Annotated in this window: 48 protein-coding genes (2 of these 48 cut by a window edge); 36 read left to right on the forward strand and 12 right to left on the reverse strand. The window is 40.9% G+C overall.

Going from position 1 to position 57,671, the window contains the following annotated elements; genetic code table 11:
• From gluQRS to GYX91_RS03120, 9 genes are all read left to right on the forward strand, one after another.
• Positions 1-234 carry the final stretch of a tRNA glutamyl-Q(34) synthetase GluQRS gene (gene gluQRS / locus GYX91_RS03080; protein WP_174829972.1) on the forward strand. The gene continues 660 nt to the left of window position 1, outside the view, so only the last 234 of its 894 coding nucleotides appear in the window; its start codon lies beyond the left edge, outside the window; it ends in the stop codon at positions 232-234.
• Positions 235-272: 38 nt separating this feature from the next.
• Positions 273-1,976, forward strand: coding sequence for a thiol reductant ABC exporter subunit CydD (gene cydD, locus GYX91_RS03085; RefSeq protein WP_171991503.1), 1,704 nt, complete (start codon positions 273-275; stop codon positions 1,974-1,976).
• A complete protein-coding gene (locus GYX91_RS03090) occupies positions 1,973-3,628 on the forward strand; it encodes an amino acid ABC transporter ATP-binding/permease protein (RefSeq protein WP_174829920.1) in 1,656 nt (551 codons plus the stop codon). Before cydD ends, GYX91_RS03090 begins: the two co-directional genes overlap by 4 nt.
• A 378-nt stretch (positions 3,629-4,006) precedes the next feature.
• Complete coding sequence (locus GYX91_RS03095; protein WP_037393520.1) at positions 4,007-5,551, forward strand: cytochrome ubiquinol oxidase subunit I; 1,545 nt, start codon at positions 4,007-4,009, stop codon at positions 5,549-5,551.
• 9 nt (positions 5,552-5,560) lie between these two features.
• Complete coding sequence (gene cydB, locus GYX91_RS03100) at positions 5,561-6,709, forward strand: cytochrome d ubiquinol oxidase subunit II (RefSeq protein ID WP_041879090.1); 1,149 nt, start codon at positions 5,561-5,563, stop codon at positions 6,707-6,709.
• Positions 6,710-6,773: 64 nt separating this feature from the next.
• On the forward strand, positions 6,774-6,893 hold the full coding sequence (cydX, locus tag GYX91_RS03105; protein ID WP_025330274.1) for a cytochrome bd-I oxidase subunit CydX: 120 nt from the start codon (positions 6,774-6,776) through the stop codon (positions 6,891-6,893).
• Between the two features lie 260 nt (positions 6,894-7,153).
• On the forward strand, positions 7,154-7,435 hold the full coding sequence (locus GYX91_RS03110; protein WP_174829921.1) for a hypothetical protein: 282 nt from the start codon (positions 7,154-7,156) through the stop codon (positions 7,433-7,435).
• 368 nt (positions 7,436-7,803) lie between these two features.
• Positions 7,804-8,166 (forward strand): DUF423 domain-containing protein, encoded by a 363-nt coding sequence (locus GYX91_RS03115; protein ID WP_174829922.1) that lies wholly within the window; start codon positions 7,804-7,806, stop codon positions 8,164-8,166.
• A gap of 28 nt (positions 8,167-8,194) precedes the next feature.
• On the forward strand, positions 8,195-8,683 hold the full coding sequence (locus GYX91_RS03120) for a hypothetical protein (protein WP_084586246.1): 489 nt from the start codon (positions 8,195-8,197) through the stop codon (positions 8,681-8,683).
• Positions 8,684-8,781: 98 nt separating this feature from the next.
• Here GYX91_RS03120 and GYX91_RS03125 read toward each other — a convergent pair whose 3' ends face one another.
• The 3 genes from GYX91_RS03125 to GYX91_RS03135 all read right to left on the reverse strand — a co-directional run bounded on the left by GYX91_RS03125 (position 8,782) and on the right by GYX91_RS03135 (position 11,461).
• Entirely contained in the window at positions 8,782-10,152 is a 1,371-nt protein-coding gene (locus tag GYX91_RS03125) for an NAD-dependent succinate-semialdehyde dehydrogenase (RefSeq protein ID WP_174829923.1), read from the reverse strand.
• 178 nt (positions 10,153-10,330) lie between these two features.
• Entirely contained in the window at positions 10,331-11,020 is a 690-nt protein-coding gene (locus GYX91_RS03130) for an LrgB family protein (RefSeq protein WP_084551803.1), read from the reverse strand.
• A gap of 36 nt (positions 11,021-11,056) precedes the next feature.
• A complete protein-coding gene (locus tag GYX91_RS03135) occupies positions 11,057-11,461 on the reverse strand; it encodes a CidA/LrgA family protein (protein ID WP_084586244.1) in 405 nt (134 codons plus the stop codon).
• Between the two features lie 105 nt (positions 11,462-11,566).
• Between GYX91_RS03135 and GYX91_RS03140 the strand changes: the two genes are divergently transcribed.
• Complete coding sequence (locus GYX91_RS03140; RefSeq protein WP_172397118.1) at positions 11,567-12,460, forward strand: LysR substrate-binding domain-containing protein; 894 nt, start codon at positions 11,567-11,569, stop codon at positions 12,458-12,460.
• Between the two features lie 232 nt (positions 12,461-12,692).
• Complete coding sequence (locus GYX91_RS03145) at positions 12,693-13,022, forward strand: antibiotic biosynthesis monooxygenase (protein ID WP_202983727.1); 330 nt, start codon at positions 12,693-12,695, stop codon at positions 13,020-13,022.
• A gap of 122 nt (positions 13,023-13,144) precedes the next feature.
• On the opposite strand, the gene coaD is transcribed toward GYX91_RS03145, so the two are convergent.
• Positions 13,145-13,660, reverse strand: a complete 516-nt coding sequence (gene coaD, locus GYX91_RS03150) for a pantetheine-phosphate adenylyltransferase (RefSeq protein WP_025330283.1) — start codon at positions 13,658-13,660, stop codon at positions 13,145-13,147.
• A gap of 851 nt (positions 13,661-14,511) precedes the next feature.
• Here coaD and GYX91_RS03155 point away from each other — a divergent pair.
• The 11 genes from GYX91_RS03155 to nagZ all read left to right on the forward strand — a co-directional run bounded on the left by GYX91_RS03155 (position 14,512) and on the right by nagZ (position 26,669).
• The gene (locus tag GYX91_RS03155) at positions 14,512-15,699 is read left to right on the forward strand and encodes an efflux RND transporter periplasmic adaptor subunit (RefSeq protein ID WP_078474340.1); all 1,188 of its coding nucleotides are present in this window, start codon (positions 14,512-14,514) and stop codon (positions 15,697-15,699) included.
• Positions 15,700-15,702: 3 nt separating this feature from the next.
• Positions 15,703-17,640, forward strand: coding sequence for a MacB family efflux pump subunit (locus GYX91_RS03160; RefSeq protein ID WP_174829924.1), 1,938 nt, complete (start codon positions 15,703-15,705; stop codon positions 17,638-17,640).
• Between the two features lie 102 nt (positions 17,641-17,742).
• Positions 17,743-19,116: a TolC family protein gene (locus GYX91_RS03165; RefSeq protein WP_370520365.1), complete on the forward strand. Its 1,374-nt coding sequence runs from the start codon at positions 17,743-17,745 to the stop codon at positions 19,114-19,116.
• Between the two features lie 603 nt (positions 19,117-19,719).
• Positions 19,720-20,460: a DNA polymerase III subunit epsilon gene (dnaQ, locus tag GYX91_RS03170; RefSeq protein WP_174829925.1), complete on the forward strand. Its 741-nt coding sequence runs from the start codon at positions 19,720-19,722 to the stop codon at positions 20,458-20,460.
• Entirely contained in the window at positions 20,457-21,164 is a 708-nt protein-coding gene (gene ispD / locus GYX91_RS03175) for a 2-C-methyl-D-erythritol 4-phosphate cytidylyltransferase (protein WP_174829926.1), read from the forward strand. Before dnaQ ends, ispD begins: the two co-directional genes overlap by 4 nt.
• Complete coding sequence (gene ispF, locus GYX91_RS03180) at positions 21,161-21,643, forward strand: 2-C-methyl-D-erythritol 2,4-cyclodiphosphate synthase (protein ID WP_174829927.1); 483 nt, start codon at positions 21,161-21,163, stop codon at positions 21,641-21,643. The genes ispD and ispF overlap by 4 nt, the downstream gene beginning before the upstream one ends.
• An 87-nt stretch (positions 21,644-21,730) precedes the next feature.
• Positions 21,731-22,399: a ribose-5-phosphate isomerase RpiA gene (rpiA, locus tag GYX91_RS03185; protein ID WP_037393496.1), complete on the forward strand. Its 669-nt coding sequence runs from the start codon at positions 21,731-21,733 to the stop codon at positions 22,397-22,399.
• 161 nt (positions 22,400-22,560) lie between these two features.
• Positions 22,561-23,211 carry a thermonuclease family protein gene (locus tag GYX91_RS03190; RefSeq protein WP_174829928.1) on the forward strand — a complete coding sequence of 217 codons (651 nt, stop codon included), beginning with the start codon at positions 22,561-22,563 and terminating at the stop codon, positions 23,209-23,211.
• A 12-nt stretch (positions 23,212-23,223) separates the two neighbouring features.
• Positions 23,224-23,865, forward strand: a complete 642-nt coding sequence (gene nth, locus GYX91_RS03195; protein ID WP_084585682.1) for an endonuclease III — start codon at positions 23,224-23,226, stop codon at positions 23,863-23,865.
• Between the two features lie 80 nt (positions 23,866-23,945).
• Positions 23,946-25,418: a DegQ family serine endoprotease gene (locus GYX91_RS03200; RefSeq protein ID WP_174829929.1), complete on the forward strand. Its 1,473-nt coding sequence runs from the start codon at positions 23,946-23,948 to the stop codon at positions 25,416-25,418.
• Between the two features lie 153 nt (positions 25,419-25,571).
• A complete protein-coding gene (gene nagZ, locus GYX91_RS03205) occupies positions 25,572-26,669 on the forward strand; it encodes a beta-N-acetylhexosaminidase (protein ID WP_238791312.1) in 1,098 nt (365 codons plus the stop codon).
• Positions 26,670-26,734: 65 nt separating this feature from the next.
• Here nagZ and adhP read toward each other — a convergent pair whose 3' ends face one another.
• Positions 26,735-27,748: an alcohol dehydrogenase AdhP gene (adhP, locus tag GYX91_RS03210; protein ID WP_025330295.1), complete on the reverse strand. Its 1,014-nt coding sequence runs from the start codon at positions 27,746-27,748 to the stop codon at positions 26,735-26,737.
• Between the two features lie 816 nt (positions 27,749-28,564).
• On the opposite strand from adhP, the gene truB reads away from it, so the two are divergent.
• The 3 genes from truB (at position 28,565) to GYX91_RS03225 (ending at position 30,758) form a co-directional block, all read left to right on the forward strand.
• Positions 28,565-29,488 (forward strand): tRNA pseudouridine(55) synthase TruB, encoded by a 924-nt coding sequence (gene truB / locus GYX91_RS03215; RefSeq protein WP_174829930.1) that lies wholly within the window; start codon positions 28,565-28,567, stop codon positions 29,486-29,488.
• A gap of 87 nt (positions 29,489-29,575) precedes the next feature.
• Positions 29,576-29,842, forward strand: coding sequence for a 30S ribosomal protein S15 (rpsO, locus tag GYX91_RS03220; RefSeq protein WP_025330297.1), 267 nt, complete (start codon positions 29,576-29,578; stop codon positions 29,840-29,842).
• Positions 29,843-30,443: 601 nt separating this feature from the next.
• Positions 30,444-30,758 carry a hypothetical protein gene (locus tag GYX91_RS03225; RefSeq protein WP_041879136.1) on the forward strand — a complete coding sequence of 105 codons (315 nt, stop codon included), beginning with the start codon at positions 30,444-30,446 and terminating at the stop codon, positions 30,756-30,758.
• 293 nt (positions 30,759-31,051) lie between these two features.
• On the opposite strand, the gene GYX91_RS11220 is transcribed toward GYX91_RS03225, so the two are convergent.
• On the reverse strand, positions 31,052-31,159 hold the full coding sequence (locus tag GYX91_RS11220; RefSeq protein ID WP_110414477.1) for a RepB family plasmid replication initiator protein: 108 nt from the start codon (positions 31,157-31,159) through the stop codon (positions 31,052-31,054).
• Between the two features lie 67 nt (positions 31,160-31,226).
• Positions 31,227-31,802, reverse strand: coding sequence for an acyl-CoA thioesterase (locus GYX91_RS03235; protein ID WP_084585679.1), 576 nt, complete (start codon positions 31,800-31,802; stop codon positions 31,227-31,229).
• Positions 31,803-32,231: 429 nt separating this feature from the next.
• Here GYX91_RS03235 and pnp point away from each other — a divergent pair, with 429 nt between their 5' ends.
• Positions 32,232-34,355 carry a polyribonucleotide nucleotidyltransferase gene (gene pnp / locus GYX91_RS03240; RefSeq protein ID WP_174829931.1) on the forward strand — a complete coding sequence of 708 codons (2,124 nt, stop codon included), beginning with the start codon at positions 32,232-32,234 and terminating at the stop codon, positions 34,353-34,355.
• Between the two features lie 142 nt (positions 34,356-34,497).
• Here pnp and GYX91_RS03245 read toward each other — a convergent pair whose 3' ends face one another.
• Positions 34,498-35,538, reverse strand: coding sequence for an alpha/beta fold hydrolase (locus GYX91_RS03245; protein ID WP_174829932.1), 1,041 nt, complete (start codon positions 35,536-35,538; stop codon positions 34,498-34,500).
• Positions 35,539-36,195: 657 nt separating this feature from the next.
• On the opposite strand from GYX91_RS03245, the gene GYX91_RS03250 reads away from it, so the two are divergent.
• A complete protein-coding gene (locus tag GYX91_RS03250; RefSeq protein ID WP_174829933.1) occupies positions 36,196-36,612 on the forward strand; it encodes a hypothetical protein in 417 nt (138 codons plus the stop codon).
• A gap of 262 nt (positions 36,613-36,874) precedes the next feature.
• The gene (mpl, locus tag GYX91_RS03255) at positions 36,875-38,278 is read left to right on the forward strand and encodes a UDP-N-acetylmuramate:L-alanyl-gamma-D-glutamyl-meso-diaminopimelate ligase (protein ID WP_174829934.1); all 1,404 of its coding nucleotides are present in this window, start codon (positions 36,875-36,877) and stop codon (positions 38,276-38,278) included.
• A gap of 194 nt (positions 38,279-38,472) precedes the next feature.
• Here the strand turns inward: mpl and GYX91_RS03260 are convergent, their stop codons facing one another.
• Positions 38,473-38,748, reverse strand: coding sequence for a hypothetical protein (locus GYX91_RS03260; protein WP_174829935.1), 276 nt, complete (start codon positions 38,746-38,748; stop codon positions 38,473-38,475).
• Positions 38,749-38,931: 183 nt separating this feature from the next.
• Here GYX91_RS03260 and GYX91_RS03265 point away from each other — a divergent pair, with 183 nt between their 5' ends.
• Positions 38,932-39,609, forward strand: a complete 678-nt coding sequence (locus GYX91_RS03265) for a helix-turn-helix transcriptional regulator (protein ID WP_025330304.1) — start codon at positions 38,932-38,934, stop codon at positions 39,607-39,609.
• 164 nt (positions 39,610-39,773) lie between these two features.
• On the opposite strand, the gene clpX is transcribed toward GYX91_RS03265, so the two are convergent.
• A complete protein-coding gene (gene clpX / locus GYX91_RS03270; RefSeq protein WP_084547285.1) occupies positions 39,774-41,036 on the reverse strand; it encodes an ATP-dependent Clp protease ATP-binding subunit ClpX in 1,263 nt (420 codons plus the stop codon).
• A gap of 411 nt (positions 41,037-41,447) precedes the next feature.
• Between clpX and GYX91_RS03275 the strand changes: the two genes are divergently transcribed.
• The 7 genes from GYX91_RS03275 (at position 41,448) to GYX91_RS03305 (ending at position 49,550) form a co-directional block, all read left to right on the forward strand.
• Positions 41,448-42,398, forward strand: a complete 951-nt coding sequence (locus GYX91_RS03275) for a D-alanyl-D-alanine carboxypeptidase family protein (RefSeq protein WP_174829936.1) — start codon at positions 41,448-41,450, stop codon at positions 42,396-42,398.
• Positions 42,399-42,868: 470 nt separating this feature from the next.
• The gene (locus tag GYX91_RS03280; protein WP_174829937.1) at positions 42,869-43,621 is read left to right on the forward strand and encodes an SDR family oxidoreductase; all 753 of its coding nucleotides are present in this window, start codon (positions 42,869-42,871) and stop codon (positions 43,619-43,621) included.
• A gap of 10 nt (positions 43,622-43,631) precedes the next feature.
• Positions 43,632-44,141 carry a Fur family transcriptional regulator gene (locus tag GYX91_RS03285; protein WP_174829938.1) on the forward strand — a complete coding sequence of 170 codons (510 nt, stop codon included), beginning with the start codon at positions 43,632-43,634 and terminating at the stop codon, positions 44,139-44,141.
• A 632-nt stretch (positions 44,142-44,773) separates the two neighbouring features.
• Positions 44,774-45,898 carry a sterol desaturase family protein gene (locus GYX91_RS03290; RefSeq protein ID WP_174829939.1) on the forward strand — a complete coding sequence of 375 codons (1,125 nt, stop codon included), beginning with the start codon at positions 44,774-44,776 and terminating at the stop codon, positions 45,896-45,898.
• A 19-nt stretch (positions 45,899-45,917) separates the two neighbouring features.
• On the forward strand, positions 45,918-47,012 hold the full coding sequence (locus tag GYX91_RS03295) for an acyl-CoA desaturase (RefSeq protein WP_174829940.1): 1,095 nt from the start codon (positions 45,918-45,920) through the stop codon (positions 47,010-47,012).
• A gap of 174 nt (positions 47,013-47,186) precedes the next feature.
• Positions 47,187-47,990, forward strand: a complete 804-nt coding sequence (locus GYX91_RS03300; protein WP_174829941.1) for a carbon-nitrogen hydrolase family protein — start codon at positions 47,187-47,189, stop codon at positions 47,988-47,990.
• A gap of 198 nt (positions 47,991-48,188) precedes the next feature.
• On the forward strand, positions 48,189-49,550 hold the full coding sequence (locus GYX91_RS03305; RefSeq protein WP_041879162.1) for a sodium-dependent transporter: 1,362 nt from the start codon (positions 48,189-48,191) through the stop codon (positions 49,548-49,550).
• Positions 49,551-49,813: 263 nt separating this feature from the next.
• Here GYX91_RS03305 and GYX91_RS03310 read toward each other — a convergent pair whose 3' ends face one another.
• Together GYX91_RS03310 and GYX91_RS03315 are read right to left on the reverse strand one after the other, a co-directional pair.
• Positions 49,814-50,656 carry a class II glutamine amidotransferase gene (locus GYX91_RS03310; protein ID WP_174829942.1) on the reverse strand — a complete coding sequence of 281 codons (843 nt, stop codon included), beginning with the start codon at positions 50,654-50,656 and terminating at the stop codon, positions 49,814-49,816.
• Between the two features lie 189 nt (positions 50,657-50,845).
• On the reverse strand, positions 50,846-57,671 hold the 3' portion of the coding sequence (locus GYX91_RS03315; RefSeq protein WP_174829943.1) for a hypothetical protein. It continues 173 nt past the right edge of the window; 6,826 of the gene's 6,999 nt are visible here — the last part of the coding sequence; its start codon lies beyond the right edge, outside the window; the stop codon is at positions 50,846-50,848.

Here is a 57,671-nt window from a genome sequence, read left to right on the forward strand (position 1 = left end):
CCGGCTTATGCTCATTTACCGTTGCTGACTAATACGCTGGGACAAAAATGGTCAAAACAGACGCAGGCACCTGCATTAGATTTGCGCCGGCGTGAAACTTTACTGCGGCAGGTTCTCACTTATCTCGGGCAGCCGCAGGCACCAGAGGTGGATAGTCTGTCTGATTTGCTGAGCTGGGCGGTACAGCACTGGCAGCTTAAGCGTATTTCACCACAGGCAATTGCAACAAATTAATGCTGATAGAAAGTTTTAGACAACGAGGGAGAAAAGGGTTGGTTCGAAGTAACTTACATGCATCTGCTCCGCGATTTTATCTGCGCTTATGGCAAAAACGACAACACCGCTCATACCGGCTGGCATGGGTGCTGATGGTTACCGCAGCCGTATTAATTATTGTACAGAGTGCTCTACTGGCTAACCTTTTTGCTTTGTGGCTTAATGGAGAGGATGTAACTGAGACTTTATTTCAGTTTTTACCTTATCTATTAATCTGCTGGCTGTTGCGGCCGTTACTGAACTATTTTAAAGACCGGTTGCTATTACGGGCAAGTGTGGCAATCAGATTACAGTTGCGCAGTCAGTTAATGAAAGCACTGGCATTACTGGGACCTGAGCGTAGCCAGTATGGCAGTGATGGAGCTCTGTCTACAATGGTTCTGGAACAGGTAGATGCTCTGGATGGATATTTAAGCCGTTATGTTCTGCAACAGCAACTTGCAGTACTGATGCCGGTACTGATTGCTGCGGCTACCTGTTTTTATAGTCCATTTGCTGCTGCACTATTATTGCTGACTGCGCCACTGGTTCCGATTTTTATGATTTTGCTCGGACAGGCGGCAGCACGTAAAAATCGTGCGCAGTTTTCAGCACTGGCGGCTTTAAGCGGACGTTTTCTGGATTTGCTGCGGGGTCTGCCCACGTTACGTCGTTTAGGTGCTCAGTTGCAGGCACAGAAGACTATTGATGCCGCTGCTGAGTCTTATCGGGTGCGAACAATGGCGGTATTACGGCTGGCATTTCTGTCTACAGCCGTTCTGGAACTGTTTGCTTCGCTGGCGATCGCACTGGTGGCTGTGTATCTGGGTCTCGGACTGCTGGGTGTATTGCCCTGGGCAAACGGACAAATACCGGTACCTTATCAGGGGGCATTATTTATTTTATTGCTGGCGCCGGAATTTTATGCACCATTGCGTCAGCTTGGTGCTGATTATCATGATAAAGCTAAGGCAGAGGCAGCAGCCGAGACATTAATGCCACTATATAAAGTGGTCGAAAATATTCCTGCTGTTTCTGAAGAAGTTGATTTTGTATTGCAAACACCTCCCAGTTTGCGTGCAGATTATCTGGTGGTATACGGACGTGATGAACGTATCCGTCTGCCGCAATTCAGTTTTTGCATAGAAGCCGGAGAACGTGTTCTGCTCAGAGGAGCGAGTGGGAGTGGAAAATCCAGTCTGCTGCAGGCCTTACTGGGGTTTGCTCCTTACTCTGGTACTTTATGGATTAATCAGCATAATTATGCTGAATTAAATTTACCGCTATTACGGCAGTCGGTGGCTTATCTGGCACAGACGCCACCAATATTGTCACTATCAGTTGCCGAAAATTTGCGGCTGGCCAGCCCGGATGCTACGGATGAAGAATTGCAGCAGGTACTGCAACAAGTAGGACTATGGGTATTAATTCAGCGTTTACCTCATCAAATGGATACACAACTGGGTGAGCGTGGTCGTGGAATGTCCGGCGGACAGCTACAACGACTGGCGCTGGCACAAATGCTGTTACGAAAAGCACCGTTATGGCTGCTGGATGAACCAACCGCTCATCTGGATGCGCAAACAGCATCGGAAATTATGCAGTTGCTGGCGCAGCTGAGTATCGGTAAAACGGTTATACTCGTTAGTCATGATATTAGTTTTGCCGGATGGGTTGATAGGGAAATCATGCTGACTGACCGGCAGGAGCAATTACGATGAAGCGTTATCATTTGTTATGGTCACAACAGCAGCTGAAACTGTCTAATTTATTGCTGAGTCGCAAGAGTGCCTGGTTACTGGCATGGTTATTAGGGCAGGTAACAGCTATAGCCAGTATCGGACTGCTGGCTCTGTCCGGCTGGTTTATTACTGCTGCCGGGTTGGCCGGAATAATAAGTCTGGCAACAGCTTACACCTTTAACTATTTTACTCCGGCAGGGGTGATCCGTTTGCTGGCGATTGTGCGTACCGCGGGGCGCTATGGTGAGCGTCTTGGTTCACATGATGCAGTACTGGGTCTTCTGGCTGATTTACGCAGCGGGCTGTTTTCTCGTCTGGCTACAGGTAAACAGCAGCAACAGAACGCTCTGCGGCAGATGCATTCTTTACTGAGTGATATTGAATTGCTGAATAACTGGCCGCTTAATGTTGTATTGCCATGGTTATGGGCATTATTCATGTTGCTGGGCATTCTGGGGCTAACTTTAATTGTGGCCGGCAGCAAACTGACATTGTATCTGTCTATTCCATTATTTCTGGCAACTGTCGTGATTCCGGCATTGGCTGCACTGTACGGACAAAACTGGGGCAAACAGCAGGCAGGATTGGCTGAAAAGCGGCGTACAGCTTTATTGCAACCGCTTGAAGCAATAACAGCTTTGTTGCAATGGCAGCAATGGTCACGCTTTGCAACGGTTTTTCATGCCGAAGATCAATATTATGTCTCTGGCCAGTTGCATCAGCAGCAACTGGCAGGAAGAGTAGTATTGTTACAGCAGGTATTGATGGCTGCAGCAGTGGCTGTTTTGTTATGGCTGGGAAGTGAGCGTTTCGGTGGCGATGCAAACCTTTCAGTAGCCATGTTGCTGGCGCTGGTGCTGGCTGTATTTGGTTTTACAGAACTGGTGCTGGTACTGGGTATGAATATGATGACCTATGGTCTGTGTCAGGCTGCATGCATACGTCTTAATGCAATTACGCCCGCACTGACTGTTGAAGAATCAGATAAAAAGCCTTTACCGGCACAACTGCATTTACAGGCGCGTGCATTACAGGCACGCTGGCCGGATGCGCTGAACGGAGCGGAAAATGTCAGTTTTGATTTGGTTAACGGTAATATTTTGTTGCTGCAAGGAGCATCTGGTGCCGGGAAATCAACTTTGCTGGCAGTATTAGCGGGGGAACTGGAACCAGCAGCAGGGGAATTGTGTTGTAATCAGCAACCGTTTTCAGTATGGCAGTGGCAGGGAGAGGTGGGTTATCTGGCTCAGCAACTTGATATATTTGATTTAACTCTGGCTGAGAATCTGCGTTTGGGTAAAGCTGATGCTACTGAGGATGAGCTATGGTCAGTGCTTTCCAGCGTCGGGCTGGCTGTATGGGCTGAAAATCAGCCCCAGCTTCTGGAGACACGTCTGGGAGAGTATGGAGCAGCTGTGTCCGGAGGGCAGGCTCGTCGCATTGCTCTGGCGCGTTTACTGCTGCGTCCTTATAAAATACTGATACTGGATGAACCGTTTGCCGGTATTGATGAGCAGGCACAGGCAGAGCTGGCTTCTGTGCTGCAACAGCATCAGCGGCAAGGTATTCTGATTGTAGCAAGCCATCAGACTAATCCGTGGTCTGAGGCTCAGATTTTGCAAATAAATTGAATAAATTCTGAATAAATTTTTAGCTGATTTACTTTTCTGGCAGCCATTTTGTGGCTGCCTTTATTTGATCTAGATCAAAAAAATAACTAATAACAAATTTTAACAAAGACATTGTATTATAATTTCTAAATATATATTTTTAGCATTTATAATGTAAAAGTAAAATATATAATATTTTTAACAATAGAAGTTTAGTTTATTTTTAATTTTACATATTTAATGTAAACTTAAATAACTATATTTATTTGTTAAATTTATGCATTAGTTTAATATTTCCGATTTGTATAGTATATTAAATTCTATTAAATTGAAATATTTATCAATGCCGGTTTAAAGATAAATATAATTTTTATTAATATAAATTACAGGAACAAAGCCATGGATTTAGTGGAACTGTCAAGGCTGCAGTTTGCGCTGGTCGCGCTTTATCATTTTTTGTTTGTACCGCTAACATTGGGGATAGTATGGATTCTGGTAATAATGGAATCCACTTATGTGTTAACCGGTAAGCAGATATATAAAGATATGACGCGATTCTGGGGCAAATTGTTCGGCATCAATTTTGCTCTGGGTGTAACTACCGGTATAACAATGGAATTCCAGTTTGGTACCAACTGGTCATATTATTCGCATTATGTGGGGGATATTTTTGGTGCGCCATTGGCTATTGAAGCGCTGATGGCATTTTTTCTGGAATCCACTTTTGTAGGCCTGTTCTTTTTTGGCTGGGAAAGACTGAGCCGGCCTGGTCATCTATTAGTTACCATTCTTATGGCACTTGGTTCCAATCTGTCTGCATTGTGGATTCTGGTAGCCAATGGCTGGATGCAGGATCCGGTAGGGGCGCATTTCAATTTTGAATCAATGCGTATGGAAATGACCAGTTTTACTGACATTTTCCTGAATGAAGTAGCGCAGAATAAATTTGTACATACAGTCTCTGCCGGTTATGTAACCGCTGCGGTTTTCGTGATGTCTATTTCTGCCTGGTATTTGCTGAAACGTCAGGATGTCGAATTTGCCAAAAAAAGCTTTCGTATTGCCGTAGCTTTTGGTGTAGCTTCAATTCTGTCAGTTATTATCCTGGGTGATGAATCCGGTTATACCGTGGGAAAATCACAGCAAACTAAAATGGCGACACTGGAAGCCATGTGGGAAACAGAACCGGCTCCGGCTTCGTTTAATCTGATTGCTCTGCCAAATGAGCAGAAAATGGAAAATGATTTCGCTATCGAAATTCCATGGGTAATGGGTTTAATCGGTACCCGGTCACTGGATAAACAGATTCCGGGAATCAAGGAAATCATTGCTGAGAATACGGAGCGTATTCGCAATGGTCGGGAAGCTGTGATTGCGCTGGAAACATTGCGTAAAGACCGTACAGATGCACAAGCACAGGCTGCCATGAAAAAATATGGCGATGATCTGGGCTTTGGCTTACTGCTTAAATCCTATGTGCCGGATGTACGTCAGGCTACTGAATCTGATATCGCACATGCAGCCCGGGAAACAATTCCGCGTGTCGCTCCGATGTTCTGGAGTTTCCGCATCATGGTATTGTGTGGCTGTCTGCTGCTGTTGCTGATGGTTGTAGCATTTTATACTTCGGTTAGAAATAGTTTTGCAGATAAACGCTGGTTGCTTAAATGGGTGTTCTGGAGTTTACCATTGCCCTGGCTGGCCTGTGAGGCAGGATGGTTTGTTGCGGAGTATGGACGCCAGCCATGGACAGTATATGGTGTACTACCGACTAATCTTTCGGCTTCTTCGCTGACGGCTGCTAGTCTCTGGGGATCAATTTTCGGTTTTGTAACACTGTACACAATCTTATTAATTGTGGAAGTGTATCTGATGGTACGGTTTTCCCGTCAGGGCCCGGGTTCACTGGGTACAGGGCGTTATGCTAATGAAGCAGAACATTAGGAGTAGACCATGGAATTCTTGGATTATTCGGTATTAAAATTCATCTGGTGGTTGTTGCTGGGTGTTCTGCTGATTGGCTTTGCCATCATGGACGGGCAGGATATGGGGGCAGGTTCTCTGCTTCCGTTTGTTGGCAGAAACGATAACGAGCGCCGTGTCATTATTAATTCAATAGCCCCGCACTGGGATGGTAATCAGGTATGGTTTCTTACTGGTGGTGGTGCTATTTTTGCAGCATGGCCATATGCTTATGCGACAGCATTTTCCGGCTTTTACTGGGCAATGATGGCTGTGCTGTGGGCAATGTTTTTCCGTCCGGTAGGATTTGACTATCGCAGTAAAATCAATAATGCCCGCTGGCGTACTACCTGGGACTGGTTACTGTTTGTCGGCAGTTTCGTTCCACCGCTGATTTTCGGTGTGGCTTTCGGTAATCTGCTGCTGGGGGTGCCATTTCATTTTGATGATGATTTGCGTTCTTTCTATACTGGTTCATTCTGGGCTTTGCTCAATCCTTTCAGTTTGTTGTGTGGTGTGGTATCGGCTGCAATGATTACCTTTCATGGTGCGATTTATCTGGCATTGCGCACAGATGAACAGGTAAGACAACGTGCACTGCGTGCCAGCACAATTGCTCTGATTGTTGTGGTAATCGCATTCTCACTGGCCGGTATCTGGGTCAATATGGGAATTAATGGTTACAGCATGGTTGAGGGAAGTTATTTGCCTGGAGCTTCACCTGATCCGCTGAATAAACAGGTGGTCAGTGCCACTGGTGCATGGATGAATAACTATCAGCAATATCCGCTGCTGTTAGTGATACCGGTACTGGCTTATGTTGGTTTTATAGTGGCATGGCTTCTGGCAAAAGGCGGGAAGAATTTTGTAGCATTCTGGTTTTCAGCATTGGGTCTTGGCGGCGTAATCAGTACCGCTGGTGTATCCATGTTCCCCTTTATCATGCCTTCAAGCACAGATTTGCGCTCCAGCCTGACGGTATGGGATGCCAGTTCGAGTGAATTTACTCTTAAAATTATGCTGGTGGTGGCATTAATTTTCGTGCCGCTAATGTTGTGTTATACCAGCTGGTGTTATCGGGTGATGCGCGGTAAGGTAACTACCGACATGATTCGCAAGAACGACCATAGCCTGTATTAAATTCGGCTTAGTCTGCCGCTGGTATTTTAGCCGGCAGACAAGCCAGTAAAACAAGGAGTATTTTATGTGGTATTTTGCCTGGTGTTTAGGTATTGGTTTTGCCATATTGCTTGGAGTAGTAAATGCATTATGGGGTGAATATCAGCAAGACAGAGATAAGCTGGATCAGCAATCACAACAATGAAATAGTGTATGCCAGTCTGATACATTCTGTTACTGAATTAATTAAATTTAAAAAAGTTCCTTTGGTTTGCTGTATACCAGTTTGCTTGGTATACAGCTTTTTCTTTTATACTAAAGGTAATACAAAGGTAATAATTGTATTTATTGAAATGATTTGTTCATTATTGTTTGATTTACAGTAAATTTGATGTATTTTGCTGGAAAGTGCTGGTTTTTTGTATTAGTATAATTAATGAATATAATCTTCGGAAAGGAATCCGAATGAATAAATCTATGCGTAATAGTCTGATTTTTGCTATTGGGCTGGTTGTAGCAGCAGGTGTTAGTGCTAAGGAGATCAAAGTAGCCAGTAATAACACTGCATATGCGCCGGAAGAGGTACAGAAACTGGCCAATACAGCAGTAAAAATGGGTGTAAAAGAACCTCTGAATATGAACGTTGCTTCCGGTAATCTCATTGTTACCGGCAGTAGTGCCACTAAATGTATATTTAAAGTGGGTACGGCGAAATCGCCACAAATTAGTGGTATCAGCTGTAAATAAATAGAAAATAGCTATTACAATCAAAAGATGAAAAACTGACCTGTTCATAGTAACTGGTCAGTTTTTTTATCGGTAATAGTATGATGAAAATTAGAAGCAAGAGTAAAAAGATTAATGTATCTTGGAGGAAAATTTACTCTTTCGATTGGTTTTTATAAATCTATTTTCAGCAATATAATCTTTCCTTTAGCTTTTATTTTGGTTTTTACTTGCATGAAGGGCAGAAAATGAGAATTTGCCATGATTGTATTTGTGTAAGTAATTTGAGATTCAGTAAACCGACCTTTATACTGCGCTTAGCTGAATAGTCTGTTTGTAATAAGACAGGCATATCTACGGTTTAATTAATTGAATAATGGGGAATTGATATGTGGTTAGGTATTGCAGCAGTTAATCTGGCTTTGGCGGTAATGCTGGGTGCATTTGGTGCACACGGATTAAAACATATGGCCAGTGTGCAGCAACTGGAATGGTGGCATACAGCAACACAGTATTTTTTCTGGCATGCACTGGGATTACTGGTATTAAGTGTACTGGCAAAAGCAGTACCGGCATTTACGGTAAAAATGCCGTTTTCTTTACTACAACTGGGATTGATTATTTTTTGTGGTTCACTGTATCTGATGGCTTTGGGTTTGCCACGCTGGCTCGGTGCAATTACACCGGTTGGCGGTGTTTTAATGATTACCGGCTGGCTGACTCTGGCATGTCTGGCTTTTAAGCAGCAGTAAAATTTAGGGAACCTGACAGGAGGTTGCTATGTGCGGTAATGTTTATTCAATGATAATGAGTTTCTTACTGGCAGGCAGTCTGTGTGCTTGTAGCCATTCAGCAGCTGTTACAGCTAATAGTTCTGCTCAGGTTTTCAACCAATCAGTGTCGCCAGTTGCTTATCAGCAGGCCGATAATTACTTCATTAAAAATACGGTAACCGGATTAGTCCCGAGACACATTAGTTCATCTGTTGAGTTTGCCCGTTATTTCGGTATGGCTGCAACTATGGGGAAAAATGGGAAACCAACTCCTATTGATTTTGCAGCTCATGATGTAATTGTATATGATGCCGGAATCGTGCAAAAGCAGCTGGAAATTACGCCTTTAACGTTAAATTATGCTCAGGATAAGCTGATATTAGATGTACGCATTCGTTCTGGAGAAAGACAGAGTTATCAGATGCACCCGTTTGTTATCTTGATTGTGCCTAAAAACTTAGCTGATAAAGTGGAATTCAAATTGCTACAACCATAAGCAGTAAAGATATGGTTGGTGTTTTGTGTCCAGTAACTGATTATTATCTGAAAAAAGCAGTCTGTATAAACAGACTGCTTTTTGCATTAATAGGAGGATTAGTCCTGTGCAAGTACCACAAGTTTGTGATTAACAAATTCTTTAATGCCCAGATCACTTAGTTCACGTCCGAAGCCTGAACGTTTAATTCCGCCAAACGGCAGTTCAGCTACGGAATCACCGAAACGGTTAATAAATACCATACCGGTTTCAATTCGCGAGGCCAGATTTTTGGCGCGTTCAATATCTTTACAGAAAACGGTTCCGCCCAGACCAAAATTAGAATCATTAGCCAATGTAATTGCTTCTTCATCATTTTTTACAATATACAACTGTGCTACAGGTCCGAAAAATTCTTCGAAATAGGCCGGATTATCCCGGCTAATATCCGTGATCAGTGTTGGGGTAAAGAAATTATCTTTAGCTGGCTGATTACCGCATAATACTTTAGCACCATGAGCAATGGCTTCATCCAGCTGCTCTTGTAGGGTTTCTTTGCTTTTACGAGATGAAAGGGGTGCCAGGGTAGTCTTTTCATCCAGGGGATCGCCCATCACTACCTGAGCAAAATCTTCCTGAACAATCCGGGTAAATTGTTCAGCTACTTTTTCATGCACGATAAAACGTTTTGCTGCAATACATACCTGACCAGCGTTAAACAAGCGTCCTGCTACTGCGGTATGTGCGGCGGCTACTACATCAGCATCATCTGTGACAACGAATACATCATTACCGCCCAGTTCCATAGTAGATTTTTTCAGTTTACTGCCAGCCTGTCCGGCTACAATACTGCCGGCACCTTCTGAGCCCGTCAGAGCCACACCCTGTACGCGTTTGTCACCGATAATGGTTTCTATCTGCTCAGGAGTTACAAACAGATTGGTATAAGTACCGGCAGGTGCCTGGGCTTCATGCAACAGATCTTCCACCAGTTGCGCACATTGCGGAACATTACTGGCATGTTTGGCTACAACCGGATTGCCCACAGCAATAGCCGGTGCAATAACCCGGATAAGCTGGTAAATAGGAAAATTCCATGGTTCAACTGCCAGAATGATACCGATTGGATGATGTTCCACCCAGCCTTTGCCCAGTTTGCTCGGATAGGCCGCCGGTTTTAGCAATTCTGCAGCCTGTTTTGCATAGTACTGGACAATTTCAATGCAATTAACAATTTCATTACGGCTCTCTGCAATACGTTTACCCATATCCAATGTGATAATACGGGCAATTTTTTCCTGATGCCGTGTCATAATTTCAGCCAGGCGTTGTAGTAATGCCTGTCTTTCGCCGATGTTTTCCGGTTGCGACCATTCAGACTTGTACAGAGCATGAGCCTGAGTCAGTGCGTTTTCTACTTCAGCATCTGTATGATTGGAAAAAGTTCTGGCCAGCTCGCCAGTAAACGGATTGATAGATTGATAAGCCATGTTCAGCTATCCTCCACAAGTAAGATTGTAAGAATATTTTGTCTGTAAAAATGCAGAGCAGAAGAAAGCGCCTGTCCGAATCATGCCCGAACAGCTTTAACGCAATTAAGAAATAGTAACAGAAGCCGCTAATGATTGTACGGCAGCGGTAAAGTTTATGTAAAGCAGTTTATCTTTATTATAACCAGACTATGATTTTCACTATTAAAGGTCCGGCCAGCACCATAAATAAACCTGCCAGAATCATAGTCAGGCTGGCAACCACACCTTCGTCGGCATTACGCTGAATTGCCCGCGAAGTACCAAATCCATGTGCGGCATTACCAAAAGCAGCACCATTGGCCAGATGCAGCCGGCTGCGACTGAAAGCCAGTGTGATATCACCAAATAGCATGCCTACCAGTCCGGTTATGATGGTGAATACGGATACCAGCGCCGCTGAACCATGAATTTTGTCAGCAAGCTCAATGGCAAACGGAGTAGATACGGAACGTGCCATGAGACTGTAAGTCACTTCGTGGTTAAAATGAAATAGTCGAGCCATCAGATAAGCACTGCCCACCCCGACAAACATTCCCACAATAATAGCAGTCATCAGAATCGGTAACTGACGTTTCATTACATCACGATATTGATAAATCGGAATGGCAAAAGCAACAGTGGCAGGACCAAGTAAGCCGGAAATATAACGCGTATATTGATTATATTGTGTATAACTGATGTCCAGCCATTGCATGAGAGCTATGGTTAATACACTAAAAGTAATGGCGGGTGACAAAAATATAACCGGCTTGGCGCGATAGCATTTTTTTGCCAGTGCATACAATGCAATTGTCCAGATAAAACAGCCGGCAGCAATTATATTCATAACAGATATCCAGTTAGAAATTAAATATGTGCCAGTTCAGACATGGCGATGTTTAATCCATACACGGCGCAGACGATAGCAGTATTTTAAGGTCAGAGCAGTACTGCTCATTACCAGAAATGTACCTGTTACGATGCTAATAACCAGTTGCCATCCTTCAGCAGCAAACAATGCCTTGTATTGAACCACTGCAATAAGAACAGGCATAAAATACAACATTAATTCACCCAGAAAAACCTGCGCACCACTGGCAATCCATGATAATTTCAATATGTTAAGCTGTAATAACAGCAATACCAGAAATAATCCGATTACACCGGCAGATAAAGGGATATGAGTAGCTTTTTCGATACCCAGCCCTATCAGCCAAAATAAAATGATTAATAAAATTTGTGCGCATATACGTAAGCAGTTTGCCATGCGAAGGTGTAACATATTCATTTTGGCTGTTCCTTATAGCCAATTATTGGAAATCACTGATTATAATTAGCTTTATTAGGCATAATATGAATTATAATTTTTTTATTATTCTTTTTTTGAATATTTATGATTGATATAAAAGCACTTCAATGCTGGGTCACTCTGGTTCAGAATCACAGCTTTTCAGTTACTGCGGAAAAACTGGCATTATCCCAACCGAGTATCAGCAAAATAATTCACGCACTGGAAAATGATTTAAATGTAGCCTTACTGCAGAAAGGAGAAAACGGACGCAAGCGTCAGGTACTACCAACAGAAATTGGTAAGCGTGTATATGAACATTCTCTACAGATACTTAATCAGGTGTCGTTACTGAAACAGGAGGTAGAAGATTATCGTGAACTAAAATTGGGTACATTGCGTATCGGTATGTCGTTACTAGGGAGCCGTTTGCTAACACCGGCTTTTTTTAATTTTCATCAGCAATGTCCGGATATTGAGCTGGCTTTTATTGAAGCCGGTACTCGTGATATTGAAGCAGCCTTGCTGGATAACCGTCTGGATGTAGGTCAGTTACTGTTACCGGTAAGTGATGAATTTGATTATATTCCTTTATGCGATTACCCGATGATGGTACTGTTTCCGCGTAAACGGTTAGCAAAAATACCTGCATCTATGTCTTTGCGCAGTTTGCGTGATGAGTCTTTTATTTTGTTTAGTCGCAGTTTTGTTTTATTTGAACGTGTTATTAATGGTTGTCATGATCAGGGATTTGAGCCAAATGTGGTTTGCTGTACCAGCCAGTGGGAACTTTTGCGTGATATGGTAGCAAAAGAAATGGGCATTGCTTTACTGCCCAGTTATTATACGGATGAATTTGACGATAAAATATTTGCAGCTGTTCCGTTAACCGATCCGGCAATTAACTGGAGTTTGTCTATGGCGTGGCCTCGTCACAAAAAACTGACACCGGCTGTAAAAGCATGGCTTAAAGTTATCAGAGAGGAATTTTCCAAATAACTGTTTAACGTATAAGTAAGCAGAGTATTGAAAAATGCAGACAAAATAGTAACCAATGACAAACAGCAGCCTGAAAAATAGCTTGCTTTATTGTTTGCAGAATGATAATGATTTATATTTTTACAAAGAGTTATTTAAAAAAAAGCTAGGGATAAATTCATATAATAACCGGAAAAACCCTTTTATCACTTTCCATTACAGAATACGGCAATCAAGAGTAAAAAGGTTTTAAATGATCAGTAAAGTGTTTGAATTACCCTATTACGCCGTTATTTTTACCTCTAAACGCAGCCCGGGAGATTTTGGCTACTTAGAGATGGCACAAAATTTATTAATTGAAGCCGAAAAAATAGAAGGATTTTTAGGAGCGGACAGTGTTAGAGACGCAGAAGGAATCGGTATTACAGTTTCATACTGGCGAACACTAGAGGCTATTGATAAATGGAAAAACCATACGCTGCACATAGAGGGGAAAAGATGGATATCAAACAATGGTACGAAGAATATTCAATTCGTATCTGTAAAGTTGAATATGAAAAATTTTTTGAATCCTCTGTTTTAAAACCAGATGGATAATAGGGTAGCTGATAATCAGCTACCCTATTAGTCAAGAATCAAGATTAATGCAAAATCAGTCTCTGAACCGGGCACTCAGGTTGCGACTGCCCGGATCATTCTGTCTGCTCAATTCTCAGTGTACATATGGTCTTGCATAATTTTTTCATAAACTGCATCAGGGACATAACGGCGAATCATGGCCTGCCAGTTTTGCGGTCCGACCATGCCTTTTATCATGGTTGATGATACTTCGGCATATTCACGCGGCGGTATCAGGAAGATAGTGGAAATTTCCGGCTGTAAGTCATGATTGATATGGCGCATGGAACGCTCATACTCATAATCAGAAGCGGTACGGATACCGCGGATAATGAAATCTGCACCAATACTGCGTGCATAATTAACCAGATACTGATTTTGAAAACTGGAGATTTTAACATTGGGAAAATTTGCCGTGATAGCCTGAAGCATTTCTTTGCGCTCTTCAACTGAATATGTGGCGTTTTTTTCCGGATTAACACCAATAGCGACGATTAGTTCATCAAATAATGGTTGTGCTTCACGAATCATCCATAAGTGACCATTGGTAGGGGGATCAAAGCTGCCGGCATAGACTGCACGGCGGGTAGTTGAATTAGTCATTGTTGCTTATTCCAAACTGCTTTTTCATGTGCCGGAAAAATAACCAGTATGCAGATATTATCTGCTGAACATGATTGATTTAATTGTAAACAGTTATTATTTTTTTCAATGTTGTCAGTACAAAGCTGCGCAGCTTAATCAGTTGTGTGTGCATTGTCAAAACATAAATGTTTTTTTATGTGGGAAAGAAAATATTAAGCCGAATAAAGGTAAAGAATTCAAAAGAATAATATGAAATATTATAAAATAATCATTTTTGTTTTAATAGTATAAATAGTAAGTAGTTTGCCTGCTTAATTTTGCCATATATGAATATTCAGATTAGGTTTCGTCATTTTGTTTTAACGGTTCATATAAAAAGAGGAGTTTTTTAATTTCTATTTAGATAATTTTTTATGTTGATTTTATTAATTTTATTAAAAAATACTTAAAAAAGTGGAATCCTTTAATTTTTCTGCTGTATTTGTAGTGGCGGTTTTTCTTAATAACTACTATATTTTTATTAGCAGAATTTCGATATGGAGCAGCGACTCTGTAGTTAATGAATAGTTAAATATATTTTCAGACTCTTATTCATATTTGAGTATCAGTAAAATGTGTATTTTGTTGAAATCATTTAAAATTTTATCATTATATTTTTTAAGCAAGCAAAGATTTAATATATATGATTTTATAAAGAGCTTGGATTATTATTTAATATTCATAAATTAATAATGGATATCAGATATTAATAACTAACATGATATATTGATGAGAATGGTTTTCATCCTTTACAATCTTAATCTTTTGCCGCTATTTATTAAATTTATTAATTAGAGCAAAATTTGAGTGATATACGGATTATTAAGCAAATGAAAAAAAAATGGGTTAAAAGGTTTGTATGGTTGTTAGTTGTGGTGGTGCTGGCTGCTGTTGTATGGAGCCTGTTTTTTAAACCTAAAGACCAGATGAATTTTGTGACAGATGATGTTCGCCGCAGCGATATCATGCAGACAGTTAATGCCACAGGAGAAATTGCAGCGGCACAATTGGTTGATGTCGGTGCTCAGGCTTCCGGCCAGATCAAAAAACTGTATGTTAAACTGGGTCAGCAGGTTAAAAAAGGTGATTTGATTGCTGATATTGATTCCACTACCCAGTTAAATACCCTCAACACTAATAAAGCTAAGCTGGATACTTATCGTGCTCAGCTGGTATCTGCTCAAATTGCATTGAAAATGAAGCAGCGTGCATTTGACCGTGAACGCGCGCTGATGGGACAGGATGCTACCTCTAAAGCAGATTTTGATAATGCTCAGGATAATCTGGCCGCAGCACGGGCTAACGTGGCTGAGCTGAAGTCACAAATCCGGCAAACACAGATTGCCATTAACACTTCAGAAGCAGATTTAGGCTATACCCGCATTACTGCCCCGATGGACGGTACAGTTGTATCCATTCCGGTAGAAGAGGGACAAACTGTGAACTCCAGCCAGAATACGCCAACGATTGTACAGCTGGCTGACTTAAGCAAAATGCTGAATAAAATGCAGATTGCCGAGGGCGACATGAGTAAGGTTAAGGCAGGAATGCATTTAACTTTTACTACACTGGCGGACAATAACAAAGTGCGTAAAGCTACTCTTGAAGCAGTAGATCCGGGGTTAACCAAGATGTCTCAGGGAAGTTATGACACCAGTACGGATACAACTGATACAGCTATTTATTACTATGCCCGGGCTCTGGTTCCGAATGATGATGGCACACTGCACATCGGGATGACTACTCAGAATAATATTTTTGTGAAATCTGTTAAAAATGTACTGACTGTATCGAATCAGGCAATCAGGCATAACCGTGGTAAAAAAGTGGTGAAGGTGCTGGGCGATAATCAGCAGGTTCAGGAAAAACAGATTGAGACTGGTATTACAGACGGTATGCGCACAGAAGTGAAATCAGGCCTGAAAGAGGGTGACCGGGTAGTTTTATCTGCGCTGAGCAAGGCAGACGCCAAAAATGGTGTCAGCAAAGAACCTAAAATGCGCGGTCCGAGAATGTAAGCCATGAGTTTATTGGAAATTAAGGCAATCAATCGCTGGTTCGGCACTGGTGAAAACCGGGTTCAGGTGCTCAAAGATATTAATCTGAGCATAGAAAAAGGCGATTTTGTAGCTATTATCGGTCAGTCTGGTTCGGGTAAGTCTACTCTGATGAACATCATTGGCTGTCTGGATGTGCCGTCCAGCGGTTCGTACAAAATTGATGGCGTAGAAACTGCTGCTATGACCGCAGATGAACAGGCCGCTTTGCGCCGTCGCAGCTTTGGTTTTATTTTTCAGCGCTATAACCTGCTCGGCACATTAACAGCACGTGAAAATGTAGCTCTGCCAGCTGTATATGCCGGTATGGAATACGATGAGCGAATGAAACGGGCGGATGAGTTGCTGGCTCAGCTCGGGCTTGCCGGTAAGGAAGAAAACCGTCCCAGTGAACTGTCCGGTGGTCAGCAGCAGCGGGTAAGTATTGCCCGTGCGCTGATGAACGGCGGCGAAATTATTCTGGCAGACGAGCCAACAGGTGCGCTGGATACCGGTAGCGGAAAAAATGTGATGGAAATCCTGCATAAACTGCATGATGCCGGTCATACCATTGTGATGGTTACACATGATCCGACGATTGCTGCTAATGCTAACCGGGTAATTGAAATTAGTGACGGACGGATTATCGCCGACCACAGTAAGAATACAGATATTCCGCCCAGCAATATTGAGAGTATTGAAGAGCATAATTCATGGCATTTTTACCGTGATCAGTTTTTTGAATCTTTTCTGATGTCTATTCAGGCGATTATGGCGCATAAGATGCGCTCGTTTCTTACGATGCTCGGCATTATTATCGGTATTGCTTCAGTGGTGTCGGTAGTTGCACTGGGAAGAGGGTCGCAGGAAAAAATTCTTGAAAACATCAATGCTATGGGCACAAACACGGTTTCCGTATATCCGGGTTACGGATATGGGGATCGCCGTTCTTCCCGTATTAAAACGCTGACTGTTGGTGATGCAGAGGTTCTGAAGCAACAGGACTATGTTGACAGTGTCACTCCGGGTGTTAATACCAGTGGTACGCTGACTTATGAAAATCAGTCTCTTTCAGCTCAGTTATACGGTGTAGGTGACCAGTATTTTGATGTACGCGGTATCAAGCTTGCTTTTGGCCGGCTGTTTAATGAGGATGATGTAACTCAGAACAGTCAGGTAGTCGTAATTGATGACAATACCAAAAACAAATTGTTTGCTGATGGTACTAATCCGCTGGGAAAGGTTATTCTGTTTAATAAACGACCATTGCGTATTATCGGTGTAACAGAACCCAATAATAACGGCTTTTCGGACAGTGACAGTTTACAACTGTTTACTCCTTATACCACGCTGATGAACCGGATTTCCGGCTCTAAATACATTACTTCAGTTACGGTGAAGGTAAAAGATAATGTCAATTCACAAACGGCAGAAAAAGGCATTATTGAATTACTGAAAGTACGTCATGGTACAGAGGACTTTTTTACCCGTAACAGTGACACTATTAAGCAGACAATTGAAAGTACTACCGGCACCATGACTCTGCTGATATCAAGTATTGCGCTGATATCTCTGGTCGTAGGCGGTATCGGGGTGATGAATATCATGCTGGTATCGGTAACCGAGCGGGTGAAGGAGATTGGTATACGCATGGCTATCGGTGCACGTCAGCACAATATTCTTGAACAGTTTCTGATTGAAGCGGTGCTTATTTGTCTGATTGGCGGGTTGGTAGGTGTACTGTTTTCGTTTGCCATCAGTATGCTGTTTAATTTGCTGGCAACAGATTTTGCTATGTCATTCTCAACAATTTCTATTGTGATGGCTGTACTTTGTTCAAGTGTAATTGGTGTGCTGTTTGGTTTTATGCCGGCAAAACGTGCATCGCAGCTTAATCCTATTGACGCGCTGTCACGCGATTAATTGTGTTGATGCTGAAATTTCAATCTGGCGGAAATGGCTGTACTGCATTGATAAATGCAGTAAGCGTCAGAATAAAAAGTTACGATGATGAGAGATAATTTTGTGAAAAAACGCAGCGCAGTATGGATGCTGAGTCTGAGTCTGCTGTTAACCGCCTGTGCTACGCATAGTTCCTATCCGCAGCAAAGCATGCATAAAGCCGGAATGCTAAGCAGTGCAGAAATTGCTGCGCAGTATCAGGTTAATGCTAACTGGTGGGAAATTTACCATGATGACACTCTGAATCAGCTGGTAAATACTGCGCTGGCTAATAATGTTGATTTGCGTCAGGCAGCACTGACAGCTGAAAAAGCACGTTATAGTGCCCGCCTGACAGCAGTAGATCTGGTACCGAATGCCAGTGGTTCTCTTGGCGCCAGCAGCTCCAAAGATTTGAAACATGGCGGGGTGTCCAGCCGTAATTTTACCGGTCAGCTCGGATTAAGTTATGAGCTGGACGTATGGCAGAAAATTCGTGCCAATACCAATGCGGCACGCTGGAAATATCAGGCCAGTGAAGAGGATCTGGCAGCCAGCAGACTTTCACTGATTAATAGTGTCGTCGATAATTATTTTCATCTTGCCTACATTGATGGTGCAATCAGTTTAACCAAAGACAGTATAGAACAATACCGGCAGATTGCCAGAATTTCTCAGGCACAGTATCAGGTAGGTAAAGTCAGCAGCATTAATGCCACTAATGCCAAACAATCGTTACTGAGCGCAGAGAATAACCTGACCTCATTGCAGCAGAACCGGCTGGAAGTATTGCAGAATCTGCATAATTTACTCAATCAGCGTCCGGGTGAGGTAACGGATATTCAGCCAACACCTTTAAATCAGATTCATTTGAGTGAAGTGAATCTGAATGTGCCATTGTCTGTACTGGCTAATCGCCCTGATTTACGTGCGGCAGAATATCGTTTGCAATCTGCTTTTTCCAGTCAGCAGGCAACTAAACGTAGCTGGTATCCGAGTATTAGTCTGAATGGTGCGGTTAATTCGCGTTCTGAGGCTGCTTCTTCGGCTTTACATTTTCCTGTCGGTACGGCAAGTGTTAATGTAAATTTGCCTTTTCTCGACTGGCAGACTCTGTATTGGCAGAACAAACAGGCTAAGGCAGATTTTGAAAGTGCAAAGCTGACTTTTGAACAATCTCTGACTACCGCCCTTAATGAAGTTGAACGCTATTACCGGCAATACACGCTTAGCCGCAATACACTGGCCAATAATGAACAAAAATACCAGTACGATTTAAAAAACAGTCGCTATTACCATGCCCGCTATCAATACGGTACTAATCCGCTTAGTGACTGGCTGGATGCATTGAATACTCAGTATTCTTCGGCACAAAACGTGTTAAACAACCGTTATAGTGTCCTGCAAAATGAAAATCTGATTTATCAGGCTATGGCCGGACGCTATCAGCCGCAATAATATTCAAGCCTGCCTGTTTGAAAATATACAGGCCGGCTTTTTATAGGTTGGTTGATAATTGAATTATTTTTCTGTTTTTATTACACTGATGACTAACAAAAAAAATCGCCCCTCAAAAAGGGGGCGCAAAAAGGAACACAAACCACTACCAATAGAAAAGTGCTAAATAAATTGTTGAACAAAAACAATCTATTTTAAATCTGTGAGTATGTTCAGAAATGGCTGCAAAATATTTGTGAATATTTGTGTCGTTTCGTGAACATAGATGCATCATAAACAAATTGTTTTCTAATTGCAAATGATAGTTATTATTATTTGCAAAAATAAATGAGAATTTTATTTATAGTTTTGTTTTTAAAAGAAAAATAAATAGTGGTATATATACCCGTTAATAGAGGCTATGACAAAAAATACTAAAAAAATAATGTTTTATCCGGATAAAACCGCTTGATGACTATTAGTTTGTAATAGTCATCTGCTGGGTTTGCCTGCTGAGTAATTTGTTTTACCGGCACGGACGGCTGTTATGCACCGGAGTTGATTTTTTAGTATTATCGGAGTTTTAAGTCAGCGGTGTTCAACCGCATAAAGCATTGAATCAATATGCGTCAAATTATTCTTGATACTGAAACCACCGGACTGTATGCAAACAATGGTGATCGCCTGATTGAATTTGCCGGTGTAGAAATGGTAGACCGGCGTCTTACCGGAAATAATCTGCATCTGTATATTAATCCTGAGCGCGATATTCCAGACGAAGCTGTGGCAGTACACGGAATTACACTGGAAAAGCTACACGAAATGAATGCACCGGTGTTTGCCGGTGTGGCTCAGCAGATTGCCGACTACCTGCATGGTGCCGAACTGATTATTCATAATGCTGTGTTTGATGAAGGCTTTCTGGATATGGAGTTTGAGCGTCTGGGTATGCCCAAAATTAAAACGATTACCACTGGGACAGTTGATACGCTCAAAATGGCCCGTGATAAATATCCGGGACAGAAAAATTCACTGGATGCTTTATGTACGCGGCTGGAAGTAGACCGCAGTAAGCGTGTACTGCACGGTGCGCTGATTGACTGTGAATTACTTGGTGAAGTTTATCTGGCCATGACCCGAAGCCAGTTCAGTCTGGTAGATGAACTGATGGCTACTGCTGCTGCCAGTGAAAATCAGATTGCAGACAGCAAATATCAGATAAAACATACTGGGTTAACAGTAGTGGAACCCAGTGCAGAAGAACTGGCTGAACATGAAGCTTATTTGCAGGCGTTGGATAAAATAGTTGGCGAGCCCTGTATGTGGCGAAAATGGCAGGAAAATAGCGGAGATAAATCTGTATGACCCGGCATGTAGTGCTGATTCCTGCCGCGGGTGTCGGAGCACGTTTTGGAGCAGAATGTCCGAAACAGTATGTTACTTTAGCCGGTCAGACTGTATTACAGCACACAGTGTCGCGACTGGCACAAATCAGTGCAATTAATCTGTTTTTGATTGTTGTATCAGAACAGGATGAATATATCGATGCTGTCTATCCGGCAGATTTATTACCGCCGGATGTGCATATCCTGCGTTGTGGCGGAGAGACGCGGGCGCAAACTGTGCGCAATGGGATTGTGCAGGCGCAAAAATATTTTAATGTACAGGATAACGACTGGGTACTGGTACATGATGCCGCTCGCTGCTGTGTGAGTACGGATTCTGTAAAACGTTTATTAGCTGCTGTGCAGGATCATGCAGTAGGCGGGTTACTGGCGCTTCCCGTAGCAGATACGCTTAAACAGGCAGATGAGCAACAGCAGGTAAGCCGGACAGTGGACAGAACAGGTTTATGGCAGGCTCAGACTCCACAAATGTTTCGTACCGGTATTCTGTCCAGAGCACTGGCACAGGCAGATTTAGATGTGATTACAGATGAATCTTCTGCCGTAGAGGCGCTTGGTCTGGCTCCATTACTGGTAGCAGGGGACATACGCAATCTGAAACTCACCAGTGCACAGGATGCGTTACTGGCTAGCTATTTTTTACAGCAGGACACCATTAAATGAGTTCTTTAAGAATTGGTCAGGGTTATGATGTGCATCAGCTCGTTAGTGAGCGGCCATTGTTACTTGGCGGCGTAAAAATTCCTTTTGATAAAGGGTTGCTTGGTCATTCTGATGCAGATGCGTTATTGCATGCGATTACCGATGCACTGCTGGGTGCAGCCGCTTTAGGTGATATTGGCAAGCTTTATCCGGATACAGCTGCTGCAAATAAAGATGCCGATAGCCGTGTACTGTTACGCGGTGCCTGTGCTGCCGTTCGGGCAGCCGGCTGGCGTGTGGTCAACGTTGATAGTACGGTTATTGCTCAGGAGCCGAAATTGCGTCCTTATATAGATCAGATGCGCATAAATATTGCAGCTGATTTGAATATAGCTGTGGATGCAGTAAATGTTAAGGGTAAAACCAATGAAAAGTTAGGCTATCTGGGGCGGAAAGAAGCTATTGAGGCTCAGGCAGTCGTATTGCTGACGGCAGTTTAATCCTGTTGCGGCATCAGTTATAATTTCGTGCAGGAATAATTATTGTTTGAAATGTACTTAAAGTTAAGCTGATCAAGGAGCAGTAGAATGGCCACACAGGATGAGTTGAAACGTCAGGCAGCGCAAAAAGCTGTTGAATATGTCAATGAAAACGAGTATCTGGGTATTGGTACCGGTTCTACCGTGTATTTTTTTATTGAGGCACTGGCACAAAGTAAAAAGCAGATTAAAGGTGCAGTATCCACATCTGCCCTGACCAGTGAAACTTTAAAAAAATTTGGTATTCCGGAAGTAACACTCAATGAAGTGAATGGTTTACCGCTATACATTGATGGAGCTGATGAAATCAATCATTTATTGCAGATGATTAAAGGTGGCGGCGGTGCATTGTTAAATGAAAAAATTGTTGCCAGTGCTGCCGAGAAATTCATTTGTATTGCTGATGAAAGTAAGTATACCAGTCGTCTTGGTCATGTATCGTTACCAGTGGAAGTGACACCCAATGCCCGTTCACTGGTAGCGCGCCGCCTACTGAAACTTGGCGGAGAGCCTGAACTGCGTCTGGGTTTTACTTCTGATCATGGAAATCAGATTCTGGATGTAGCTAATCTGAACTTTGATGAGCCGATTAAAATGGAAGATGCTATTAATAAGATACCCGGTGTAGTGGAAAATGGTTTGTTTACTCACCATCCGGCTGATTTACTGGTGCTGGGTTGCAGCGATGGCGTTAAGGTATTAACTGCCAGAGTCTGAATTTGCTGCACAGAAGTATTTAATATTACAATTAATTAATACCTGCGCAGCCAGTTACCTGAAAAAAGGGTAGCTGGCTGCTGTTGTTTTAAGGGTTTATTTTACTGTCTGTGGTTTATTCTGTTCAGGCCGGCATATTTAACAATGTGGTTTTCTGATAAATGCATAAAAGAAAAAAAATTCTGACTAACTGGCGTAAAATTCTGGTCTGGGTGGCTATTATTCTGACCATCGCTAAAGTGTGGTTGCCGGAAAGTATAATTACACCTTTAGCGGAATGGACACAGAAAGCGGACAGTATTGTGCGCTCTGTACAGGATTTGCTTAATGGTAAGCCGCCTGTAAGAGGAAAAAAGTGGGCAGTAGCCAGTAAAGGACGCTATTCCGGTAATGTTGACAGTGTGCATGACGGAGATACTGTGCATATCAGAGACAAGGACGGGCATACGCATAAAGTTCGTCTGGCTAATATTGATGCGCCGGAAATCAAACAAGCTTATGGTATAGCCAGTCGCAATGCCTTAAAAGCACGTATTGAGGGTAAGTATGTTGATGTCAATGTGGTTGCTATAGATCAGTATCAGCGTGAAGTTGGTCAGATTATATTGAATAATGCAGATATTAACTTATGGATGGTTCAGCAGGGGTATGCTTGGCATTACGACTCAATTGCTAAAAAGCAGCAGGATCGATTAGGTTTTGGCCGTTATCAGAGTGCTCAGATACAGGCGCGCCAAAATCGTCTTGGTTTATGGCACAATGCCAGTGCTATAGCACCGTGGCAGTTTCGTCAGCAACAAAAAAACCGATAATAGTTTAATTTCATGAATGCACAAAAGCGCAAGAAAATATTCACTCGTTTGCAGGCTGTCTGTCAGAATCCGACTACAGAGCTGATATATCATTCACCATTTGAATTATTGATAGCTGTTATGCTCTCGGCACAGGCAACGGATGTTTCTGTCAATAAATGCACTGTACATCTGTTTGGGATGGCACCCACAGCACAAGCCATGCTGGAGTTAGGAATAGATAAAGTTATGGAGTGTATTCGGACCATCGGTTTATATAAAACCAAAGCCAAACATGTGATGGAAACTTGCCGGATTCTGGTACAGCAGTATAACGGAGATGTACCGCAAACCAGAGAAGAGCTGGAGGCATTGCCGGGAGTAGGGAGAAAAACGGCTAATGTTGTGCTGAATACAGCTTTTGGTCATCCAACGATTGCAGTAGATACGCATATTTTCCGGGTATGTAATCGTACTGGTCTGGCACCGGGTAAAACGGTACGTGAAGTTGAGGATAAATTAATGCAGGTGGTGCCGAAACAGTTCAGACTTAATGCACATCACTGGCTTATTTTACACGGACGTTACATATGTAAAGCGCGTAAACCGCTGTGTGAGCAATGTCTGATAAATGATTTGTGCGAGTACCCGGCAAAGTCGACTTTAACCGTCTGATTGTGTAACTTAACGCCTCTTTTCGTTACAATATTATTAATCTTTGCTTGTGTAAGAAAACAAAAAAGTTAGGGAAGTGGATGCGGATAAATCGCAAATATATGTTGACGGCAATTTTGTCAGTGTTGTTAGTAGCAGGTTGTGACAGGCTGGAACAATGGTTTGGCAAAAATAAAGACGGTCAGGGTTTTGTGAAGGAAATACCTGCCGGTACTGATGGGAACAGCAATCAGGTAGCTATGTTGTTGCCCGATTTTACCCGGCTGGTCGACCAGCAAGGTCCGGCAGTAGTCAATATTCAGGCTACACGCAATAACCGTAATATCGATAATGAAGCCGGTCCGGATGCTTTGCCTGACAATGATCCGTTTTACGAATACTTCAAACGCCTTTTGCCAAATGTACCGCAAACCCCGCAGGCAAATGATGATGAATATAATTTTGGTTCAGGTTTTATTATCAGTAAGAATGGTTATATTCTTACCAACACTCATGTAGTCAACGGTATGAATAATATTAAGGTTTTACTGAATGATAAACGTGAATTTCAGGCAAAACTGATTGGTGCTGATGCTCAGTCTGATGTTGCATTATTAAAAATCAATGCCGATGAATTACCGGTTGTAGAACTGGGTAATCCTGAAGAATTAAAAGTCGGAGAATGGGTAGCGGCCATTGGTGCGCCGTTTGGTTTTGATAATAGTGTGACTGCCGGCATCGTTTCAGCCAAAGGACGCAGTCTGCCGGAAGAAAACTATACGCCGTTTATCCAGACTGATGTGGCTATTAATCCCGGAAATTCAGGTGGACCATTATTTAATCTTAAGGGACAGGTAGTAGGAATTAACTCACAGATATACAGCCGCAGTGGTGGCTTTATGGGTATTTCTTTTGCCATTCCGATTGATGTGGCCATGAATGTAGCCGAACAATTGAAAACATCAGGTAAGGTACAGCGAGGCCGGCTTGGAGTAGTTATTCAGGAAGTCAACTATAATCTGGCTAAATCTTTTGGTCTGGATAAAGCCAATGGTGCGCTGATTACTCAAGTTGTTGCCGGCGGACCGGCAGCTAAAGCAGGCTTATTATCCGGTGATATCGTACAAAGTGTGAATGGCGATGAGCTAAAGAATTCAAGCGATTTGCCGGTGAAAGTTGGTTTACTGCCACCAGGTAAGCAAATCGTTCTGGGTATCTGGCGTAAAGGTAAAAAAGAAGAAATCAAGGTAACGCTGGATAATGTGTCTCCGGCTGTAGCTAATCCGGCCAGTTCTGCCAGTAGTACCATTATGCCAACTGACGGAACCAGTTTTGCCGAACACCGTCTCGGTCTGGTATTGCGGGCAACAGCTCAGGGGCTGATTATTGAAGACATCAGCGGGCTGGCTGCACAGGTAGATTTACGTCGTGGCGATATTATTATCGCCGTTGGTCAGAAACTGGTTCATGACGAAAAAGATTTTGATAATGCAGTAGCAGCCAGTGGAAAAAATGTACCTCTGTTAATCAGGCGTGCAAACAATACCCTGTTTATTGCTATGATGCTGCCGTAATTTTTTATAAAGATACTGTTCTAGTTGGATAATTAGTTAATCGTACAGGTCGTTTACACCATTATACAGGTTTTATTAATTGTTCCATTGTTAATGATGGAACACTTTCTGGTCAGACCACGCGATTCATTCAGAAAAATTTTGGAATAATTTATGTTGTCAGTACATCCCAAAGCATTAGCACGTGGTCCGGTTATGGCTGATGTGGCAGAGTTCAGGTTAAGTGATACCGAACGTGAACGTTTATGTCATCCGGCCATTGGCGGTGTGATTCTGTTCCGGCGCAATTATCAGTCCCGTGCTCAGTTAACCGAGCTGGTTGCGGAAATTAAAGCATTAAGAACACCGGAGCTTATTGTCGCTGTTGATCATGAAGGCGGGCGGGTACAGCGCTTTATTCCCGAATTTACCCGATTGCCGGCCATGCGTACTCTGGGACAGTGCTGGGAGCAGCATGGTGCAGCAATGGCCGACAAAATGGCCGAAACGGTAGGCTGGGTACTGGCTACTGAATTACGTGCCTGTGGCATAGATTTATCATTTACGCCTGTTCTGGATTTGGACTGGGGTGAATGTGCTGTTATCGGTAATCGCAGTTTTCATCAGCAGCCGGCTGTAGTCAGCTCTCTGGCAGTAGCTTTGCAACGTGGTCTGGCTCGTGGTGGTATGTCTTGCTGTGGCAAACATTTTCCCGGGCATGGAGCCGTCAGTGGTGACAGCCATCTTACTTTACCGGAAGATAACCGCAGCTGGGAAGAGTTATGGGCTGATGATATTCAGCCATTTAAAGATCTAATTCATAATGGTATGCCGGCACTCATGCCCGCACACGTGGTATACCCTAAAGTTGATCCGACAGAACCGGCAGGATTCTCCACTATCTGGCTAGGTGGTGTTTTGCGCGATAAAATGCAGTTTGACGGGGTAATTTTCTCTGATGATTTAACTATGGAAGGAGCCAGCTGCGCCGGTGATATCCATGCACGTACAGCGCAGGCTTTTGGTGCCGGCTGTGATATTGCTCTGGTATGTAATAAACCAGACTGGGTAGATAATCTGCTGACCGATTTTGTCTGGCCGGATATCAGCCGGCTGGCACAGCGCTGGCAAATGATTGCCGGTAAGGGGAGTGCAACAGAATATATTGCTACTATGCAGACACCTGAATTTCAGGCAGCTCAGCAACTGGTAGCCAGTCTGGCCTCTGCTCAGGATACTCTCAATGGTGTTCAGGTAGGCGAAGCCTGCTAATTAATTTTCCGGACAACAAAAAAGCCATAGTCAGACTATGGCTTTTTTAAACTGCCTAACAGATATCAGGCATTTTTAAAATCGATTACCATACGACCAGTAAATTTACCGGCAGTCATTTCATCGAAAATATCATTGATATCTTCCAGAGGGCGCATAGTTACTTTTGGTACTACTTTACCTTCTGCACCAAACTGGAATGCTTCACGCAAATCTTCACGTGTACCTACCAGTGAACCTACCACTTCAATACCATCCAGAACCAGACGCGGAATATTCAGATCCATAGTGTCAACTGGCAATGCTACAGCAACAATACGTCCGCCGGCACGTACAGAGGCTACGGCTGAATTGAAAGCGGATTTAGCTACAGCTGTAACCACAGCAGCGTAAGCACCACCTACTTTTTCCTGAATGATTTCTTCTACTTTTTCTTTAGCAGGGTTCAGAGTCATATCTGCGCCCATTTCGCGTGCCAGCTCAAGTTGTTTTTCATTGACATCAATAGCAATTACTTTAGCATTAAACACGTTTTTGGCATACTGCAACGCCAGATTACCTAAGCCACCAAGGCCATAAATCGCAATCCACTGACCCGGCTGGATATGAGAAACTTTGATTGCCTTGTAGGTTGTCACACCAGCACAGGTAATACTGCTGGCTGCTTCAGAACTCAGTCCGTCTGGTACTTTAACTGCATAATCTGCTACAACGATACATTCTTCAGCCATACCACCGTCTACAGTATAGCCGGCATTTTTAACTTCACGGCAGAAGGTTTCGCGACCACTGTTGCAATATTCACAATGTCCGCAGCCTTCAAAGAACCAGGCAACACTGGCACGGTCACCCACTTTTAAAGAAGTAACATCTTCACCTACAGCAGTTACAACCCCAATACCTTCATGTCCCAGTGTTACACCAGTTACGTCGCCAAAATCCGCATTTTTTACATGCAAGTCGGTATGGCAAACGCCACAGCATTCCATTTTCAGCAATGCTTCATTGGCTTTCAGTGGGCGTACAGCTTTATCCTGGATGGCAACTTTTTTGTCTTTTGTTACTACGGCTGCTTTCATAATGAACCCTTTTCATCAGTATAGAAGAAGTGTTTAGTCTGTTAGTTTCTGTTCTCAGATAAACAGACCGGTACAACCAGAAAATCATTTACCGGATAAAATCAATACCGGTATAAATATAATCCTGAATAAAAATGACAGAAAATTATACTGAGGTGTAAATGTACCTCATATTACCGATTAAATGTCATTTAAAACAGGATTAAAATATTTATTTTCTACCAGTTATTCTGACAGATATACCAGTGCAGTACCAGCACTGGTATATAAAATAATTGTAACTCTAAATAAAGCATCTGCGTAAGACTTAATTGCAGCAAAATACCATATATTTATAAGAAATTTTAATAAATTTCAATGATTCCTTTGTGCTATTGTCCTACTAATCAGATCTGCTCAGGTAAGAAAACATAAAATCTGCATAGAGGCATGCACACCTAAATTAAGACAATAAAACAGTATGCAAAATTAACTATCACATGGGTAAACATCGCTGGAAATCAAGAATAGTATGACTAACGGCATATACATCTAATCCATACACCTATCTGGGTTCGCAGATTCCACTGATAGTGAAATCTGGAAATTATGTCATCTGTGTGCATCCTGATAAGATGCTTTTATAGTCAGTTTTTAAGTTTGAAAATATAGATGTCCGAAGTTCTGTTATCGGCGGAGCTGGTAATTTTAAAAGCCAGTACTGGTTCTCAAGCCTGTTTCTAATCGAAAAAGCGACTAATCCTGAATAGGCCGGATAAAGCATGTTATGATGCGCTCGCTTAATGACCCTGAAACTGAAATTAGATAAACAACATCATGAATACCCAGACTAGCCGGCGCAAACGCGTTCTTAATGGCGTGCTGTTACTCGATAAAGACAGCGGAATGAGCAGTAACAGTGCTTTGCAGCGGGCGCGCTTTTTATATGGTGCGGCCAAAGCAGGGCATACCGGTGTACTGGATCCGCTGGCAACAGGTTTGTTACCCGTATGCTTTGGAGAAGCAACTAAATTTGCTCAGTATCTTCTGGATGCAGATAAAGCTTATATAGCGACTTTACAGCTGGGTGCGGCTACCAGCACAGGTGATGCTGAAGGTGAAATCGTTGCCACTTCCGATACTGTGATTACACTGGCGCAGGTACAGGCAGCCATTTCTGCTTTTAGTGGTGAAATTACTCAGACACCGCCTATGTATTCAGCTATTAAATATCAGGGCAAGCCATTATATGAATATGCCCGTGCAGGTATCACCATCGAACGGAAAAGCCGCCAGGTAACGATTTATCAGATAGATATTATTGACTTTACTTTCCCGCGGCTGGTTATCAGTGTGCGTTGCAGTAAGGGAACGTATATACGTACTCTGGCTGAAGATATGGCCAAACATATGGGAACTGTAGCGCATCTGACTGCATTACGCCGCACTGCTACTGCCGGCTTTACCATTGAACAGACTCATTCACTTGCTGCAATCAGTAATCTGGATGAAGCTGCACGGGATAACTGGCTTTTGCCTTGTGATGTACTCGTACAACATTTTCCGGCTGTCACTCTGAATGATAAAGATATTTTGCAGTTACAGCATGGTGTAGCCGTGCATTCTGAGCAAAATTATGGCACAATGTGCCCCTTGCGTATTTATGCTGTTGATGGCCGCTTTATCGGGCTGGTGCAATATCAGGCCGCCAGCAGGTGTTTGAAAGTGCTGCGTCTGATGAATACGGCTTATATCAGTTAAATATGTATCCGGAGTTGGTATTTGTTAATGACATATATTAGCTTGGCCAACTTGTCTGCCGTAAGGCTTTTTTTAAGAGTAAATTACATGTTATCTGTTGAACAAAAAGCACAAATTATTAAAGATTATCAACGTGCCGAAGGGGACACTGGTTCTTCTGAAGTACAAATCGCGTTATTGACTTTCCGTATTAATGATCTGACTGGTCACTTTAAAGCTAACCCGAAAGACCATCACAGCCGTCGCGGTCTGTTGAAAATGGTTAGCTCCCGTCGTCGTTTGCTGGCCTACATCCGCCGCACTAAACCGGATACCTATCGCGAATTGATTGCACGTCTGGGTCTGCGTAAATAAGCATTCTCCGTCTGAAAAAAGCCGTCTTTAAAAAGACGGCTTTTTTATACCTTATCGTACCTTTCTACTTTGAGCGAACAACAAAGGCAATTGGCCAAGGCATGGACAGCCTTCGGGGTTTCTATAACAAGCTTAAAACAACGGTAGAGAACAGGTTGAGCGTGCGGCAGGATACTTGACCAGAAGGGAACTGAAAGGGTTGCAATTGCGCTGAGTAATGATAAGGATGATGACGAACCAAGTATGTGACAAAATTGAAACAAAATAAATTTTAACGTATTGACTTATAATTTAGTTAAAGCGTTTAATTTCTTTATCAATACTGGCAGTTTTAAGTATATCAGCAGTAACTGCTACCGCTGCTGACCAAAAGCATTCTAGTGTAACTAGTATGTTGAGTAGTAAGAAACAGAATCAAAAACAAGATAATGAAGGATTGCTGCGTTTATCAGTAAGTCAGCTTAAACGGTGCAGCCAGCAACATAATCGTTGTACTGAAGGCCTTATTCCATCAGTGTTATGCAGCCTATACGTATTGTCTTGGCCCTGATAGTGGAGGTATTTTTGACTTACCTGGCAGGGCGGCGAATCATGATTGGTAATGGATATGGACAAATCAGAGTTTTCTCATGAGCAACTAGTTGAGATTAACCAGAGAGCTAATGAATTAGGTAAGGCTCTTGATCAATTTGCTCTAGATTTACGACATAAATATCATTTTTACCCTGATCTAACTGTTCATGCATGTGGAACAGCTTTAGGTAATATGATTAACATAAATATGCTTGTCTATCATCTGTGTCCTGAATTAGCACCACCATATTTACATGGTACTGATTATTCCGTTGTTGTTGAAAGGATCAAACAAGAAAAACAAGAGTTTGATAATGAGATAGCGCGATATGAACAGAAATAAGCTGCAAAATCTTTGTAAAATTAAAAAAAGCCCCAAACGGGCTTTTTTTGTTTAGCTTACAGTCTATGACTTAATCGCGCTTCAGCATGTACCATAAAATTTAATAGCTCGCTTATGATACAGACAGCTTGTAATTGTCCTAGCGCCCCTGTTTCAAGCCACGTTTTATCTTCTGCCAGAAAGAGCAGGCAGCGGCATAAGCACTATAACTAATACCTTGCACGCTAAATGCTTTAGCTTCCTGTTTTTGGTTAAATCTTAGCTGTATCCAGCGTATTTCGCGCTTACATTTTCTAAAATGAAATATCAATATTAAAATCAGTATTGGTATTGATTTGTTCAACTGCCGGAGCAATTACGAATTTTTTAAGGCTACTAATTTCTTTGTATTTGTCGCCAATAGCCTTGAATCAAGGCTGAAAAATCAATACTACACACCGGCAGAAGAGAAATGCAAACAAATCTGAATTATCCTATTTCGTTATATAAATCGGGATTTAAACGCGCATTCTGTGTCTGACACCAGTCCAGATGATCCTTATTTAAATGAAAAGCTTTTGCCTGAAATTCTTTCAAAGCTTCCTGCTGTTCCATCTTACGAGTATATGAGCGTACAAAACGGCGTACTTCATTGGATGTTTCCAGAATCAGACCGGGTACAGACTGTGGCTTACCGGTGGCAGAATCAATGGCGACCATGGTGAAATAACTGGAATTACTATGACGAATTTCTCCGGTAAGCAGATTTTCCGCTTCTACACGAATACCAATCATCATGGACGATTTACCTACATAATTGACCCGTGCTTTAATTGAGACCAAATCACCCACATAAATTGGCGTACGGAAATTAACAGTATTAATAGCTGCTGTTACCGTTACAGAACGTGAGTGTTTACAGGCACATGCATACGCGGCCTGATCCATTAAAGCCAGAATACGTCCGCCAAAAATAGTGTTGTTTGCGTTGGTATCTTCCGGATGCATCACAACAGATAACAGTACATCACTGTCAGTTGGTTTTTTATACAAAAATTCAGACATTACTTTGTCCTCAATAATACAGGTACAGCCAGATCCGGTTGAACCAATATGGTAATTTACATTAGTAAAATCAATTCTAACATACAAGCAAATAGTTTTAATATTAATGATTTTTGGTAAAGAAAAAATATACGGTCAATAGAAATATTTTTATGGCAGATTGAAAAAGACCAAAAATGCATATCCTGAGCTTAACCAGCGTCGGGACAGTCATTGAGTTTGCGATAAGGTAAAAAATATATGTTAGAATTTGACCATAATACAAAATGTATTTATAGCCTGTTACAGGCTTGATTAAAACCTCATTAATAATCATTTTGCAAATCACGCCCGGCCAGAAACCCTACCTATGTATATGCCTGTTACGTGTACATTGTTAGGTTTTTTAGCAGGTGCGGTATCTGCAAAAAATTAGAATGGAAAAACAATATGTTTGATAAACACATTAAAACCTTTCAATACGGCAATCAGACAGTTACTTTGGAAACTGGTGAAATTGCCCGTCAGGCAGCCGGTGCAGTAAAAATTTCCATGGGCGATACTGTGGTACTGGTAGCCGTTACAGCTGCTAAAGAAGTCAAACCTGGTCAGGATTTCTTTCCGCTGACCGTAGACTATCTGGAACGCACCTATGCAGCTGGTAAAATTCCGGGCGGATTTTTTAAGCGGGAAGGCAAACAGAGTGAAAAAGAAATCCTTACCAGCCGCCTGATTGACCGTCCTATTCGTCCTTTATTTCCGGAGGGTTTCTACAACGATATTCAGATAGTTGCCATGGTAGTTTCAGTTGATCCGGAAATTGATTCAGATATTCCGGCTATGCTAGGTGCTTCAGCTGCACTACTACTAACAGGTGTACCTTTTGCCGGTCCGATTGGTGCAGCCCGTGTCGGCTATGTCAATGGTGAATATGTTCTTAATCCGACTAAAACTCAGCTGGCTCAGTCACAATTGGATTTAGTTGTTGCCGGTACAGAAAAAGCCGTATTAATGGTGGAATCTGAAGCAGATGTACTGTCTGAAGAAACCATGCTGGGTGCAGTAGTATTCGGTCATGAACAAATGCAGGCAGCCATCCGTGCCATCAATGAATTTGCTGATGAAGTTAATCCGGAAATGTGGGACTGGCAGGCTCCTGTTGCTGATGAAAGCCTGATTGCCAAAGTGCGTGAGCTGGCTGGTGCAACAATTGATGAAGCATTCAAAATCAAGCAAAAACAAGCCCGTACGGCAAAACTAGATGAAGCATGGTCTGCTGTTGAAGCGGCTTTGATTACCGAAGAAACTGATACATTACTGGCTAACCAGATTCGCGGTATTTTCAAAGATCTGGAAAAAGAAGTAGTTCGTGGCCAGATTCTGGAAGGCCAGCCGCGTATTGACGGCCGTGATACCCGTACTGTTCGACCTATTGATATCCGGACCGGCGTATTACCGCGTACACATGGTTCTGCCTTATTTACTCGTGGTGAAACTCAGTCACTGGCTACAGCAACACTGGGCACCCAGCGTGATGAACAGATTATCGATGCTCTGAGTGGTGAATATACCGACCGCTTTATGCTGCATTACAACTTCCCGCCATACTCAACCGGTGAAGTAGGCCGTATGGGTGCACCAAAACGTCGTGAAATCGGGCACGGCCGTCTGGCAAAACGCGCACTGCTGGCTGTATTGCCTGATGTTGAAGATTTCAGCTATACCATGCGTGTAGTATCTGAAATTACTGAATCCAATGGTTCTTCTTCCATGGCCAGCGTATGTGCCGGATGTCTGAGTCTGCTGAATGCCGGCGTTCCTTTGAAAAGCCATGTTGCCGGTATAGCCATGGGTTTAATTCTGGATGGCAATAAATTTGCTGTACTGACTGATATTCTGGGCGATGAAGACCACCTTGGTGATATGGACTTTAAAGTTGCCGGTACCACTACTGGTGTGACTGCTCTGCAAATGGATATCAAAATTCAGGGAATTACTAAGGAAATCATGCAGATTGCACTGGCTCAGGCGAAAGAAGCTCGTTTGAATATTCTCGGACAAATGCAGGAAGCAGTAAAAGGTCCGCAAGAATTATCTGCACATGCACCACGTTTATTTACTATGAAAATCCATCAGGACAAGATTCGTGATGTTATTGGTAAAGGTGGTGAAACTATCCGTGCATTAACTGCAGAAACCGGTACTGAAATTAATATTGCTGAAGATGGTACGATTACCATTGCTGCCAGCACCAGTGAAGCAGGAGAAGCGGCCAAACGCCGTATTGAAGAAATTACTGCTGAAGTAGAAGTGGGTAAAGTATACGAAGGCACAGTAATCAAGATTCTGGATAACAATGTTGGTGCTATCGTATCAGTTATGCCGGGTAAAGACGGCTTGGTACACATCAGCCAGATTTCACATGATCGTGTGAAAAATGTAAGCGATTACCTGCAAATTGGTCAGCAGGTTAAAGTAAAAGCACTGGAAATTGATGATCGCGGCCGTGTACGCCTGTCAATCAAAGCTTTGCTTGAAAAGGCACCGCAAGAACCAAAACCGGCTGAAAATTAATCGTTAATATTGAGTATGCAAGACTGCCTTACATGTAAGGCAGTCTTTTTTTTGTAGCAAAATAGAGTATTACATCATTTTAGGGCTATAACCCATTATAAGAATAATAAGAAACTGCATCATTTAAAGCAGCTTTTTGAAATCAGTTTTTATAATTTGAAAATGTCTTAGATAAAAAATTAACTATGAGATGAGTAATTTCACGATGAATCTCACTTCTATCCCGACTACCGCCATCCTTACAAATAATTCCTTCTCCTTCTTTTTCTTGATTCAATATATCAATTGCATCAGATTTACAAATTTGGATAAAACTAAAATGCATTGCATCTGGAATAATGATATAAGTTGAGGACGATTTTGGTAGAAATTCTTGTACATAACCCGATTCAAGTTGTGTATTTGTATCACCTATATCAACTCCTGCACCAATAATAAGAGATGGTATTTTGATTTTTTGTAAGCTTTCAATGGTAAACCCTCTTGTCAAACCAGCATCCAATGATACGAATGCTTTTATCCTGGGGTCTGACATATTCCTATTAAGCTCTGAATTTGCCAGACCAAGTTCAGATATCAAATGACAAGCTTTTAAATATGAATATTTATTACAATCTTTCTTAAAGGACTCTGTATCAAATCTGGCTCCGGAAAGTGCAATTACTGACCAACCACCAAGCGAATGGCCTATAGCGGAAATCTGATTTAAATTAATGATATTTGAGAATGTTTGATTTTCAGCCAGCGCATCAATAGTTTTACTTAAATCTTGCGGCCGTAACCATAGTTTGGCTGACTGCTCAGTATTCTGATCAAATCCAGTTGTCCCCGGATGATTAGGAGCTGCAACAATATATCCCTTTGCAGCTAATGCATGTGCAAGCCAGCTTAAACTTCGCCAGCTCCCGCCGTAACCATGTGAAAGTAAAATTAATGGCGATTTAGTATTCTTTATTTCTGGTACTGCATCAGCAATAACTTCAGAACCATCAAAAATAGCATTATCAGCTATAGTTATTGAATTTTGCTCATTATTAGTGGCATACCAAACAGCAATATCTAATGGTCTTCCATCATGTATATCATAGTGAATTCGCTTAAAACCAATATGTTCTGAAGCGTTGGAGATAAGTGGAAAAAGTAAAATAAATGAATTGATAAAGCAAAAAAGTAATTTAATCATAGCATCCCTCTTTAATAAGGGAGTGTTGTTATAATAATTTCAAATAATATAATAAGGAATAAATCAAAGCCATTATCAAAGCAGTAATCAATGTTCAATATTCCGTTATATAAATCAAATTCAAATCCGGAAATGAATATAAAATTCAGCGTTTACTTGTTTTTTATGATAAAGATAATCAGCTTTTCAGAAAACCATTCCGATTAACATCATAACGGTGGAAACTTATCAGCATTTCAAAATAATCAGCGAGTTCAACAAGACAATACTGAATTTGATATGTCCTAGCAACTATGTCTATTATAGATATGAGGGCTATACTGCTGTTTGCAAACAGATATTGTCAGAGCAGTTTATGCAACGGAATCAAGGAAAATTGATTCAGTTATAATTTGCTGATTAAAAAATAGGCAGTTAAATTTAATTTATATATAACAAGGCTATAAATTACTTATCCACAGTTTATGTGCAACACCATCCCAATAATCACAGGAATAATGTGTATTTATTCATCTTATCGCATACACTGACAGATACGTGGATAAAAACTGGGGAAAACAATATCAGGTATTATGATTGTGGATAAACTAAAATATATTTATTATATTGACAGGATTAAAGAAATTTTAAATTTTTTAAAAATTACGGATATCTTATATGAGTAATGGTTTAAAGTTAGAAAATATCGAAGCATATTTTGAAGAGCATAAATTACCAAAATTCGACAGTTCATCAATATTGTATGGATCAATAGATGCAAAATTATGGCTAAAGATTGTAATAACTCAATTTTCTGGATTATTTATTAAACATCTGCTTATTTATTTTAATGCAGAAAAAATAATTCTGATTGGTTTAAACTTGAATACAAATTTAACAGATGCAATTACTGTTATTCCTATGACAGAAGTTTCTGAACTAAGCTTCAAATCAGGCTTTATCAGAGGCAAGCTGACATTTAAATTTAAACAAAAGGAATATCTTATAAAAGTCCCGAACTTTATTCTTGTCGCGAAATGGCAAAAAAGAAATTTGAAAAATATCCTTCAGCGTTACATTATTAAATATTCATAAAAACACCAAATAATTATTTCTCAGTATTAGCAGATAATAATATATTTGATAATCAAATATTTATAATGATTCAATACAAACCCTTTTAAATTAATCATAATAGTCTGTTTTCTGTTTTCTGTTTTCTGTTTTCTGTTTTCAGTGCCTGTTTGTATTTTGAATTTAATTTCAGTGGTGATAGTGTATAGAAAATACAAAACATCCATGTAGTAAATATGAGGAAAGTCTATAATGCTGGTTTTCATCGCATAGAGACAGAGAAATGCAGCATATCCACATCATTGGTATCGGCGGAACATTTATGGGAGGAATTGCCGCTATAGCCAAACAGGCAGGCTATCAAGTAACTGGTTGTGATGCCAAAATGTATCCGCCCATGAGTACACAGCTGGCTGATTTGGGCATTGATGTGGTGGAAGGATTCGAAGCAGCACAGCTGGACAGTTATCCTGCTGATGTCTATGTAATTGGTAATGTTGCCCGTCGCGGCATGCCTGTCATTGAGGCCATCCTCAATCGTAACTTACCTTATACTTCCGGCCCGCAATGGCTGGCAGAAAATATCCTTCAACAGCACTGGGTACTGGCAGTAGCCGGCACTCATGGTAAGACAACGACAGCCAGTATGCTGGCATGGGTGCTTGAAGATGCTGGTCTGGCTCCCGGATTTCTGATTGGCGGGGTGCCGCAAAATTTTGCTGTATCAGCGCGCCTGCCTCAGGTACCACCGGCTGAGCAATCCGCATCTGAACCAGAGTGCAGTCCGTTTTTTGTCATCGAGGCAGATGAGTATGACACAGCTTTTTTTGATAAACGCAGTAAGTTTGTCCATTATCGTCCGCGTACGGCAATTCTGAACAATCTGGAATATGATCATGCGGATATTTTCCCCAATCTCGCAGCAATTCAGACTCAGTTTCATCATTTGATTCGTACAATTCCCAGTGAAGGGCTGATTGTTGTTAATGAACAATCGGCTGCACTGGATGAAGTTTTACAGCAAGGCTGCTGGTCAGAAGTAGAAGGTTTTGGTCTGAATAAGGATTGGCAAATTGGTGAAATTTCTGCAACCGGTGGCTTCGATGTACTCTATCAGCAACAAAAGGTGGGGCATATAGAGTGGAAACTACTGGGGCAGCATAACCGCATGAATGCACTGGCAGTGATTGCTGCAGCACGTCATGCAGGTGTGTCAATCCGGCAATCTTGTGCAGCATTGTCTCGTTTCGAGAATGTTAAACGGCGCATGGAAGTCAAAGGTGTTGTTAACGATATTACGGTTTATGATGATTTTGCTCATCATCCGACAGCCATTGCCACAACTATTGCCGGTTTGCGCCAGAAAGTCGCTAATGCACGTATTCTGGCTGTGCTTGAACCACGCTCTAATACTATGAAGCTGGGTACCATGAAAGCTGCTTTATCTGCCAGTCTGGCGGAAGCTGATAAAGTATTCTGTTATGCTGGCGGGGTTGACTGGGATATTGCGGCTGCACTAAGTCCGTTACAGGATAAAGTAGCAGTTTTTCAGGATATGCAGTCACTGGTTGAAGCTATCACTGCACAGGCAGAGCAGGGGGACCATATTCTGGTCATGAGTAATGGCGGCTTTGGTGGTATTCATCAGCAATTACTGACTCAGTTACAACACAAAGCAAATAATTAATTATTTTTGTACTGAATTCAAGTTAAAACATTAACCCCTGGTTCAGATTTTCTAAAGGCCGGAGCTATCTGTTATTTCAGGTACTCAGGCTTTTATTTTATGTGTGTTTTCAAACAGTGCAGTATCAGGGTAAATATAAAAAATAATGAAATTACGTGATTAATAGTACGACAGAAGCAGAGCGATACAATATTTCAGGAAGCCTCATAAACCGTAGCTTTTGCCATTTCAGTATGATTCATTTTTCCGTATGCATTCTGCCAGCTTTGTGCAGCTTCACGCTGGTCACAGTTTTTGGCTACTTTAATCTGGGTTGGATTCATTTCAGTATAAGTTAAATTCGCCAGATGCTGGCAGTTCAGCGTTTGCGAAATCAATGCCGCAGGAGCTGTAGCACGGGCTGGTACTGAATGAAAATTGCCCAGCAACAGTGATAAAGCCATTAACCCATATATTTTTAATAATTTCATAATCCATTCCTTATTTAGAAAAATCTAATAAATTGTTTAATTTTTATTATATTAATTAGAAAAAAATAAATATTCAAGGAATTTATTTCTTAAATATTTAGTTACTTTTCATTTTTCTAAAAATGAAGTATAATAAAAACAAATTTATTGACGTTATTTCTAAGAAATTGCCGGAATTTGTGCATGCAAACATTTAAAGATCGTCTGGCTTCACTGTGGCCGGGTGAGCGCCAGTCTAAAATTGCTACAGACATTGATATGACTATGGCCGGTTTCAGCCGTATCTGGCATGAAGGCGGGTTACCCAAAGCAGAAACCCTGAAACGTATCAAAGAATTAAAAGGTTGCAGTATTGACTGGCTGCTGACCGGAGAAGGGGAGCCCTTTCCTGAACAGCAAACTCAGGCAGCACATGATACGCTGGGTAATCCGGTGAATACTGAAGATTTTGTTTATGTGCCGCGTTATGCAATTGAAGCAGCTGCCGGACATGGTAGTTTAGTTGCTAATGAAAAACCGATGTTTACCATGGCGTTTCGCAAGGACTGGATAAATTCAATGATTAGCCCTGAAGTTAGTGGCTTGTCAGTGATTTCGGTCAAAGGCGATTCAATGGAAGGTGTACTCAATGACGGGGATACCATTCTGGTACAGCAAATGAATCATATACGCCGTGATGGTTTGTATGTACTGCGTATTAACGATAATCTGCTGGTTAAGCGTTTACAGCTGATGCCGGGTAATGTAGTGAATGTTATTTCTGCTAATGAAGCCTATCCGAGTTTTGAAATCCGGCTGGATAGTGAAAGTGATGATGTACAAATCATCGGTAAAGTATTGTGGTTTGGCCGTTATCTGTAATGTTCTGATAATAAAATTTCATACTGAAGAGCCAGTTTGATAATCCGGGTATTACTGCAGACACATTATTAACCGGTTAACTCATTTATTCTGGACATAAAAAAACCGTCTGAATTCCAAAATTCAGACGGTTTTTTTATCCATGTAAAATTCAGCTTATGGTTTTAGCCTTTATAAGCACTGCCATCAGCCAGTAACCATTCAGGTTCAGCACCTTTATCAATTACATCCTGATTAACAACCACTTTTTTTACATCGTTTAAATCCGGCAAAGCATACATAGTATTGAGCAACGCTTTTTCTACAATTGAGCGTAGGCCGCGGGCACCAGTTTTGCGCGCCATGGCCAGCTTGGCAATTGCCCGTAATGCAGAGGGTTGTACTTGTAGCTCCACACCTTCCATCGCAAACAGAGCCTGAAACTGCTTAATTAATGCATTTTTAGGTTCGGTAAGGATATTAATCAGTGCATCTTCATCCAGCTCAGTGAGCGTTGCAATAACTGGCAGACGACCGATCAGCTCGGGAATCAAACCGAATTTAATCAGGTCTTCCGGTTCTACCGTCTGAAACAGCTCGCTTACATTGGTATTTTCGTCTTTGCTGTGTACCGCAGCACCAAAGCCGATACCACCCTTCTCAGTACGCTGACGGATAACTTTTTCCAGTCCGGCAAATGCACCACCACAGATAAATAGAATATTAGTAGTGTCTACATTAATAAATTCCTGATTAGGATGTTTGCGTCCACCCTGTGGCGGCACAGATGCAACAGTTCCTTCTATCAGTTTAAGTAAAGCCTGCTGAACACCCTCACCGGAAACATCGCGGGTGATAGAGGGATTATCACTTTTGCGGGAGATTTTATCGATTTCATCAATGTATACAATGCCTTTTTGTGCTTTTTGTACATCAAAATCGCATTTACCCAATAATTTAGTGATAATCTGTTCCACATCCTCACCAACATAGCCGGCTTCGGTAAGTGTGGTGGCATCAGCCATCACAAACGGAACATCCAGTTTGCGCGCCAGTGTCTGAGCGAGCAGAGTTTTACCCGAACCGGTAGGTCCAATCAGCAGAATATTGGATTTAGACAGCTCTACCTGACCTTCTTCCTTACCCAGACGCAAGCGTTTGTAATGATTATATACCGCTACAGCCAGTGATTTTTTTGCTGTTTCCTGTCCGATTACATACTGGTCAAGATTAGCAACAATCTCTGCCGGAGTAGGCAGTTTTTCCTGACCGTCTCCGTCAGTTGCCGGCATGCCATTCTCTGTAGAAGAAGCACCCGGATTATGTAGCATTTCATTGCATGTATCCACGCACTCATTACAGATTAATGCGTTTTCACCTTCAATTAAATTTTTAACTTCGTTTTCAGGTTTACCGCAAAACGAACAATAACGAATTTCTTTACTCATAAACAGGATTTCATCAAGAAAATAGAGCTTATATTGAACGCCGGACCAAATACGTAGATGATATCGTATCGGATTCAGCCAAAAAACGAGTATATAGTTTTATCAGGCTGATATCAAACTGAATGCTAGTGTGGTTTTAATCACTGAAGAAATCAGTTTGATAATGAAAATCTGATTAAAATATCGTTTATAAACACCTTTTTTAGCCAAATATAATAAGAAAATACCGGCCGTAAGCAAATTTGTCTTATAATTAGATTGAGAAACAATATATTTATTGAATAATTGGACGTTAAAAACTTCTTTCAAATCACAGACAATAATTATGTCTGTCTCTCTATTGCGTTCAGTTTAAGTAGTATTCTCTTGAGAAATAAATTACCCTGATTCAGGGTTAAAAAGGAAGTTATCATGTCATGTTTATCACGTCTGCGTCGCTGGCAGTGGGTAAGCCTGTTAAGCAGCAGTCTGTTTTTTGCAGTACCTGCTGTAGCCGGAGACCTTGATGTTCTCGGCCAGTTTATCGAACAAAAGCAGGCAGGTGGTCAGTCAGACACACTCAGTACATTTATCAGCAACCATCCCGATGCCAATCTGGAAACCCGTGCACAGGTTGCCGGTCCTTTATTGAGCTCACAATCGGCACTGATTATGAATAATCAGACCGGTGAAATTCTTTACCAGAAAAATATCAATCAGGTACGTTCAATTGCATCCATTTCTAAGCTGGTTTCAGCAATGGTAGTGCTGGATGCCAATCAGAACATGAATGATCAGATTACCATCACAGATGCCGAAATTGACCGGCTGAAAAACTCAACCAGCCGTCTGTCTGTTGGTACAGTAATGACCCGGCGTGAGCTGTTGCATATTGGTTTAATGAGTAGTGAAAACCGGGCAATCCATGCTCTGGCACGTACTTATCCGGGCGGTATGCCGGCATTTGTAGAAGCCATGAATAATAAGGCAGCTGAGCTGGGAATGACTAATTCACGTTTTTACGAACCAACCGGGCTTGATCCGCGCAATCAGTCCACTGCACGGGATTTGGCTTTGCTGGTGCGTGGTGCCAGTCAGTATCCGCTTATCAGACAATATTCAACTGACAATTCCGGTTCGGTATACACCAGTAATGGCAGAGTAGAGCAATATCACAACTCCAATGCACTGGTACGTGAAGGTTTATGGCCGATTGCGCTGCAAAAAACCGGATATATTCGTGAAGCAGGTCGGTCTATGGTGCTGCTGACCAGTGTGCAGAACCAGCCGGTAACCATTGTTTTACTGAACTCTCCCAGTTCAACAACCCGCGTAAGCGATGCCCGCGCTTTACGTTCATGGGCGATGCAGCAATCCTTATAAACCATATATCTGTAATCAAAGAGCCCCGTTAGCGATAACGGGGTTTTTTATCAATAAATCAATCCGTTTATATCGTAATGTAACTATCAAAGCAGTTAATTAACATGATATAAAGCCAGACATAACGAATTAACATCAGCAACCGAAAGTAATTTAACAGATATGATTAATAGCGTTTTTATAAATGTGCCAGTTGATTCGTCTGCATCTTCTATTTGTAAAATAATGGGCAAGGCATAGTTTCCGAGAATAGTACTGAGTAAAAAGCTTAATCATCAGTGTAAAATATTGGTTCTCAGACTGATAAATATTCCTGAGGTATGAATGAATGGATGTCACCGGTTGATAAACAAAACTCGGTCGTAGCAAAATAGAAATGTAATACCATAATATTGGAAATCGAATAAGTATTGACTTATCTCATAAGTGACAAATAGAGGTGTTATCTTTAAACAGAGAAAGATACTGACATGGCAATATTAATTACAGGTGCTTCTGCAGGATTTGGCGCAGAAATGTGTCGTGTGCTGATTCATGCCGGTTACCAGGTTATCGGTGCCGCACGGCGGCTGGATAAGCTGCAACATTTACAGACAGAACTGGGTGCACAGTTTTTACCATTACAAATGGATGTAGCCGATAAAAGCAGTGTAGATAATGCATTAGCCTCCTTACAGGGTACTTGGGCGGATATTGATTTACTTGTGAACAATGCCGGGCTGGCACTGGGCATGGAGCCGGCTCAGGAAGCAAACTTTGCTGACTGGGAAACCATGATTCATACCAATGTTCTGGGTTTAACTTATGTCACCCGGCAAATATTGCCACGTATGGTAGCTAAAAATAGCGGCTATATCATTAATCTGGGTTCTACTGCCGGCTCATGGCCATATAAAGGTGGCAATGTTTACGGTGCTACCAAAGCTTTTGTACGCCAGTTCAGCCTGAATTTGCGTACTGATCTGGCCGGTACCCGCATACGAGTAACCAATATTGCCCCCGGTTTATGCGGTGATACTGAATTTTCCAATGTACGCTTTCGCGGCGATGATAAACAGGCTGCTGCCGTATATGAAAATATCAGCTATCTGCAACCGGCAGATATTGCCAACACCGTATTATGGCTGTATCAGACTCCGGCACATATGAATGTTAACCATATTGAAATTATGCCGGTATCACAAACCTTCGCCGGTCTGAGTGTAACCCGTGATTTGGCTTGAGGTTTGAGTCATGACGGATAAACTTGCATGGTCGACAAGAACCACTGAGAAAACGCGCATATTGGCTCAATGTGAAGCACAAGGTGTAACCATTACTCAGTTGCGCGCACAGGTTTTGGATATCGTGCTGAGCATGAGCGGAGTGATTAAAGCTTATCAGGTTTTGGCTCATATGCAGCAAAGTAGTCACAACACAATTGCCCCACCGACAGCGTACAGAGCACTGGATTTTTGGACAGAACAAGGTATTCTGCACAAAATTCCGGCGATTAATGGCTATATATTATGTCGGCATGCTCAGCATGATTGTGGTGAACAATGCCAGCCGGATCATATTCATCACAGTGATTTTGTGCTGGTATGTAATCAGTGCGGAGCAGTGGATGAACAAAGTATGAGCCCGGAATGGGTAGCTTTACGACAGAGGGTAGCTGATAGCGGATTTATACTTAATGATGAACATATTGTTTTGACTGGTATGTGTAGCCAGTGTCGTACTCAAAATGAAAACTTTAAATAAGTTATCCTGTCAGTTTTGGATTCTTAAAACGGTTGAAACCATTCCTTTATCTTTTATGCATAAGAAACGCCGAATTATTCGTGAAAAAATGGTTAATTAAACAACATTATTACCTATACATTCTCAAGGAACTAAGTGAAGTTACCTATCCGGATGGCGTTTTATAATGTTGAATGAAAACTATATGCACTAAATTTTATTGTTATAGCAAATATCCTACTAACGGAATAAATTGTGTCCAAACAGTAATAAAGAAAAACAAATATAGATTACATTAGATTGTTGCGTCTGACATTATTTCCATAATTTATTGTATGACATGCTATCCTGTAATAATTAAATAGGATTGAAAACGATATTGTCATATCCGATTATAAGCCAGCATTTAAAATAAATGTTAAATCAAGTTTTTTTATGATAAATAAAATTATAAAATTTGATCTAGAGTAAAGTATCTAATTTTAATATCTGTATTATGAAGTCTGTCTTTGAACTTTTAGAATTTAATTCTTAAAAGATTATAACTATTATTTGATCTGATTCTAAGCAATCGCTGAACTACGGTAGCTAACAGGGAATATAGATTAATAAATAACAGTTAATATTTTACCAATTAAGTTATTGGAAGCAGAATGAATACATTGACATTTCCTATTATCTTTATGCTGGTTTGTATCTATATTGAAGCAATATTATTGAAATGGATTAAAAAGCAGAATATTAATTGGCTTGATATTATCTTCAATTTAAATTCTGGGCATATTGTTTTGTGGTTATTCAGAGGCCTGGAAATTTTATGTTATGCCTATGTTTATCAAAATTGTAGTTTAAATTTATTTTCTTCAACCCCAGTCTTTTATATATGGATATTTGCCGTCTTTGCCTGGGATTTTTGTTTTTACTGGCAGCATCGTTTATTACATACTTTTCGTTTGTTATATGCTGTTCATTTAATTCATCATCAGGGTGAAAATTTTAATCTATCCTTGGCGGTCAGAAATTCCTGGTACTCTTCTTTACTGTCTGCTGTGTTTAATGTTGGTTTAGCTTTTCTTGGATTACCTACCGAAATCTTCTTAGCAGTTTCTATGATACATTATTCTATCCAGTTTTTTAATCATAATGATTTCACACCCCGACTAGGCTTTTTAGAGAAAATTTTTGTCACGCCCAATCATCATCGTGTGCATCATATTAATGACAGATATTATTCTAATCGCAATTTTGGTGGTTCATTTATTATATGGGATAAGTTATTTGGTAGCTATGCGGAAATGCCGGAAGGTACGGTTAATTATGGTTCTCCGGGTGTGAAAACATTTAATCCGTTATTGGCCAGTAATTTTCCATTTATGCAAATATTTAAAATTCGTTTTCAACCTTCTTCGTTTCCTGACAAATTTGTTATTTCAAATTTACTCATGACTTTAGGTTCAACAGCATTGTTTATTTTAGCTATTAGTTATATCTATACATATGGGTACGGTTTGAACGATATTAGTTTAACTCAATATATATTATTTGCTTATCTGGCTGGTGGAACAATTTTTCTGGGCGCGATGTCCGAAGGTCGCCCGTGGGGAATAATAGGCTGGATAATATTAACTTTAACTATGCCTTTGTTATTTTTGTATGGATTTCAATGGCATCAGACCTACTGGCAAATTACTATGGCACTGCTGAGCATACATGGCATCATTATTTTCATTAACTGGATAAGAGTGTATCGAAAATCTTTGCCTGTAATCGAACCCTAAAGCCGAGTACGGATAAAATATGAGATCTGAATTAAGAGAACTTGAATACAATTCGCAACAGGATAAAAGTTTAAAAAAAGCTCTTAATGATGCTTTGCAAGAATATCTGACTACACATCAAGATCATCGCTATGCTGACAGGGGTATGAAGTTCAAGTTGGCAATACTTTGTCTGTTTTGTGCTGCAAGCTATATTACGGCATTACATCAAAGCTCAGTAATTTGGTTTTCATTATTTTATTTTTGCTATATTACCTTTGCGCTGCTGCTGGCTATTAATGTAGTACATGATGCTTCGCATAATGTTTTTTTCCGTTCCGGACGAGCAAATAAATGGTTAAATTGTCTTATTACCATTCCCCTGGGTATTGATCCAGACTGTTGGCGTGTTCGTCATGTTATTCAACATCATCCTTACACTAATGTTGAATACTACGATTTAGATATTGATTATAACGGAGTGTTGCGACAGACTCCGTTTCAGGTACATTATTGGTTTATGCGCTATCAGCATTATTATTGGCCAATAGTAGCAGCAATGACATTTCCGGCAATTGTCTGGTGTTTTGACTGGCAGGACAGATTAGGTCTTAAGTTCAATGTTAAAAAATTTACTAGCCAGGGCTGGAATGGATGGATGGTATTTTTACTAGCTAAATGGGTACATATTTTACTGGCGTTCATTTTGCCGGCTTGGGTATGTCCACAATTCAATTTTAGCTGGATTGTACTGGTTTATTGTTTAAGTCAAATGTGTTCTTCTTTGATATTTGTCATATTGATTTTAGGTAGCCATTGGGCTAAAGCTACTTTCTATCAGGCGCCGGAAAATGGATATTTTATGCATGGACGTTTGCAGCATGCTTTTAACACAACGCTCAATTGGCATCTAAAATATGGCTGGCTTGAATATTGGCTGGGCGGATTGAATTTGCACTTAACCCATCATTTATATCCCGGTGTTAGCCACCGGCATTATCATAAGCTGACTCCTATTGTGGCGGATATAGCACAGCAATTCAATATTTCGTATCAGGCTTTATCTTTAATCGGTCTGTTTAAATCCCAACAGGAATTTCTGAAGAAAATGGGAAGCAATTATCGAGAAAATTAGTCGTAATATTTGCTGTTATCCGTGCTAATCAAAGTAAAATAAATCCGCATCTGCCAACGCTTACAAAATTAAGACCAAAATTCAGATAATCTTGTTGAAAAGAGAATAATTTGCCAGACGGCTATGTTACGGTTATAAAGAGCATAGATGAGGATAAAAATTCGGGAGTAACTGATGCAGAATGTAAAAGTAGCTATAGTGCAAATGGTATCTGGTACTCAGGTAGCAGAGAATGTGCGCACAATGCAACGACTGGTGCAACAGGCAGCTGCTGAGGGTGCGGAGTGGGTAGTATTACCTGAATACTGGCCGATAATGGGTAAAGACGAAACAGATAAAGTAGCTGTGGCTGAGGTTTTTGGAGATGGCCGATTGCAAACAGCTTTGAAAACTCTTGCTGCTGAACTGGGGATCATATTATTTGGTGGTACCATACCTTTACAAAGTACAGATAAAACCAAAATATTTAATACCATGCTGGTGTACGGACGCTCAGGAGAATTGCTGGGTTTCTACCATAAAATGCACTTGTTTGGTTACACTGGTGCCAATGAGTCTTACGCAGAAGCCGATACAATACTGCGGGGCATGGATGTACCCGAGCTGAGAGTTGATAATATCGCTGTGGCACAGGGTATTTGTTACGATTTACGTTTTCCTGAATTTTTCCGTGCCCAGCTTCCGTTTGAAGTACTGGTGTTACCGGCAGCATTTACTTATACCACGGGTAAAGCACACTGGAACACATTATTAACTGCCAGAGCAATTGAAAATCAGTGTTATGTGCTGGCGTCTGCTCAGGGTGGGCAGCATCAGAATGGCCGCCGTACATATGGCCATAGTATGATTATTAATCCTTGGGGAGAAATCCTTGCTTCTTTGCCAGAAGGAGAGGGTGTTATTTGTGCAGAGCTGGATGCCGAATTTCTGCAATCAGTACGTACTAAGCTACCGGCACTACAGCATCGACTGTTGTAAATATGTTTTTTTAAGTTAGTACTTTTTGAACCAGCCTGAATTTAATCCATATTTAAGCTCATTATTTGGACATAATGTCTGAATAATGGGCTTAATGGTCTCAAAAACGGTACATTCACAATCATTTCTTGTCCAAAAATGCGATTCATGGCATGATTATTGATTAAAGTTTGAATTAAGAAGTAAGGGGCAGTAGCGATGAGTGGCGGAACAAAGAAAAAGTCGCATTCTCAGTGGAGCTCGCGGATGGGATTTATGCTCGCCGCAGCAGGTTCAGCAGTTGGTTTGGGTAATATCTGGAAATTTCCCTATATGGCCGGTCAGATGGGCGGTTCTGCATTTGTGCTTACCTATCTGATTTGCATGTTTGTGATTGGTTTGCCTATTCTGGTGGCAGAGTGGCTGATTGGCCGTCGCGGGCAGAAAAATCCGATTCATACCATGGAAGATGTAGCTGCTGATGAAGGGCAATCTAAATCATGGCGCTGGGTAGGTATTATCGGCGTACTTGGTTCATTCCTGATTCTTTCTTTTTACAGCGTTATTGGCGGGTGGGCTGCTGATTACATTTTTCTTGCCGGTACTGGCACTTTTAAAGGTTTAAATGGCGAGGGTACCGGTCAGGTCTTCCAGCAATTTCTTGGTAGTGTAAGCCATTTACTTACATGGCATACCGTCTTCATGTTTGCTACTGCTTTGATTGTAGCCATGGGCGTAGGTGCCGGTTTGGAGCGTTCGTGTAAAGTGATGATGCCGGGGCTGGGTCTTTTACTGATTGGTCTGGTGGTTTATGCGGCTGTTGTCAGCGGACCTTCATTTGGTAAGGCTTTTGCTTTCCTATTTACTCCTAACTGGTCTGCTATTACCGGTAAGGCAGTACTGGCGGCATTGGGGCATGCATTTTTCAGCCTGTCTCTGGGCATGGGTATTATGATGGCTTACGGTTCCTATCTGGGTAAAGATGTGAATCTGATTTCTACAGCACGTACTGTAGTTATTCTGGACGTTATTGTTGCCATGTTATCCGGTATGGCCATTTTCCCGCTGGTATTTGCCAATGGTCTGCAACCGGGCGAAGGTCCGGGTCTGATTTTTGTTACCTTACCTATCGCTTTCGGCAATATGGCCGGTGGTACTATTATTGGTGTTGTATTCTTTATTTTCCTGACTTTCGCCGCCCTGACTTCCTCAATTTCATTGCTGGAGCCGACAGTTGAGTTACTGGAAGAAAAAACTCATTTGGGACGTAAATCAGCGACTTTAGTAAGTAGTTTGTTTATCTGGGCATTGGGTATTGCCTGCCTGCTGTCTTTTAATGAGTGGCAGGATATTACAATTTTCGGTAAAAATATATTTGATTCTCTCGATTATCTGACCAGTAAGCTTATGTTACCGTTAACCGGTCTTGGCACCATTGTATTTGCCGGCTGGATAATGAATCAGGAAAGAATTCGTCAGGAGCTGAATTTAGGCCAGGCTGTATTTGCTTGTTGGAAAGTGCTATGCCGTTATGTTATTCCGATAGCTGTAATAGCAATTCTGATTTATGGATTTATGTAATCAATATATAGTTAATATTCTCATATCTGAGTAACAAAAAATCCCGGAATTATCCGGGATTTTCTTTTATGGATTCACTAATTACTATAGAAAATGCTTGAAAACAGATATAGATATTTAATAAATATTTGGATTTACATCAAATATCTGCAATTGTTACTATGCTTTAATCTGGTTTTAATCCATTCCGGATAAATAACATAAGATAGTTCAGTTAATAACAGATTTTCTGAAATTTTAGTTTCTTAGTTCAATTTAATCTGTTACATGCTGACGCCGGCTTTGCGTGCGATGGCCAGACCATCTTCTACACTCATATATTGAGCCGGCTGGATACAATCACGCAAAACAATTTCTCCCTGGCTGAACATCACCAGTTCATTAACCGCCAGTTGCTGCCACTGCTCATTACAGGTAAGCGGTAATGTGGCAATTACGGCTACACGATCATATGGTGTAGTAACCGCGGAAAAATCAATAGCTACGTCTTCATCTGCCAGAACAGCTTTACCAAAAGGCGCCTGCCGGATAATATAAAAAAGCAGGGTGCTGGCATGGGCAATTAACCAGTCACCATTCGAAAGCATATAATTAAATAAACCATACTGACGCAGCTCACCAGTAATTTCTGCTATAGCATTAAATAAAATTTCTCGAGAAGGCTTGTGACGAAAGCGCTGGCGTAGCTGCTCAAGAAGATAGCAGAAGGCCTGCTCTGAATCCGTAGAGCCTACCGGGTTAAAATATTCACCTTCAGAAGGATTAAAACGGCGCAAATTGCCATTATGTGCAAACACCCAGTATTCTCCCCATAACTCGCGTACAAACGGATGTGTATTTACTAAGTGCACTTGTCCCTGAGTAGCTTTGCGAATATGAGCTATTACATTTTCCGATTTGATTTTATATTGCTGCACCAAATCTGCGACAGGTGAGCTGGCACAAGGCTTATCATCCTGAAGCAGGCGCACTCCGTGCCCCTCAAAAAAAGCAATGCCGAAACCATCTGCATGGCTGTCAGTCAGACCTCCCCGCAAACGAAAACCTTCAAAAGAAAAGACGATATCAGTAGGGGTATTGCAATCCATGCCTAACAACTGGCACATTTATTATTTCTCCTTAACTGAAGTTATCTAAGTATTATTAGCTGCTTATTTTAATATCAATTTTATAAATTTTAAAATATTAAGTATAAAAAAAACAATGCCTGCTATTTTATTAACAGACATTGTTATTATAAACTAATATCGCAACTAAATTGATTTATAAATTGCTATGCTTAAAAATCCATAATTCTACATTTCAATATGAGAGAAATGAAAGTATAAATTATCTGAACCTAGTGGACGATCAGTTTTTCCATCCAAAGTACCATCGTAATATTTAGTTTTTGAAATTGACATTAAATTTATTAATGCATCAATATTTATATTGACGTCTTCATATGATTGATAATCGTGGGTTTTGTTACTATTTCCAATTGAAATCCCTGGGTATGATTGATTAAGTTTATGATTTTGAAAATCTGACTCGAAAAGATTTTCATTTAATTGCTCCTCTGGTTTTTTTTCTGGAAAAATTGATTTGGGAATATCATCAAAATATATTGTTTTGTCATCAAAAATATATTTATAGGCCTGATTATCTTCATTAACAAAAAAATTCTTAAGCATCACAGAATCATTTGTTCCATAAGCTTTTATTATCAGATCCTCCTCAATACGAGAAAACTCAACATTTTCAGAATGTCCACCCCTGAAGATTAATTCATTATTTACAATATTTGCATATTTATATTTATAATCTTTATCATAAATAATATCCTGACCATGACCTTTTTCAAATAAGTATGTATCTTTCTGATATTTCATTCCATACATTATATCGTTACCTTTCCCTCCATTGAAAAAGTTATAATAACCAGAACCATACAACCGATCATCGCCATCATAGCCAATCAAAATATTAGCATCAGCCCAACCTTTTATAGTTTCTGATTCAGAAGTTCCCAGGATTTTGTCATATGGAGCACCATCATCATCATAAATTTCTTCATCTGCATTTTGTTCACCATCAAATTCATGTGAAATAAAACTATTTTCATCTTCACTTAAATTAGGATCAAACTGATGAGCATTTTGATTCCATAATTGATTAAGTAAACTATCTGCATTTTCACCGCTATTTTTTGTTAATTTTATTATTAGATCTTCGAGATAAAGAGTTTTGTCATCAAATTTATAGCTAAATGCACGATGAAAACGGTCTTTGAAAAAATCGGTTAGAGTGACAGAATCGTTTTCTCCGTAAGCTTTAATAATCAGATTGTCTCCTATACGATTAAAAACAGCATTTTCACTATTACTACCCTTAAATATTAATTCATTACATTTAAAGTGTTCATTTATATCATCAAATCCTAAATCATTAATTACGTCTTGCCCATGATTTATTGTGAAAATATAATAATCTTTTTCCCAGTCTCCTCCCTCCATGTAATCATTACCTTCACCACCAATCAGGGTGTCATTTCCTCTGTTACCGTACAAGTAATCATTACCACTGCCTCCGTCTAAAATATCATCGCCATCAACATCTTCCATAAAGTGTACGTTTTCAAAATTTCCACATAGAATATCATTACCATCACCGCCGTTGATTATGTCATTACCACATCCTCCATTTAAACTATCATCGCCGTCATAACCATTTAAAATATCATTGCCGTCCAAACCCATAAAGTAATCATCATTTTTACCGCCTTCAAGATAATCAACTCCTCGCCATCCATCCAGAAAAGTATTATTTTCTGAAACTGTCTGAATCCAAGGCATTTGTGCGATATCATCAAGCGTTAGAGTCTTGTCATTAAAGATAAACTTAAAACTTCTGCCCATAGGATCAGAAAAGAAATCAGCGATCGTGAGAGAATCATCTGTTCCATATGCATAAATAATTAAATCGCTTTTGTTTTCTCCTCCACGAATAAATTTGGCCTGCTGTGAATTACTATTCTGAAATTTTATTGTATCAATAAAGTCTTCAAAATCAGGATCAGCACTTTTCCATCCTTCATCATCTTCATCTGATTTACCTTCACCATAAATCACATCATGTCCATGACCTTTTTGAAAAATATACAAATCAGGACCTAAATCATCCCAAATAATATCATCACCTTTTCCTCCATCTACAATATCGTAACCACTTCCTCCGGTTAATTCATCATTACCATCACCACCATGCAGTTCATCATCCCCATCACCACCGTATAGCTCATCTTCACCGTCTGAACCGTAGAGGATGTCTTTTCCTTTCCAGCCTTTAATTATCGATTTCTGATGATTATTATTTCTATCATAATCGATTTTATTTATATCTTCGAAATTCAGAGTTTTATCTGTAAAATTAAAAATAAAATTCTGATAAAGTTTGCCAGCAAAATAATTGGTAAATGTGACAGAATCTTCGGTTCCGTAAGCTTTAATTATCAGATCGACACCGGTACGACTGAACTTAGCCTGTGAATAACTGGCATTTTCAAAAATTACATTATTGGGATCCGTTTGTTCCCCCCGATCGTTAACAGTGTCATGTCCATGCCCTTTCTGAAAAATATATATGTCCTTTTCATAATCTCCGCCAGTCAGAATATCACTACCTGAACCTCCGATGAGTGTATCCTCTCCCGGTCCGCCATTTAAAATATCATCGCCATCTTCACCATATAAAATATCGTTACCATCTCCACCTTCAAGATCATCATTGCCTGCACCACCATGTAAAGTATCATTACCTGTATAGCCGTAGATGAGATCATTATTTTCTGTACCCCATATAATGTTGTCAGTAGAGTCTCCATCAATAATTTGATTATATTTTTGCGCAATGGTGTTAAGATTTGATGAAAGCAGATTGGACAAGGTCTGAGTTTTTTTATTGTCGGTGAATATAATCTGATCCAAAGGAAGACTATTCTTTCGACCATCAGTAAAACAGCCTATCAGATAAATAGCATCTCCAAATATACCGGTATGGATTATTATCCCTTTTTCATATTGTGTAAAACTCAGTTGATCTAAATTATCTACTATGATAGCAGACTTACCACTATAATCCTCTATAGTGGTTATACCATCTCCGTTTTTGAAAATAAAAATATCATCACCCAGACCACCGTTCAGATAATCATTTCCTCTACCTCCGTAAAGACAGTCATCTCCATCACCGCCAAATAATTTGTCATCGCCGCTACCGCCATAGATAACATCATCTCCATTATCACCTTGTAATAAATCATTACCGCCTCCGCCATAGATTGTGTCATTGCCATTACCACCGTAAATAACATCATCTCCATCGCCATTATTATCTATATCAAATTCATTAGATGCATCACCAATTAATTTATCGTCACCATCACCACCATAAATTAAATCGTTTCCGCCGCCTCCAAAAATAGTATCATCATCAGTACCGCCATCAAGGTAATCATTGCCATATCCACCATCTATATAATCGTTACCACTTTCTCCGAAAATCGTATCATTACCATTATTTTGCGGATGATGTTCTGATGCGTTTTCTTCCATATCTCCATATAATTGATCATTACCTTCACCACCATAAATCAGATCATCACCAAGCTGACCGAGAACCAGATCATCACCTGAACCGGCATAAATTACATCGTTATATTCATTATTTGTAGCGTCGATATGAGTATCGGCAGCCAGACTGAAATCACCTGCTATCTGATCATTTCCCTCACCACCATAAATAATATCGCATCCGCCACCACCGTAAATCAGATCATCGCCAGTACCGCCATCCAGCGTATCATTACCGTATCCGCCAATTAAAATATCATTGCCTGCACCGCCTGAAAGATAATCATCGCCAGCCATTACAGTGTTTAGCTGATAACCTGGCTGACAGTCATCTCCGTATAATGTATCGTTTCCTTCACCTCCAATAATCCAATCATCGCCTCCGCCCCCAACTAAATAATCATTTCCTTCGCCGCCATCAATGTAATCATTACCATGTACAGCGACGTTTTCATCTAGATTATCTCCACAAATTATATCATCGCCATTATCACCATAAAGTTCATCATTATCGGCACCACCAAAAATCAAATCATTATCTTCTCCGCCATGTATATTATCATTACCATAACCTCCATCCAGATAGTCATCGCCGTCATCACCCCAGATGTGGTCGTTACCATTTAGTTCGGAATGGCGACCGGCTTTATCTCCATCATCCCCCCAGATTTTATCGTTGCCAAAACCGCCATGCAGATAATCGTCTCCGCCGCCGCCAATTATTTCATCATTTCCTGCACCGCCATCAATGGTATCGCTACCATGATATCGGGCTTCCATATAGTCATCAATATCACCAAAAAGGCTGTCATCACCATTCCCACCGATGATCACATCATTGCCGCCACCTCCGACTATTACATCATTGCCGTCTCCACCATCAATATAGTCATCACCATGATCAACACCATCCAGTGAATTCAAAAATCCATAACTAATCATACCATCGCCATATAAATAATCATTACCATTACCGCCAATAATATGATCATTTCCACTCATTCCATAAACTATATCATCCCCCTGCTCGAAAACTTCTGAATCTCCCTCAATATAATCATTCAGATTACTGCCTATAATGTAATCATTACCATCCCCGCCATAGAGAAAATCTCCGCCTGTATCTGCTTCGTCATTAATGGCATCGGTGATCCCTTCAATGACCATTCTATCGTTATGGTTATTATATATTCCCCAATTAGGACCTGCATAAATAAGCTCTTTACCTGATGCCGGCATTTGCCAGCGTTCGCCGGGGCGATACCGATTTGATGCATTTAATTTGCTATTTGCATATATATAATCATTTCCATTACCACCTTTAATCGTATCTGATCCGCCTCCTCCGGTCAGCAGGTCATTACCATCACCGCCAAAAATCAGATCATTACCGAAACCGCCATCAATGGCATCGCCACCACCCATACCATAAATTTCATCATCCTCATCTGTACCGTGAATTACATCCTCAAAACCATTTTCTTTTACACCGTTTACAATACTGCCGTCTGTATTGCGATTTTTCCAATTTGGATAATATAGGCCCGTTTTATTTTCATCCATATCAAAATAACCTTCTACTCGGATGATTTTAGTACGCCAGTCTCCTAGAATTTTATTTTTGCCGGTAGAGGAGGGATCCCCACCGCCGCTAAAAGAAATCCCCAGCTTGTTTCCACGCATGATGTCCCATTGTCTAATAGTAAGCGAATTATTTTTATCAGTTGATGACTGAATATTTAAATCACCACTGTTTTCTAATTTTAGTTGCCATTTATCATCTTCAGACTGCCATAGATTTTTTGCTATAACTCGCCATTTATATTCAGAAAATTTTTTATTATTCAGATAGATTATGCCGTTGCCATCATCGTCATAGATTTCATCCTTGCCATCTCCTGAATTAAAATAATAATGATCCATACCATTGCCGCCGGATAAAGTATCATTACCTTTACCTCCCCTTAGCGTATCATTGCCGGCGCCGCCTAACAGATAATCATTTCCATCATTACCAGAAATTACATCATCACCTTTACCGCCAACAATTACATCAGCCAGTTCTCCACCAGTGTATGATTGAGTATTATTTTCTGCCAACATGACTACATGATGTGCATTCTCAATGGTGTTAGGATCTGTACACCAATTTTGACCAGTTTGGTTATCGCAAAATAGAATTGCATCTTCTTTACCAAAGCCATACTGTACACGAATGGACTCGACTAATGATTTTAGTTGTTGATATCCCAGATGTAATGGACGGGCTAGGGGACCAGACTCAGCAATTTGTTGAAGGTGAGCTGGCTGCATTGTTAACTCATTGTCATATTCTTTTGCTTGAGCAAAGCGCATTTCCTGAATCATCCATGTACGTAACTTTATCCAGTTTTCTCCAACATCATTAATTGTTCTAACTTTAGGCATTTCGTCTGGATTTATGATTACTACAGGATTAAGCTGCATCAGTGCATTCAGATACAGCGATACCATTTGTTGATTGCCTTGTTTTTCCCATGTCTGCAACTGCGATAATAATTTTTCCGGCAGCTCATCGATAAACGCCAGCTGGTATTTAAATTCAAATTTGCCCGGCTGGCCGGCAATTTCCTGGCGATGACCATTCACCGGATCAAAGATAAATCCCAATCCTTTATCAGCAAAATTATCGTCATTAATGCTATTAATCCGCGGATCGGATGAATTAATGCTATTGGTATTTAATACTGCTGCTATAATCCATTTTGTTACACCCTTGCCACCAGCTACTTCCCAGTTAAATTTAAATTGCTGTTTTGCAGCGTCGGTATTTTTCTGATTTTCAAAATAACTGCCTTTACATTGGTCAGATGGAGAAGCATAGTCCTTGTACCATAAATTTTGGAGACCTTCTCTACCAAATTCAACCCAATAATCCTTTACCGGGGCATATTTGCTAGTATTATCCACCCACTTTTTCGCCAGTGCCTGATCAGCGCTGGAAATTGGCACTTTTTTATAGCAACTCCAAATCAGTAATCCTGTAACCGGATCCCTGCTCGCTGCCTTTAGCGTTATCGAAGCAATGGATTCAGGTGTACCAGTTAGTTTATTAATATAAATATACCCATTTTGAGCATCGCTCATGATTCCAGATAATCCCAAGCTCATCAACCAGCTATCGACATTGGTGCCTTTGGTAGCCCACATAGCTTCCCACACTTCTTCGACAACCTGTTCGCCTTTGATTTCATGCCCACCAATGGGTTTCCCCGACGCATACTGTTCAATAATGCGCATAGGTTCATACAGCGTCCAGTAGTTAATATCAACATTATTATTTTTAAATACCTCAATATGAAATTCTCGCATTTCCTTATAGCTAATATCCTGGCTTACACTATCTGATCCAGCTTTTTTCGCTAGAATATCTAAATAGCCCAAGGCCATGCCGCGGCGTATCTTATTGGTTTCATCGGTCGTTAGAATATGATTATGTTCATTCGCTACAGCCTGCATAAATTCCAGCGCG

Source organism: Snodgrassella sp. ESL0304, assembly GCF_013344995.1.
GTDB lineage: Bacteria > Pseudomonadota > Gammaproteobacteria > Burkholderiales > Neisseriaceae > Snodgrassella > Snodgrassella alvi.

Excerpts from the sequence above, each read along its gene's own strand:
- dnaQ (WP_174829925.1), top strand. The coding sequence starts at position 19,720 with ATGCGTCAAATTATTCTTGATACTGAAACCACCGGACTGTATGCAAAC.
- GYX91_RS03235 (WP_084585679.1), bottom strand. The coding sequence starts at position 31,802 with ATGTCTGAATTTTTGTATAAAAAACCAACTGACAGTGATGTACTGTTA.
- GYX91_RS03190 (WP_174829928.1), top strand. The coding sequence starts at position 22,561 with ATGCATAAAAGAAAAAAAATTCTGACTAACTGGCGTAAAATTCTGGTC.
- GYX91_RS03130 (WP_084551803.1), bottom strand. The coding sequence starts at position 11,020 with ATGAATATAATTGCTGCCGGCTGTTTTATCTGGACAATTGCATTGTAT.
- nth (WP_084585682.1), top strand. The coding sequence starts at position 23,224 with ATGAATGCACAAAAGCGCAAGAAAATATTCACTCGTTTGCAGGCTGTC.
- GYX91_RS03310 (WP_174829942.1), bottom strand. The coding sequence starts at position 50,656 with ATGTGCCAGTTGTTAGGCATGGATTGCAATACCCCTACTGATATCGTC.
- rpiA (WP_037393496.1), top strand. The coding sequence starts at position 21,731 with ATGGCCACACAGGATGAGTTGAAACGTCAGGCAGCGCAAAAAGCTGTT.
- coaD (WP_025330283.1), bottom strand. The coding sequence starts at position 13,660 with ATGACTAATTCAACTACCCGCCGTGCAGTCTATGCCGGCAGCTTTGAT.
- GYX91_RS03225 (WP_041879136.1), top strand. The coding sequence starts at position 30,444 with ATGGATATGGACAAATCAGAGTTTTCTCATGAGCAACTAGTTGAGATT.
- nagZ (WP_238791312.1), top strand. The coding sequence starts at position 25,572 with ATGTTGTCAGTACATCCCAAAGCATTAGCACGTGGTCCGGTTATGGCT.
- GYX91_RS03290 (WP_174829939.1), top strand. The coding sequence starts at position 44,774 with ATGAATACATTGACATTTCCTATTATCTTTATGCTGGTTTGTATCTAT.
- adhP (WP_025330295.1), bottom strand. The coding sequence starts at position 27,748 with ATGAAAGCAGCCGTAGTAACAAAAGACAAAAAAGTTGCCATCCAGGAT.
- GYX91_RS03245 (WP_174829932.1), bottom strand. The coding sequence starts at position 35,538 with ATGATTAAATTACTTTTTTGCTTTATCAATTCATTTATTTTACTTTTT.
- GYX91_RS03135 (WP_084586244.1), bottom strand. The coding sequence starts at position 11,461 with ATGAATATGTTACACCTTCGCATGGCAAACTGCTTACGTATATGCGCA.
- ispF (WP_174829927.1), top strand. The coding sequence starts at position 21,161 with ATGAGTTCTTTAAGAATTGGTCAGGGTTATGATGTGCATCAGCTCGTT.
- GYX91_RS03090 (WP_174829920.1), top strand. The coding sequence starts at position 1,973 with ATGAAGCGTTATCATTTGTTATGGTCACAACAGCAGCTGAAACTGTCT.
- GYX91_RS03145 (WP_202983727.1), top strand. The coding sequence starts at position 12,693 with ATGATCAGTAAAGTGTTTGAATTACCCTATTACGCCGTTATTTTTACC.
- mpl (WP_174829934.1), top strand. The coding sequence starts at position 36,875 with ATGCAGCATATCCACATCATTGGTATCGGCGGAACATTTATGGGAGGA.
- rpsO (WP_025330297.1), top strand. The coding sequence starts at position 29,576 with ATGTTATCTGTTGAACAAAAAGCACAAATTATTAAAGATTATCAACGT.
- ispD (WP_174829926.1), top strand. The coding sequence starts at position 20,457 with ATGACCCGGCATGTAGTGCTGATTCCTGCCGCGGGTGTCGGAGCACGT.
- GYX91_RS03110 (WP_174829921.1), top strand. The coding sequence starts at position 7,154 with ATGAATAAATCTATGCGTAATAGTCTGATTTTTGCTATTGGGCTGGTT.
- GYX91_RS03300 (WP_174829941.1), top strand. The coding sequence starts at position 47,187 with ATGCAGAATGTAAAAGTAGCTATAGTGCAAATGGTATCTGGTACTCAG.
- GYX91_RS03280 (WP_174829937.1), top strand. The coding sequence starts at position 42,869 with ATGGCAATATTAATTACAGGTGCTTCTGCAGGATTTGGCGCAGAAATG.
- cydX (WP_025330274.1), top strand. The coding sequence starts at position 6,774 with ATGTGGTATTTTGCCTGGTGTTTAGGTATTGGTTTTGCCATATTGCTT.
- GYX91_RS03275 (WP_174829936.1), top strand. The coding sequence starts at position 41,448 with ATGTCATGTTTATCACGTCTGCGTCGCTGGCAGTGGGTAAGCCTGTTA.
- GYX91_RS03160 (WP_174829924.1), top strand. The coding sequence starts at position 15,703 with ATGAGTTTATTGGAAATTAAGGCAATCAATCGCTGGTTCGGCACTGGT.
- GYX91_RS03295 (WP_174829940.1), top strand. The coding sequence starts at position 45,918 with ATGAGATCTGAATTAAGAGAACTTGAATACAATTCGCAACAGGATAAA.
- GYX91_RS03285 (WP_174829938.1), top strand. The coding sequence starts at position 43,632 with ATGACGGATAAACTTGCATGGTCGACAAGAACCACTGAGAAAACGCGC.
- GYX91_RS03305 (WP_041879162.1), top strand. The coding sequence starts at position 48,189 with ATGAGTGGCGGAACAAAGAAAAAGTCGCATTCTCAGTGGAGCTCGCGG.
- GYX91_RS03125 (WP_174829923.1), bottom strand. The coding sequence starts at position 10,152 with ATGGCTTATCAATCTATCAATCCGTTTACTGGCGAGCTGGCCAGAACT.
- GYX91_RS03140 (WP_172397118.1), top strand. The coding sequence starts at position 11,567 with ATGATTGATATAAAAGCACTTCAATGCTGGGTCACTCTGGTTCAGAAT.
- pnp (WP_174829931.1), top strand. The coding sequence starts at position 32,232 with ATGTTTGATAAACACATTAAAACCTTTCAATACGGCAATCAGACAGTT.
- GYX91_RS03115 (WP_174829922.1), top strand. The coding sequence starts at position 7,804 with ATGTGGTTAGGTATTGCAGCAGTTAATCTGGCTTTGGCGGTAATGCTG.
- GYX91_RS03260 (WP_174829935.1), bottom strand. The coding sequence starts at position 38,748 with ATGAAATTATTAAAAATATATGGGTTAATGGCTTTATCACTGTTGCTG.
- cydB (WP_041879090.1), top strand. The coding sequence starts at position 5,561 with ATGGAATTCTTGGATTATTCGGTATTAAAATTCATCTGGTGGTTGTTG.
- GYX91_RS03200 (WP_174829929.1), top strand. The coding sequence starts at position 23,946 with ATGCGGATAAATCGCAAATATATGTTGACGGCAATTTTGTCAGTGTTG.
- truB (WP_174829930.1), top strand. The coding sequence starts at position 28,565 with ATGAATACCCAGACTAGCCGGCGCAAACGCGTTCTTAATGGCGTGCTG.
- GYX91_RS03265 (WP_025330304.1), top strand. The coding sequence starts at position 38,932 with ATGCAAACATTTAAAGATCGTCTGGCTTCACTGTGGCCGGGTGAGCGC.
- GYX91_RS03250 (WP_174829933.1), top strand. The coding sequence starts at position 36,196 with ATGAGTAATGGTTTAAAGTTAGAAAATATCGAAGCATATTTTGAAGAG.
- GYX91_RS03095 (WP_037393520.1), top strand. The coding sequence starts at position 4,007 with ATGGATTTAGTGGAACTGTCAAGGCTGCAGTTTGCGCTGGTCGCGCTT.
- GYX91_RS03155 (WP_078474340.1), top strand. The coding sequence starts at position 14,512 with ATGAAAAAAAAATGGGTTAAAAGGTTTGTATGGTTGTTAGTTGTGGTG.
- GYX91_RS03120 (WP_084586246.1), top strand. The coding sequence starts at position 8,195 with ATGTGCGGTAATGTTTATTCAATGATAATGAGTTTCTTACTGGCAGGC.
- clpX (WP_084547285.1), bottom strand. The coding sequence starts at position 41,036 with ATGAGTAAAGAAATTCGTTATTGTTCGTTTTGCGGTAAACCTGAAAAC.